Here is a 55673-nt window from a genome sequence, read left to right on the forward strand (position 1 = left end):
TCAGCGACTACGTGCAGCCCAATGCTGCCGTGGAAGACAAGCAGCTGGATGCCAACTTCTTCCAGCACCAGCCCTATCTGGACAGCTACAACAAGGACCGCAAGACCTCGCTGGTGGCCGTACCCAACGGCAAGGTTCATGTGGAGCCCTTCGGTGCCTACTCCAGCAAGATCAAGAACATCAAGGATCTGAAGAATGGCGCTACCGTGGCCATTCCCAACGACCCCTCCAACGGCGGCCGTGCACTGATTCTGCTGGCCAAGCATGGTCTGATCGAGCTCAAGGATCCCAAGAGCCTGACCCCCACTGCTCTGGACGTCGTCAAGAACCCCAAGAAGCTGAAGTTCAAGGAACTGGAAGCGCCTTTGCTGCCCCGCGCACTGGCTGATGTCGACCTGGCCCTGATCAACACCAACTACGCAATCGAAGCCAAGCTCAACCCCACCAAGGATGCCCTGTTCATCGAAGGTGCCGATTCGCCCTACACCAATATCGTGGTGGCCCGCAAGGATCGCGCCAACGGCGCCGACATTGCCAAGCTGATGAGCGCTCTGCACTCTGCAGACACCAAGAAGTTCATTCAGGAAAAGTACAAGGGCGCCGTGGTTCCCGCGTTCTGATTCGCAAAGGCCTTAGAAACGTTGGTGCCCCCCATCCTCTACAGGGGATGACGGTCGCGCTGCGAAGAGCACGGTGGGCACAGGCACCTGCTGTGGCCCCGGGGCCGGACAGAACCGGCCACCGGCCACACTTGACGACCTGAGCCAGAAAAAAGCGCTGCTTCTGCAGCGCTTTTTCTTTTGATTTGATCGCTTATAGCGCTCTACAGGCAAGGGCTTAAAGCAACTTCCACTTGAGATTTCTCAATGCGAGGGTGCAGGCACCGAGTGCAGCAAAACCGGTGTCTCGCCATCGCCGTTGACGCTTTCCAGATGCACGCCAAATCCCCACAGGCGAGCCACATGCTTGAGAACCTCCTGTGCATCTTCTGCCAGCGGCCTGCCCTGGTACTGGGTATGCCGCAGAGTAAGACTGCGGTCGCCGCGCAGATTCACACTCCAGGCCTGAATATTGGGTTCGCGCGTCCCCAGGTCGTATTGCTGAGACAGCAACTGGCGCAGTGTGCGGTAGCCATCTTCATCGTGAATGGCACTGACCAGAACATCACGTTCCTCAGGGTCATCGTGCAGAGAGAACAAACGCATGTCGCGTATCAGGTGCGGGCTCAGAAACTGGCCGACAAAGCTCTCGTCCTTGTAATTGCGCATGGCGTGGTGCAGCGCCGGCAGCCAGGGCGTACCAGCCATGTCGGGAAACCAGCGGCGATCTTCCTCGGTCGGCTTTTCGCAGATCCGCCGAATATCACGGTACATGGCAAAGCCCAGCGCATAAGGATTGATGCCGCTGAAGGCCCGGTGGCCAGCGGGCGGCTGGTAGATCACATTGGTATGCGATGACAGCCACTCCAGCATCACGCCATCGGTCAGCCAACCCTCGTCATACAGAGTGTTGAGCAATGTGTAATGCCAGAAGGTGGCCCAGCCCTCGTTCATCACCTGAGTCTGGCGCTGCGGATAGAAATACTGGGCGATCTTGCGCACGATGCGCACGATCTCTCGTTGCCAGGGTTCGAGCAAGGGAGCGTTCTTCTCGATGAAATAGAGGATGTTCTCTTCGGGCTCTCTGGGAAAGCGCTCGCTGCCTTGCGTCGTGCTGTCCTTGTCCTTGTCCCTTCGGGCAGGAAGCGTGCGCCACAGCACATTGACCTGTTGCTGCACATAGGCTTCACGTGCCTCTCTCTCGGCGCGCTCGCGCGACAGGCTTTTATGCGAGGGACGGCAATAGCGGTCCACACCAAAGTTCGACAACGCATGGCAGGAATCCAGCAACTGCTCCACGGTGTCGAAGCCATAGCGTTCCTCGCATTGCGCCACATAGTCGCGCGCATAGACGAGATAGTCGATGATGCTGCCCGCGTCGGACCACATGCGAAACAGATAATTGTTCTTGAAAAAGCTGTTGTGTCCATAGGCCGCATGCGCAATCACCAGGGCCTGCATGGCCGTGCTGTTCTCCTCCATCAGATAGCTGATGCAGGGGTTGGCATTGATGACGATCTCATAGGCCAATCCCATATGGCCTCGTCGGTAGCGGCGCTCCGTGGCCAGAAACTCCTTGCCATAGCTCCAGTGCCGGTAATTGACCGGCATGCCCACGCTGGAATAGGCATCCATCATCTGCTCGGCCGTGATGATCTCCAGCTGATTCGGATAGGTATCCAGGCCGTAGCGCTCAGCCGTGGCAGCAATCGCCGCGTGATACTGTTCGATCAGCTCGAAAGTCCAGTCGCTGGGGTCGGGCAAGGGAGACGCCGGTCGCTGGGATGCCATCAAAGGTGCCTGCGGCACATCGCGAAAGCGCGGCTCCCCCTGGGCATGCGAATTTCCGGCCTTTCTGCTGGCGCTGAGATCCAGCACGGGATAGAGATTGAGGTTCATATCGATACCCCATCCTTCTTGAAGAGATCGCGGAACACCGGGTAGATCTCGTTGGCTGCCGATACCTTGCGCATGGCGAAATGGGGGAACAGCGGTAGCAGGCGGCTGTACTCTTCCCAGAGACTCTGCTCCTCGAGCACCACTTGCAGGTAAGCGTAGTAGCGCACCAGCGGCAATATTCTTTCGGCCAGAAGGCTGTGGCATTTGCCGCCGTCGTCGCTGAAGTTGTCGCCATCGCTGGCCTGGGCGACATAGATATTCCAGTCGTTGACCGGGTAGCGGGCCCTGATGATCTGTTCGAGCAGGACCAGCGCGCTGCTGACTACCGTGCCGCCGCTTTCCGTGGAGTGAAAGAACTCGTCTTCGGTGACTTCCGCCGCCTGGGTGTGGTGGCGGATGAAAACAATCTCGATCTTGTCGTAATGCCTTGTGAGAAACAGATACAGCAGGATGAAAAAGCGCTTGGCCAGCTCCTTGCGCTCCTGATCCATGGAGCCGGACACGTCCATCACGCAGAACATCACGGCCTGGCTGCTGGGCACGGGCACCTTGCTGCGATTGCGAAAGCGCAGATCCAGTTGTTCAAGGAAAGGCACTGCGCCGATACGCTCACGCAAGGTATCGATACGGCGTTGCAGCTCGGCTACTGACTCACTGGTGCCGTCATCCTGCGCCAGCAGAGCTTCAAGCTGTTCTTCCAGTACCTTGAGCTCACGGTGCGGAGCTTTGGTCAGCGCAATGCGCCGCCCCAGGGCGCCGCGCATCGTGCGCACCAGCGCCAGATTGCTGGGCGTGCCGTCATGGCTGTAGCCGGCGCGCCTTGTCTTGTATTGCAAGGTATTGCCGATGTGGTTGCGCAGCAGGCGCGGCAGCGCCAGATCTTCAAAGAAAAGCTCCATGAACTCTTCCTTGGTCAAGGTGAAAGTGAAGTCATCCTGCCCCTCACCGCTATCGCTGGCCTGCGACCCCGAACCGCCGCCCCCACCAGGCGGCCGGGCAATGCGGTCACCGCGCACATGCTCGCGATTGCCAGGCAGCACCATATCGCGGATACCGCCCTGACCATGCCTGAAGACCGGCTCCTGAATGTCTTTTTTCGGAATGGTGATGCTTTCCGCCTGATCGATATGGCGGATGTCGCGCGCAGACACGGCTTTGCGCACCGCCTCCGCGATCTGCTCTTTGAAACGCCGCACAAACCGCTCGCGGTTGCCCACCGATTTATTCTTGCCTGCGAGCCTGCGGTCGATGATATGCAGTGCCATCTGTGCTCCCATCTCCAGGGGCTGTTCTCAACTCAACCGTCCTGTCGGTGGCCGTGCCGGGCCACCGACACCGCTGTCAGCTGCTCTTGCGCACGCGCAGATACCACTCGCAAAGCAGACGCACTTGCTTGGGCGTATAGCCCTTGGCTTCCATGCGAGTGACGAAGTCCTCATGCTTGCGCGCATCTTCGGCACTGGCCTTGGCGTTGAAGCTGATCACCGGCAGCAACTCCTCGGTGTTGGAGAACATCTTCTTCTCGATCACCACGCGCAGCTTCTCGTAACTGGTCCAGCTGGGGTTCTTGCCTTGGTTGTTGGCCCTGGCCCGCAGCACGAAGTTGACGATCTCGTTGCGGAAGTCCTTGGGGTTCGCAATGCCGGCCGGCTTTTCCACCTTCTCCAGCTCGGCATTGAGCGCATTGCGATCGAACACCTCGCCGGTATCGGTGTCGCGGTATTCGCTGTCCTGAATCCAGTAATCGGCGTAGGTGACGTAGCGGTCAAAGATATTCTGACCGTACTCGCTATAGCTCTCCAGATAGGCAGTCTGGATTTCCTTGCCGATGAACTCGGCATAGCGCTGGGACAGATATTCCTTGATGAAACCTATGTACTTGGTCTCCAGCTCGGCCGGAAATTGCTCGCGCTCGATCTGCCGCTCCAGCACATACATCAGGTGCACGGGATTGGCCGCCACTTCGGTGCTGTCGTAATTGAAGACCTTGGCCAGTATCTTGAAGGCAAAGCGGGTGGAGATGCCCTCCATGCCCTCGTCCACGCCCGCGTAGTCACGGTATTCCTGATAGCTTTTGGCGCGCGGATCAGTGTCCTTGAGACTTTCGCCGTCATAGACCTGCATCTTGCTGAAGATGCTGGAGTTCTCTGGCTCCTTGAGGCGCGTGAGCACGGAGAACTGCGCCATCATCTTGAGCGTGCCAGGCGCGCAGATGGCGTTGGCCAGCGAAGACTCCCGGATCAGCTTCTCGTAGATGCGGACTTCCTCGCTCACGCGCAGGCAGTAAGGCACCTTGACAATGTAGATACGATCGAGAAACGCCTCGTTGTTGCGGTTGTTGCGGAAGGCCTTCCATTCGCTTTCATTGCTGTGCGCCAGCACCACGCCGTCAAACGGAATCGCGCCAAAGCCTTCCGTGCCCTTGTAATTGCCTTCCTGCGTGGCCGTCAGCAGGGGGTGCAGCACCTTGATCGGAGCCTTGAACATTTCCACGAACTCCAGCAGGCCCTGATTGGCCAGGCACAAGCCGCCGGAGTAGCTGTAGGCGTCGGTGTCGTCCTGCGAAAAGTTCTCCAGCTTGCGGATGTCCACCTTGCCCACCAGGCTGGAAATATCCTGGTTGTTCTCATCGCCGGGCTCGGTCTTGGCAATGCCTATCTGCTTGAGAATGCTGGGGTAGCGTTTGACCACTCGGAACTGGCGAATGTCTCCGCCGAATTCCTCCAGCCGCTTCACGGCCCAGGGCGAGAGTACATGCTGCAGACTGCGGCGCGGAATGCCGAACTCGTCTTCCAGCACCGGGCCGTCTTCCACGGGGTCGAACAAACCCAGTGGCGACTCGTTCACAGGCGATCCCTTGAGCGCGTAGAACGGTGCCTTTTGCATCAGGTATTTGAGACGCTCTGCAATCGAACTTTTACCGCCGCCCACAGGTCCCAGCAGATAGAGAATCTGTTTGCGTTCCTCCAGGCCCTGGGCCGCATGGCGAAAGAAGCTCACCACCTGCTCGATGGCATCTTCCATGCCGTAGAACTCAGAGAATGCGGGATAGCGGCGGATGACCTTGTTGGCAAACAGACGCGACAGCACGGGATCGTTGCGGGTATCCACCATTTCGGGCTCACCGATGACGGACAGCATGCGCTGTGAGGCTCCGGCGTAGGCCATGGGATCACGCTGGCAAAGGCTAAGGTACTCGTCCAGCGACATTTCTTCTTCACGCAGGCGAACGTAGCGTGCTGCGGAATTGCTGATGACATCCATATGACCTCCCGTGGCGGCACCAGGGCTCGAATCAGTGCCGCAAAGTTGCAAGGCATTCGTTACCGTGTGCGTCCGTTGTAGCACCTCGCTCCTAATTTGAATAGACCGAGATTCCTACAAATACGCAGTAGCCACGACAGCCAAAACCGCAAACCGGATAGCGCAAAAATCGGTCAAAAAATATGACTCGAAATGAGCATAGAAGTCTGTCCTCATGGAAGCAATAAAGCCCCCTATCTATCTGCCATCATTCAAGATTTCGACGACTAGCAAAACTGATCGGAACATCGCTTTATAGGCAATCTGGGCGGCAACAAAAAACGCTGCACAAGCAGCGTTTCGAACCATTGCAGCTACAGAAAACAGAGCTTGCCGCTTAAATTCCAAGGGTTATTCACTAGAAATATTTCGGCAAAGCATTGATGAGCAAGCGCTAGCAGCATCTCTTTTCATAGCATGGGTATTCATCCGGAAGTGGCTGCCGAAGCATCCACTGCGGGCGATTTGGTACCTGCGCGCGTCACGGCACTGCCCATGGCCGCTGCCATGATGCAGGCAATGGCGGTCCACTGCGTGGCCGTCAGGTTCTCGCTGAGCAGCAGCATGCCCATCAGTGCTGCAATGGCCGGTTCGGTCGCCAGCGCGATGCCGAAAGTGGCAGGCGGCAGACGGCGCAGAGCCAGCATTTCCAGTGAGTAAGGCAAGGCACTGGAGATGGCCGCCACCATCAACCCGAACAGCAGAATCGACGGCGTCAGCAACTTGACTCCAGCCTCTGCCACACCAAACGGCACCACCACCAACGCCGCGCACAGCAAGCCCAGGGAGACGGCCTGGCCGCTGGGGATATGGCCCAGCCTGCGCCCCAGCACGATGTAGGAGGCCCAGCAGATGGCGGCTCCGAGCGCGCAGGCAATACCCACCGGGGACAGGTTGAGGCCCGAAGCACTGCCACCCAGAGGAAGAATCAGTGCCAGGCCGACAACCGCCAGCGCCAGCCAGACAAAGTCCAAAGCGCGTCGTGAGTAGTAGATGGCCACGGCCAGCGGTCCCGAAAACTCGATGGCCACGGCCAGGCCAAACGGAATATCGCGCAGCGCCATGTAGAACATCAGATTCATGCCGCCCAGTGCCATGCCGAAAATCAGCAGAGCCTGTGCCTGCTGACGGTTGAGCGACCAGCGCCAAGGCCGCCAGACACACACCAGAATCAACGCTGCAAAGCCCACTCGCAGTGCCGATGTGCCCTGGGCACCGATCAGGGGAAACAGCTGCTTGGCCAGCGAAGTCCCCAGCCCGAGTGCAGTGACCGAGCCCAACACGGCCAACACGGGCCACCAATGATTCCAGCTGTTCTTTGACATAGGTGAGTACGATATTGCATGTCACCCGCGAAATTTGCTCGTTTTCAGCCCTGAATCTGCAAGATTCGCTCTCAACCCATCCAACACCATGCCTGCTGCCGACCTGGACTCCTTTGACCACGCGATTCTTGCCCTGCTCCAGCGTGACAACCTCATGCCGCAGCGTCTGATTGCTGAGCACATCAACCTCTCGGCCCCAGCCGTGCAGCGGCGCATCAAACGATTGCAGGAAACCGGGGTGATTGCCGCCAATGTGGCCGTGCTGGAGCCCGTCAAGGTGGGCCGCACGCTGACTGCGGTCATCACCGTGCAGCTGGTCAATGACAGGCCGGATCTGTCGCGCGGCTTCAGGGCGCGTATCGCCGACGAAGCGGCTGTGCAGCAGTGCTTCTATGTGACGGGCGAAACCGACTACATCCTGGTCGTCACGGCAACCGACATGGATGATTACCAGGCCATCTGCAAACGCCTGTTCGAAGGGGACGAAAACATTCGCCGCTACAGCACCTCGATCGCGCTGGAGCGCATCAAGACAGGTCTGCAGCTGCCGTTGTCTGCGCCATAAGGCGGTTCCGCCGTGCGACCGCCCGGCCGGAGTTGATGCAGGACGAGGTCTGCCTTTTGTCATGGAGGTTGGCACTGGCGCCACTGGAAACAAAATGCAACAATTACGTCATAAACCGGCTCAGATTCCGCACACAAACAAGAGTCCACTCTTGAGGAGACACGATGAACGCTTCTTCCGCCACCTCGCCCGATATGGCCACGCTGGTTGCCGATCGCACTCTGGACAAATATGCCAAGGACTACTTCCCCCGGCGCGAGCAAGTGACGATTGCCTTTCGTGGCGACATTGCCGAGAGGCACAACTATGACAAGATCCGCCCGCTCTCCGAAGCCCAGCGCCATGGCAGGCATATTGTGGTGATCGAGGGCCAGAGCCAGAAGACCGGAGCCACAGGCCACTACCGCATTGAATGCAATAGCTGGAACCTCATCGAAGCCGTGGGTCTGTGGGAACAAGCCGCAGAGGCTTGAAACCCGATGTGGGGGTGTGAAAGAGCCTGCAATGAATGGCGCTGGCGCAACTTGAGACTCAAATCTCCATTCCCAAAGCGCTGTTTGCCACCCACCAGGCCAGACACAGCATCATCACACCGGTGATACCGTCCATGACGCGCCAGGCACCGGGGTTGGCAAACAAGTGCTTGAGACGGCGCCCCGCCATCGCCAGCAGCACAAACCAGAGGCAGCTGGCCGAGGCTGCCCCCATCACGTAGGACCAGCGGCCCGCACCCTCCTGCTGGGCGCCAATCGAGCCCATCAGCAACACCGTATCCAGGTACACATGAGGATTGAGCAAAGTGATGGCTGCCAGCGCAGCCAGCACGCTCATCATTCCGCGTGGTGCAGCCCTGCGCTCGCCGGCCTCCATGGCGGCATCCGGGGCCAGCCACATGCGCCGCAAGGCGAAAAGGCCATAGGCCAGCAAGAATGCGGCGCCACCCAGCGTCAGATACTGGGCCAATGCCGGATAGCTGGCCAGCATCTGCGCCATGCCGGCCACCCCCAGCGCAACCAGCAGCCCGTCGCTGAGCACACACAGAGCCACGCAGGCCTTCACATGTTCGCCATGCACTGCCTGTCGCAGCACATACAGGTTCTGGGCACCTATGGAAACGATGAGCGAAGCGCACACCGTAAAGCCTGCAATCCAGGCGGAATAGAAATTAGTTGTCATGTCCATGAGTCGCTGACTCCTCCAAACCGGCCCGGATTCTTGCTCTGCGAAGCAATTAAGTAAAATTACATTTACTCAATTCAATGAAGAATTTCTAATGTTGGACTACGCGGGACTGGAAGCGCTTGCCGCTGTATTGCGCGAGGGAAGCTTCGAGCGTGCGGCGCGCAAGCTGCATGTCACCCCCTCCGCCATCTCCCAGCGCATCAAGCTGCTCGAGGAACGCGTGGGGCAGGTGTTGGTGCTGCGCGGCACGCCTTGCACCGGCACGGAGGCCGGCCGACGCCTGTGCCTGCATGTGGAGCAGGTGGCGCTGCTGGAAAACGATTTGCGACGCAAGAACCCCGAGCTGGTCCCCGAAGGACAGACCGCCCTGCCCACGCTGAAGCTGGCGGTCAATGCCGACTCCCTGTCGACCTGGTTCATGGATGCCATGGCGGCCTTCACGCAGGATGGCAACGAGCTGCTGGACATCAGCATTGACGACCAGGACCACACGGCCAAACGCATCAAGGAAGGCGAAGTCATGGCCGCCGTCACGGCCACGGGCTCGGCGATTGCAGGCTGCAACACCTGGCCGCTGGGCCGCATGCGCTATATCGCCGTGGCCAGCCCGGAGTTTGTGCAGCGCCACCTGGCCCAGGCCGAGTCGGATCGGGAGCTGGCCCAGATGCTGGCCAAGGCGCCAATGATGTACTACGGCCGCAAGGACAGCCTGCAGGACCAATGGCTGCACGGCCTGGGGCTGGACGGACGGCGCAACAATGCGCGTCACTTTCTGCCCTCCAACCAGGGCTACACACGTGCCGTGGAACTGGGCATGGGCTGGGGCATGCACCCGGCCCAGCTGATCACCCCGCAGCTGGCCAGTGGCGATTTGACGGAACTGCTCCCGGGCAGAGATCTCCACATCCCCATGTACTGGGCCCATACCCGCAATGCCCAGGCCAGCCTGCAACGCCTGACCGACTGCATCATCCATGCCGCAGCTGCCTGGCTGGAGCCCATGAAGGACTAGCTCAGTCTGCTGAAGACTTTTTCAGGCCGTAATAGAACACCCAGGCAGCCGCCAGGTAGAGAAAGGGATAAAGCGCCAGATAAGGCACCAGATGCAGATAGGCCGACCATCGGTCGGCCGCGAAAAAGCTTGCATACACCAAGGCCGCAAGCAATGCCCCGCTACCTGCCAGCAGGCCGGCATAGGCCAGCAAGGTGGTCAGACGCAAGACCGGCCTGCCGCGCTCGACCAGCAGCAACCGGCCCGAACACAGCTGCACGGGAATCTGATAGAGGCGAGCAAGTGCCATCAGAAAGACGATGGGCACCAGGATCAGAGGCAGGAAAAACATGTCTCGCAGCGCAATCAGGGGCGATGCTCGGACTCCACATGGCGCACGGCCGCCCTGGCCTGGGTGAGCATATGAAAGTCCAGAATGCGTGTCGCCATGATGGTCTCCCAGAGGAAGCAGCACAGCGCCAGCACAAAGGCCAGCACCCCCAGCAGAAAGCTGAAAACGGCATAGCCGTGGCCGCTGACGCCGTAGGCCTGGCCCACGAACAGCAGCACGATGGTCAGCCCTATGCACATGCCGCACAGCGTCAGCAGCGCGATGGAGACGTTGGCCAGCCGCCCGCGCTCGCGCAGAAAATGCAGCTCCTTGAGATGGCGGGCGATCAGATCGTGATCGTCCAGGGTGCGCAGGCTTTCCTCCAGCTTGCGGGCCCGGTCAATGATGCGGGCCAGCCGCCCCGCTACGGAGCCAATCATGCCGGCCACGGCAGTCAGAAAAAAAACCGGCGCAACAGCGAGCTGAATGCTGTGGGTGACGGTCTGTGCGTCGATGGACCAGATGCTCATGGTGTCCTCAAAATCAGGGGGCTGTCTCAGCCTCTATTTTTATGCACAAATATCAGCTCAGTTTTGACTGCGGCCACTCAAAAGCAGTCGCCACCGACATTTCAGGCGGCTGCAGCCTGTTTGGGCATCGGATATCGATCGCAGACGGTGTCGACACAGGGCATGAACTCTGTGCCTTGCAGCACCGGCGTCGCGCTGAACGCGATGGCCACCCCGTCTCTGCGCCTCGACGCCTCAAAGGAATCACCCAGATCTCCCAGACGATGTCTGGATGCGCTGCTATATAATTTTTCAGCGAAACAAGTCACGGCATTGCGATGCCGCAGGCTTTTTTCCCCATGCAACAGGTGCCCGGTACTTCATCGGGTTAAACGGGAACAAGGTTCAAAGCCTTGGCTGCCCCCGCAACGGTAAGCAGATCGAATCACTTCATGGCTTTTGCGCTTGCACAAGCCCGCCACTGATGTTCTACGTGGCCTCTTCGGAGGTGCGCGGGAACGCCGGGAAGGCGAAGTGACATGCCTCGCGCAATCTGCCAGCCCGGATACCGGCCTGTTGAGCGCTGACCGCCCGGGCCCAGTTCCGGCAGTCGGCATGTGCAACGAGCGTCTGCGGGGAGCAGCGTGACGGCAACAGGCTGCGAGGCCCGCCCTCCGCCCGATCTCGTCACCAGCATGCAGACCCTCTGCCCTGGCTGATGACAATGAGACACCTCGCACAGGCTTTCGCCTCCCGCTTTGGGCCTGCCGGCACCATGCCCGCCTGGCTTCAGCCATGACCCAGCCGTTGACACAGATGTTCGTCCAGCAACGCCATCAGCTGAAGCTGTGGCTGGCCGTGTTGACGGCAGTGCTGCTGCTGTCTCTGACTCTGGCCATCACCCTGGGGCCGGTACGGATCGCCCCCGGGCAAGCCTGGCAAATCACGGCTTACGAGCTGGGTCAGCGCCTGGGCCTGGACTGGCCTTCCGGCAGCTGGAGCAGCGCCCAGTACCAGATTGTCTGGCGCGTGCGCCTGCCGCGCGTATTGCTAGCAGCCCTGACCGGCGCAGGCCTTGCGCTGGTGGGCGTTGCCATGCAGGCCATGGTGCGCAATCCGCTGGCCGACCCCTATCTGCTGGGCGTTTCATCCGGTGCGTCGGTGGGGGCAGTGAGCGTGCTGGCCTTCGGCGCACTGGCATTTGCCGGCGAACTGGCCTTACCGCTGGGCGCTTTCAGCGGTGCGCTGCTGGCCTGTGTGGCCGTGTATTTCCTGGCCCATGCCAATGGACGACTGCAGGCATCGCGACTCATTCTGGGCGGCGTGGCCATTGCCTACTGCCTGGGCGGCGTCACCAGTCTGATTGTGCTGACGGCCGATCAGCGCGAGCTGGCCAATTCCGTGCTCACCTGGACCTTGGGCAGCCTGGCTGGAACCCGCTGGCAGGAGCTGGGCCTGCCGGCCGCCCTGCTGGCTGCGGGCGTGGCCCTGCTGCTGGCACAGACCCGCTCGCTCAATGCGCTGCTGGCAGGCGAAGAAACCGCGACCACGCTGGGGGTGGATACCACCCGCACCAGGCGCTGGCTATTCGTTCTGGTCTCGATGGTAACGGGCGTGCTGGTGGCACTGACGGGTCCGATCGGCTTTGTCGGCCTCATCGTGCCCCATGTCGCCCGCATGCTGGTCGGCTCCGAGCACCGGTGCGTGCTGCCTGTGGCCGCGCTCACAGGCGCCATCTTTCTGATCTGGGTCGATGTGTTCTCGCGCATCAGCTTTGCCCCCGCCGAAGTACCCGTGGGTGTCATCACCTCGTTGCTGGGTGGCCCCTTCTTTGTCTGGATGCTTTGCCGCAAGAGCGTGCGGGAAAAGGGTAATCCGTGAGTTCCGCACCCAGCTCTTCCTGCCTGCTGGAGGCCAGCGGCCTGCATTGGCAGACGGCTGCCGCATCCATAGTCAAGGACATCAGCCTGCATATCCGGCATGGCGAACTGGTCGGCTTGCTCGGCCCCAACGGCAGCGGCAAGTCCACCCTGCTGCGCATGATCTACCGCATGCTCAGGCCTGCCAGCGGCGCGGTCTGCATAGACGGACAGGACATCTGGCAGCGCAGCGCCCGCGACAATGCCCGCGCCATGGCAGTGCTGACCCAGGAAAACGCTAGCGAGTTCGATCTGCGCGTCTGCGATGTGGTGCTCATGGGCCGCACGCCGCACCAGAGCTCTTTCGCCCGGGACAGCGAGCAGGACTTCCGCATCGTCGCCCAGTCCCTGGCTCAGGTCCATGCCCAGTCGCTGGCACAGCGCATGTTCTCCACCCTGTCAGGGGGCGAAAAGCAGCGCGTGCTCATGGCCAGGGCACTGGCCCAGCAGACCAGGCTGCTGGTGCTGGACGAGCCCACCAACCACCTGGATGTACGCCACCAGTTCGAGCTGATGAACCTGATCCGCAGCCTGGACCTGACCACGCTGGCCGCGCTGCACGAGCTGCCACTGGCTGCCCATTACTGCGACCGCCTGTACCTGCTCAAGGCAGGAGAGCTGGTGGCACAGGGCACACCGGCCCAGGTGCTGACCGCTCAGACCATTGCCGAAGTCTACGGCGTACGTGCCCAGGTACGCCTGAGCGAGCGCAGCGGCAGACCGCTGATCGAGTTCATGCCGGACGAGTTGCTCTAAATCCCTGCGCGTTTCGCCCGGGGACTGATAAACTCTCGCGGCGCCTTGATGGCGCTTCGTTTCGGAAGGTGCTCGCTTGAACGCGAGTGAAACGGGAACAAGGTCTGATCGCAAGCTCAGGAAGCCTTGGCTGCCCCCGCAACGGTAAACAGGTCAACACACTCATGCGAGCGCATCGGCGCTCGCAGCCACTGGACATGATCCGGCCCCTCGCCTCGCGACGGTCTGCATCTTTCGGGAAGGCGAGTCGTGAATTCAGCGATGAATTGCCTGTGAGCCCGGAGACCGGCCTGCCGATGACTCAACTCCGCCCCTCGGGGCGGTATTTACGAAAACTGTCTGCGGGGTGCGGATAGCGGCCAGAAAGTGGATTGCGTCATGCCTGAAAAAGGCGGACCTGTCTGCGGCACAGCTATCCCTTCAGGCAGTTTCGGCCTCGTGATATGTGCTCTCATCCACAAACCTCTGCTGCTTTTCATTCCGTCCTCAACTCCAAGTCTCACCTGCGCCATCTAGGCAGCACCGCACTCAAGCTGCTCTTGCTCTGCCCGGTCGTAGGCATGGCCCAGCAGTCCCTGCCCGAAGTCACGGTGCGGGAAAACCGTCTGCACTCGCATGAGTTGCAGACCAGCCAGCCGGCAACCACAGCGTCCCATGTGGACGTACCCGTGCTGGACCTTCCGGCCAGTGTCAGCGGCGTGTCTTCGCTGCAGATCGACGAGCGTGCTGACTACCGGGTCTCCGACGCCGTCACTCGCACCGTGGGCCTGAGCGCCTCGGGCGCCCCTGGCAACGGCGGGCTGTCTTTTTCAAGTCGCGGTTTCAGTGGAGTGAACTCCATCGGCATTGCAGAGGACGGCATCATGCTGGGCGTGGCCTCGGGCACCGTCAACTATCCGGGCGACAGCTGGGGCTATGAGCGCATCGAAGTGCTGCGCGGCCCCGCATCGCTGATGTATGGCAGCGGCACCACAGGTGCCACCATGAATGCCATCCGCAAGCAGCCCAGCCGCGAACGCTCCACCGAAGTGCTGCTGGGAGCAGGCAGCCACGGCAAGGCCTATGCCGGCATCGGCGCCAGTGGCGCACTGGGCGAGACCCTGAGTTACCGACTCGATGCCTATGGCGACCGCACCGACGGCGAGCGCGAGCTGGGCAAGGCCAGCAGCGGCAAGCTGATGAGCGCGCTGCGCTGGACTCCGCGCAATGATCTGACCGTGGACCTCAGTGCCGACATCAGCCAGCAAAAGCCCGAGCGCTATTTCGGCTCGCCCGTGATCGACGGGCAGATCGTCAAGGAACTGCGCAACAAGAACTACAACGTGCTCGATGCCATCGACCAGTTCAAGGACCAGCGCTTCCGTGCCAAGGCCCAGTGGCGTGCCAGCGACACGCTGACGGTGCGCAACGAGCTCTATCACTTCAAGTCCGATCGCCACTGGAAGAATATCGAGGCCTACGACTACCAGCCTGCCACCGGTCAGGTGGGGCGATCCGACTATCTGGAAATCGGCCACGATGTGCAGCAGACGGGCAATCGCATGGGGCTGGACCTCAAGGCCGCCAGCCACCAGATCGCCATGGGCTGGGACATCTCCAACGCCCAGTTCACCAGCAGCAGCAACTCGCCCTACACCGGTCAGTCCACGGTTTCGGCCTTCAACCCGCAGCATGGCTACTGGGACAGCCCTGACGCCTATCTGCCGCGCATGAACTCCAGCATCCGCCAAAATGCGCTGTATCTCGAAGATGCCTGGAAGATCAGCGAGCAATGGCTGCTGATGGCCGGCATGCGCCGCGACTGGTATGCCTTCTCTCGCAACAATATTCAGGACGGATCGGGCTTTGACAAGCCGCTGAACGGCACCTCCTGGCGCCTGGGCCTTACCCACAAGTTCGATGCGCTCAACAGCGCATATGTGCAGACCAGCACCGGCCATGACCCCGTCACCAGCCTGCTGTCGATTGCCCAATCGCAATCGGGCTTCAGCCTGAGCCAGGGCCGCCAGGTCGAAGTCGGCTACAAGCAGCAACTGGCCGATGGACGTGGCGAATGGACCGTGGCGGCCTATCGTATCGTCAAGGACGACATCATCACCCGCGACCCCGATCGTCCGGCACTATCGGTTCAGGGCGGCAAGCAGTCGTCCAGGGGGCTGGAGCTGACCGGCCTCATCCATGCCAGCAAGACACTGCGCTTCGAAGGCAATCTGTCCTATGTGGATGCAAAGTTCGATCGTCTGCTCGAAGGCGGCAAGGGTGTGGACCGTGCAGGCAACCGCCCCAGCAACGTTCCGCGCGTGACGGCCAACCTATGGGGCCACTACCGCACCGGCCCATGGCAGGCTTCGCTGGGCCTGCGCCACGTGGGCGACCGCTTTTCCGACAACGCCAACACCACCCGCCTGCCCTCTTATGTAGTGACCGATGCCGTGCTGAGCTGGGATATGAACCCGCGCACCACGCTGCGTCTGGTGGGCCGCAACCTGACCAACCGCCTCTACGCCACATCGGCCCAAAGCAGCAATCAATGGCTGCTGGGACGCGGACGCAGCGTGGAGCTGTCGGCTCTGATGCGCTTCTGATGTTGCCCAGGCCTGTTGCCATGCAAGCTATTTGCTTGAATCGCCCCTGTGCCTCGGCGCTGCTGGCCGCATCACTGCTGCTGGCCGCTTGCGACAAAGCACCCGAGCCGCAGGCGGTTGCGGCGCCGACGCGCCAGCATCAACCGGCGCTGGAGTTGCCGGTGTGCGGGCAGACCGTGCGCTATGACAAGGTTCCCCAGCGCGCCGTCACCCACGACGTCAACATCACCGAGAGCTTTCTCTATCTGGGTCTGGGCCGGCGCCTGGTCGGCTACTCGGGCATTCCCTCCAGCAAGGAGATCAGCCCCCAGCTCAAGCCCTGGCTGCAGCGCCTGCCCGATCTTTCATCCCAGGGCATGAACCTGGAGGTATTGCTGGGCGCCGAAGCCGACTTTGTCTTTGGCGGCTGGAGCTATGGCTTTCGCCAAGGTGCCGTGACCCCGGAGCGCCTGGCCAGCCACGGCATCGCCTCCTATGTGCTGTCCGAGTCCTGCATCCGCGTGCAAAAGCGCGAGCGCATCGCGCTGGACGATGCATTGCTGGACATGGAGAACATCAGCCGCATCTTTGGCGTCCTCCAGCAGACCCAGCCACGCATCGACAAACTGCGGGCCTCCCAGGCCCAGCTGCGCCAGCAGATGCAAGGCAATCGCGCACTGCCGCGCGTCTTTGTCTACGACAGCGGCCAGGAGATTCCCGTCACCGTCGGCCACTTCGGCATGCCGCAAGCCATGCTGGACGAAGCCGGTGCCAGCAATATCTTTGCAGACCTGAGCCAGAACTGGCAGCGCGGCAACTGGGAAGACGTGATAGAGCGCGACCCCGAGTGGATCGTGATCATTGACTATGGCCAGCCCGACGCCCAGGGCAAGATCGAGTTCTTGCTGCAAAAAAAGGAGCTTGAAGCGGTTTCCGCCGTTCGCAATCGCCGGTTCTTCGTGATGAGCTATGCCGAGGCCACGCCCGGCCCGCGCAATATCGAAGCCGCGCAGCGCCTGGCCGCCGCCTTGCACCCCGAGCGCAAGATCAGCGTTCAGCCCGTCGAATTCGCGGCCGGAGAACTGCCGTGAACAAGCATCCCCCCACCACCCAACCTGCCGACCTCAAACAAGCCGCAGCGCCTTCGCTGGCCATCATCCTGCTCAGCCGGGGTGGCGCCTATACCGCAGGCCTGACGGAGCTCGGGGACCTGGCCACACGACTTGAGACGGCCATGACTGCTGCGGGCAGGCCTGTGCAGCAGGTGAGCACCGCCTATGTGGACCGAGCCCAGCCCACACTGAACGAGGCGCTGGACCTGTGTTCCGCCGCCCGGACCATTCTGATCCTGCCCGTGATGGTGCCAGACGAGGCGTCGCTGCGCCGCTGGCTGCACAAGCTCATCATGCGCTGGCGTGCAGAACGTGATTCCTCACAGCCCTCTCCGCGTCTGGTGTTTGGTCAACCGCTGCTGCAGCTGCCCGGCCTGACCGAGCTGCTGGCCCGGTCCGTGGAAGAGGCACTGCGCCAGCCCGATGTGCCCGAGGTGCTGGGCGACGATCCATGGGAGCACGACCCCAAGGGCTGGTCGCTGGTGCCCGAGCATCGCCATCATGTGCTGTGGTGCGTTGGCCCGCGCTGCGCAGCCAAGGGAGCGCTGCAGCTATGGCCCACGCTGACACGAACGATACGCGAAACCCCGGGACTGAAAAGCCAGCTGCAGCCGCTGCAGACCGGCTGCCAGTACCCCTGCAACCATGGCCCGCTGATGATCGTCTACCCCGACGGCGTCTGGTACGGTCCCATGGATGCCGACAACATGGTGACCACCCTCAAGGGCCATGTGCTGCATGACCGCGTCAACGCGGAGCGCCATGTCCACGGACCAGTCACCTTGAAGCGCCCCTGATTTCTCTTGCTTTCCTCTACCGGAGATAGATCCATGCAAACCACCAAGATCCCCGCCACCATCGTCACCGGCTTTCTCGGCAGCGGCAAGACCACGCTGATGCGCCATATCCTCGAGCAGGCCAAGGGTCTGCGCGTAGCGGTCATCGTCAACGAGTTCGGCGAACTGGGCATTGACGGCGAAATCCTCAAGACCTGTGCCATAGGCTGCAAGGAAGAAGGTGGTGCCGACGGCCAGATCTACGAGCTGGCCAACGGCTGCATGTGCTGCACCGTGCAGGAAGAGTTCTTCCCCGTCATGAAGGCCCTGGCCGAGCGCCGCGCCGACATCGATGTACTGCTGATCGAAACCAGCGGCCTGGCCTTGCCCAAGCCCCTGGTCCAGGCCTTCCAGTGGCCCGATATTGCCAATGTCTTCACCGTCGATTCCGTGGTCACCGTGGTCGACACGCCCGCTGCGGCTGCCGGCCAGTTTGCCCATAACCCGCATGCCGTCGATGAACAGCGTCAGGCCGACCCTAATCTGGACCACGACGCCAGCCTGCACGAGCTGTTCGAGGATCAGCTCTCGGCCGCCGACCTGGTGGTGCTGTCCAAGGCCGATCTGGTCACGGCCGAACAACTCGGCCAGGTGCGTGCCCTGGTGGCCGAAGAGGTGCCAGCCAGTGTGAAGATGATCGAAGCCGTGCAGGGCCAGGTGCCCCTGAACGTGCTGCTGGGCCAGCATTGCGCCGCCGAGCTGTCGATCGACGACAAGCACAGCCACCACGACCATGACGAAGACCATGACCACGATGCCTTCGACTCCCTGCACCTGGACCTGGGTGCCGTGGACCGTGATCGCCTGATGCTGGCCCTGCAGTCCATCGTGGAGCAGCATGGCGTGCTGCGCGTCAAGGGCTTTGCCGCGCTGCCGGGCAAGAAGATGCGTCTGCTGGTACAGGGCGTGGGCCGCCGCTTCGATGCCTATTTCGACCGTGCCTGGGCCGACGGCGAAGCTGCGGCCACGCGTCTGGTGTTCATCGGCAAGCAGCTGGACGCCGCCGTGCTGCGCCAGGCCTTGCTGGGCGCCCAGGCATAAAATCCAAGCAAATCGGCCTCTATCGCTTTACTGGCAAGCGGATAAAGCTATCTTTTTGAATCATGCACCTGCTCAGCTCCCGCCCTGGCGGCTTTGTCGAAGACGACAGCATCATCACCCGTCTGGACCAGACGCCTGCAGACATGGTGGTGCTCAGTTCCGCAGACACCACGCTGTCGCTGCTGGCCGATGCCTACCGGATGTGGCTGCAGGCCGAGCCCCGGGCCGCGAGTTCCACGCCCACGCTGCGCCTGGCCAACCTGCTGCATCTGCGCCAGAGCGCCTCGCTCGATCTGTATATCGACGAGGTGCTACAGCATGCCAGGCTGGTCATCGTTGATCATCTGGGAGCCGAGTCCACCTGGCCCTACGGCATCGAGCAGCTGCAAAAGCTGGCGCGCCGCAAGGGCCAGAAGCTGGCCATGTTCTCTGGCGACAACCAGGAAGATCCGGAGCTGCTGGCCAAGGGCACGCTGGAGCCCGAGCAAAGCCGTGCTCTATGGCAATACCTGCGCGCCGGCGGCCTGGGCAATGCACGCGAGTTCCTGCACATGGCGGCAGCCTGGGGCCTGAACCAGGGCCGCGAGGGAGCGCCCGTGCGGGTGCTGCCCCCCGTGGCCGTGCATGTGCCTCAAGCCTGGCTGGCTGACGATGCAGGGCATCTTCCGGGCCTGGACGACCTGCAGGCACGCTGGACGCCCGGCGCCCCCGTGGCCATGCTGGTCTTCTACCGCTCGCATCTGCTGGCGGCCAATACCGAGGCCTTCGACCTCATGGCCGACGCCCTGCTCGCACGCGGCCTGAACCCGCTGCCGCTGGCCCTGGAGTCGCTCAAGGACGGGCTGTGCCTGCAGACGCTGCGCTCCCTGTGCATCACCCACCAGGTGCAGATCATTCTCAACACCACGGCGTTTGCCGCACTGGGAGAACATGCGCGCACTGGTGAAGCGGCCGATGCGCTGGCGGGCGACATCCCTGTGCTGCAGGTGATTGCCAGCGGCAGCAACCGCGAGGACTGGCTGGCCGACAGCCAGGGCCTGCGCCCGCGCGACATTGCCATGCAGGTGGTGTTGCCCGAGATGGACGGTCGCATCATGACGCGCGCCATGAGCTTCAAAGGCCTGGCCCATCGCTGCGAGCTGACGCAAACCGATGTGATCAGCTACCAGGCCGAGCCCGACCGCGTCGCCTGGATTGCCGAGCTGGCCTGGCGCTGGTGTCGGCTGCGCAGCAAGCCTGCAACGCAGAAGAAAGCCGCGCTGATACTGGCCAACTACCCAGGCAGCGAGGCACGCATGGGCAGCGGCGTGGGTCTCGATACGCCGGAATCCGTGATCGCCCTGCTGGATCAGCTGGCAAGTGACGGCTGGCAGCTGGGCGATGCTGCTGCGCGGCCCGACTCCGGTCTGGCTCTGATGGGCCTGCTGCAGCAAGGCATTGCCAATGACCCGAAAAAATGGCCTCTGCGTCCCGCGAGCCAGGGCTATTCGCTGCAGGCCTATCAACAGCGCCTGGCAAAGCTGCCCGGCGATATGGCCCAGGCCATAGCCGAGCGCTGGGGTGCGCCCGAACAGGACCCCATGCTGCGCGACGGCTGGTTCATGATTGCGGGCCTGCAGCTGGGCCATGTCTTTGTCGGCATACAGCCCGCGCGCTCGCTCGATGGGCGCAATGACTACGCGAGCTACCACGACGCCGAGCTGGTGCCTCCCCATCACTATCTGGCGTTCTACTTCTGGCTGCGCGATGTATTCGGCGTGGACGCCATGGTCCATGTGGGCAAGCATGGCAATCTGGAATGGCTGCCGGGCAAGAGCCTGGCGCTTTCGCAGCAATGCTGGCCCGATGCCATTCTCGGCCCGCTGCCGCATGTCTACCCCTTCATCGTCAACGACCCCGGCGAAGGGGCTCAGGCCAAGCGCCGCAGCCAGGCTGTCATCATCGACCATCTGATGCCGCCACTCACGCGCGCCGAAAACCACGGCCCCATGCAGGAGCTAGAGCGCCTGGTGGACGAATACTACGAAGCCCTGCTGGTCGATCTGCGCCGCTCCGGCATGCTGCGCAAGCAGATTCTGGACTGCGCCAGGCAGCAGGATCTGCTGCGCGAACTCGGCCTCGAAGCGGCGGGCGCGCAGCCCGGCGCCGACGAGCTGCTGCTGGAACGCATCGATGCCTATCTGTGCGAACTCAAGGAAACCCAGATCCGCGATGGCCTGCATATCTTCGGCAGCTCGCCACAGGGCCAACTGCGCGAATCCACCCTGCTCTCGCTGGCACGCTATCCCGGCAATGCCGGCAGCGAGCAAGGCCTGCTCAACGCGCTGACAGCCGACCTGCTGCCGGCCATGGACTGGAACCCGCTGGACATGGATGCCGCCGCGCCCTGGAACGGCCCGCGTCCGGCCGCGCTGCAGCAGCAGGATGCCGGCACCTGGCGCCATGGCGGCGACACGCGCGAGCGGCTCGAGCTGCTGGCCCTGCAGGTCATTGCCAATCCCGCGCTGGCCCGCGACTGGCCGCACACACTCCAAGTGCTGACGCGCATAGAGCAGCAGATTGCACCGTCACTGGATGCCTGCGGCCCGCAGGAGCTGCTGCAGTTCTCGCAAGCACTGCAAGGACGCTTTGTGCCGCCGGGCCCCAGCGGCTCACCCTCGCGCGGGCGCTGCGACACCTTGCCTACAGGGCGCAACTTCTACACCGTGGACACCCGTGCCATCCCCACCCAGACTGCCTGGACACTGGGGCAGCAGTCCGCGCAGCGCGTGCTGGAGCGTTATCTGCAGGAGCATGGCGAATATCCACAGGCCATAGGTCTTTCCGTCTGGGGAACAGCCACCATGCGTACAGGCGGTGACGACATCGCCCAGGCCTTTGCCCTGATCGGGGTTCGTCCCAAATGGGCGGCCGGCAGCCAGCGCGTGACCGACTTTGAAGTCATTCCCGCCGTGGGGCTGCGTCGCCCGCGTGTCGACGTGACCTTGCGCATCAGCGGCTTCTTCCGCGATGCCTTTCCCAACGTGGTGCAGATGTTCGATGCCGCGGTGCGTGCCTTGGCCAAGCTCGATGAGGACGCCGAGGACAACCCCATCCGCGCGCGCGTGCTGCGAGATACGCAGGCTGCCGTGGATCAGGGCCTGAGCGCCGACGCAGCCCGCGAACAGGCGCTGTGGCGCGTTTTCGGAGCGCCCACCGGCAGCTATGGTGCCAGCATGCATGAGATGCTGCGTAGCGGTCAGTGGACCGATGCAGGCGACTTTGCACGCCACTATCTGCACTGGGGTGCCTATGCCTACGGCCAGCAGGCCGGTGGCGTGCCGGCTCGCGCCGCGCTGGAGCAGCGTCTGCAGGCACTCGATGTGGTTCTACAGAACCAGGACAGCCGCGAGCATGACCTGCTGGACTCCAGCGAGTACTACCAGCATCAGGGCGGCATGGTGGCGGCAGTGCGGCACCTGGGCGGCAGCGACCCTGCCATCTATCATGGCGACCATGGCAATCCTCAGTCTGCCAGGATTCGCTCCCTGGCCGAGGAGATAGGCCGCGTGGTGCGCGCCCGCGTCACCAATCCCAAGTGGATTGCGGGCGCCATGCGCCACGGCTACAAGGGCGCCTTCGAGATGGCGGCGACGGTAGACTATCTGTTCGGCTTCGATGCCACCACCGCGCTGGTCTCGGACCAGCATTACGCCATGGTCACCCAGGCCTATGTGGAAGATGAGAGCGTGCGCCAGTTTCTGCGCCAGCACAATCCACAGGCGCTGGGCGATATCGTTTCGCGCCTGCTGGAAGCCATAGACCGCGGCATGTGGGAACAGCCCGGCGAGCATCGCCAGAACCTGCTGGCCCAGATGCTGGAGCACGAAGAATTCATGGAAGGACAGGTTTCCCAATGAGCCCCAACCACGATCCGGCACCCGTATTCCCACTCTCGGCGATACAGGGGCAGCCCACCCTGGTACAGGCCCTGCTGCTCGCCGCGATAGAGCCGCAGCTGGGCGGCGTGCTGATTCGAGGCCCGCGCGGCACGGCCAAGTCCACGGCGGCCCGCGCGCTGGCGGACCTGCTGACCCCTGCGCCCTTTGTCACCCTGCCGCTAGGCGCTTCCATCGAGCATGTGACCGGCAGTCTGGACCTGTCCAAGGCGCTCTCAGGCCACGAAGTGGGCTTCGCTCCGGGTCTGATTGCCAAGGCGCACGACGGCGTGCTCTATGTCGATGAAATCAATCTGCTGCCCGATGCCATCGTCGATGTGCTGCTTGACGTGGCGGCCTCCGGCATCAATCGCATAGAGCGCGACGGCATCTCGCACAGCCATGCCGCGCGCTTTGTGCTGATCGGCACCATGAACCCCGAAGAAGGCATGCTGCGGCCACAGTTGCTGGACCGACTGGGCCTTTGTGTGCAATTGGACAATGCTCAGGACCCGCAGCTGCGCAGCAGCATCGTCAAGGCAAGGCTGCGCTTTGATCAGGATCCCCAGGGCTTCGCCCGATCTCATGCAACCGGGCAGCAGGAGATTCGCCAAAGGCTGACGCTGGCCCGCAGCCGTTGCCGCAATGCCTCGGAGCTGACATGGAGCGATGCCGTCCACGAGGCCGTGGCCCTGCAGTGCATTGCCGCCCAGGTGGACGGACTGCGTGCCGACCTGGTCATGCTGCGTGCTGCACGCGCTCTGGCGGCCTGGCAAGGCAGTCAGAGCATCACGCCCGCACATGTGTCCGAAGTCGCGCCACTGGTGCTGCAGCATCGCGCCAGCCAGCCAGATCCGGGCAGCTCCAGCCAGCTGCGGCAGCCCCCCGCAGCCACGCCTTCCGCCCAGCCGCCGGCAACGCCCGCCACACCGTCAGGCGCGGGCAGCGCAGCCCGCACAGAGCCTGATACCCAGGCACCAGCATCTCATTCACCGGCTACCCGCGAGCCCGGCGCCACCAGCTCCTTGCCTCAAGAGGTAGGTCCGAGCCTCGAACAGCCGCCTGCCGGCTGGGGACAGGCTCAAGCCGTGAGCAGCACCGCCTTCGATGCACAACAGGCCGATGCCATGGCACAGGCAGCCCTGGAGGCCCTGGCCGCAAAAAAAGCCCGAGCCTCCGGTCCGCTGCGCTGAGCGCCGGCCGGGGGCAAATCGGCTCCGAAAACCATGGCCTGGCCTTGGCCAGCCATGCCGTACCCAGCGTCCACAAGATGCCAGGGGCATCGATTGACTGGACAGCCACCCTGCGCCAACGCCAGGACCAGCCACTGGTACACGCACATCTGCGCTGGCGCCAGCCCGAGGGAGCTGTACGCAGGCAACACCTGTTCCTGCTGGACTGCTCGGCCTCCATGGTGGAGAGCGGCGCATTCGCCCAGGCCAAGGGCCTGCTGCTGCAGTGGCTGCGCCGGGCCTATCTGCAGCGCGAATCCGTGGCCCTGCTCTGCTTCGGCGCAGGCCGGCTGCACTGGCTGCTGGAGCCCACGCGGGCGCCACGCTGGAATGCCGATCTGATCGAGCCGCTACGCGGCGGAGGCGGCACGCCGTTGGCCCAGGCCCTGCAGGCGGGCTGGCAGATGACGGCCAGATACTCCCGGCAATCATCCTGCCTGTGGCTGATCAGCGACTTCCGCAGCCCCGATGTGCTGCAGCTGGAGCGCTGGCCTGCTCCTGCCGTGGCACAGGTTCTGGTGGACTGTGAAACCGCTGCGGTCCAGAGCAAGCGTCTGTTTGGCGGTGCCGAGCGGTTGGTAAAGGTCTGGCCGGATACCTTGCGACTGCCGCTGATATTTAGCTAAGAAAAGGCATCTACCGCTTAACAGGAAAGCGTTAATAGCTATCTATTTTGATAATCATCTAACAGGACATCACGCCGCCCCCTGCCCGCCCTATCGATATCCGGTCGCCGCACAGGCGGCAGGAAAGCTGCTGCCAGGCCGATGAGTTCGGCCGTGTGCACCAGGTTATCGCGTAAGATCGCGCCACCACAGGTGCCTCATAGCGTGCTTTGGCACGCGGAGGTGAAACGAGAAGCAGGTGAATGGAGTTCCCACCAATCCTGCACTGCACCCGCAACGGTAATCAGAGATATGGAGATGCATGCTCTGGCCCACGGCCATGGCCGCCACTGCGAAAGCGGGAAGGCGCATCGACATGCCACCCTCAGGTGGGCTCTGTAAGTCCGGAGACCGGCCTGGTGTGTACAAGGCGCAGCGGGGTTGCATGTGGCTTGTGATATGCCAGCGCCTGCGTGCGGCTTATCACCTCTTCATTTCCCTCTGCACATTTTGTTTGTCTGGCCCGGGTATCGGCCAAACCGACCGTGGATGACCTATGTTGCATGGAATTTGCCAGTCCGATTTGTCCCAGTGGGCCGGCCGTGCCCTGGCCTCGTCGCCTGGAGCAAAGCTTGTCCAGCCCTGAGCCCATCCAGATTCGTGGCTGGTGTCCCAGCACCTGGAAACCCATGCAGGCACAGGACGGCTGGATTGTGCGCGTACGCCCTCGCTGCGCATCTCTAACCGCCGTTCAGTGGCTGGTACTGGCCGACCTCGCACGAACCCATGCCTCGGGCCAGATCGAGTTGACCCGCCTCGGCAATCTGCAATTGCGCGGCGTGCACGAATCGGCCCTGCCTGCCTTGCGCACGGCGCTCGTTGTCTCGAGACTGGCCCCAGCCGATGAACAGGCAGATCTGGCGCCTGCCGTGCATTGCACTCCGTTCTATACAAGAGGAGATCGCACCCATGCACTGGCTCTGGCGCTTTCCGTGGCAACGGCGCGTGATCTCAGTCCCCTGGCCCTGCAACAGCAGAACATGCCGGCCCTGCCCGGCAAATTCGACATGCTGGTCGACGATCCGCAGTGTCATCTCCGAAGCCTGAGCTCCGACCTTCAGCTATGGGCCTGCGCCGATGGAGGCTATGGGCTTGCCCTGGGCCAATCGGAAGACTGGTATGGCTTTGAGACTGCACCGGCTGCTGTGCAGGCAGCCATACAGATTGCCCTGTGGTTTGCCCGTGAGCGCAGCTCGCAGACGGCAGGCCGATTGCGCGGCCTTGTCAAGCCCATCGACCGTCAGGTCTGCGGACTCGCCAAGGCCAGTCATCACCTTGAGCCCCGGACTCTGGACAGGAACGCTGCCAGGTCGTTGCGGCCCGGAGCGCCCAACCCTCACGGCCTGCTGCTCGGCGCCCCGTTGGGACGCCTGGACGCATGGGCCATACAGAAGCTGGCAGCTCTCATGCCCGAACAAGCGGAGATCCGGGTCACGCCCTGGAAATCCTTGCTTCTGCCGAACAAGCACCTGGATTCACTGCCTGCCCGGCTCGATGCCAGGGACTGGATCAGCCAGTCCACGGATGTGCGCCTGCGGGTCTCGGCCTGCACCGGAGCACCCAACTGCCCTCAGGCCCATATCCCGGCCCAGCCCATGGCCTTGCAATTCGCCAGCTCACAGGCAGCGGACCGGCATCTTCATATCAGCGGCTGCGCCAAGCTCTGTGCCCTGCCTGCCGATGCGACAAGTGTGGTGTTTGCCAGCCAGGACACAACGGGCCAGATATGGCTGCACGCCAGCCCCGCCGAAGCGCAACCGTCAGCCAGGGCATCCATTCCCTATCGGCCTCTGAACTCCGATCCTCACGATATACAGCAACAACTCAATGACCTACAACTATGAAAAGTGCGGTGAAGAGATTTACCGGCAATCCTTCAGCATCATCCGCCGAGAGGCCGATCTCAAGCGCTTCAACCCCGTGGAAGAGCGGGTCGCCTGCCGCATGATTCACGCAGCTGGCATGGTGGAGCTGGCCGCACATATCCATTTCTCCCCGACCTTTGCCGAAGCGGCGGAAGCCGCACTGCGGCGCGGAGCACCCGTGCTCTGCGATGCACGCATGGTCAGCGAGGGCATCACGCGCAAGCGCCTGTCGGCCCAGAACCCCATCATCTGCACCCTGCAGGACCCGCGTGTGCCAGCGCTGGCAGCCGACATGGGCAACACCCGCAGCGCCGCAGCACTGGAGCTGTGGCGCGAGCATCTGGACGGCGCCGTGGTCGCCATCGGCAATGCGCCGACGGCCCTGTTTCATCTGCTCCATATGCTGCAGGACCCGGGCTGTCCGCGCCCGGCGGCCATCGTCGGCTGCCCGGTCGGCTTTGTGGGAGCTGCGGAGTCCAAGGACGCTCTGCGCGAATGGGGACAGATTCCGTTTGCCATCGTGCAAGGACGCCTCGGTGGCTCCGCCATCACGGTTGCCGCCATCAACGCGCTGGCAACCACGGTGGAGTAGGAAGAGTCACCATGAATCACGGAAAAATCTTCTGCGTGGGACTGGGTCCCGGCGATCCCGACATGATGAGCGTGAAGGCCGACCGCCTGCTGAGGAACGCCCGCCATGTGGCCTACTTCCGCAAACGCGGTCACCCGGGCAAGGCGCGGCAACTGGTCAACGGCCTGCTGCATGCCGAGGTCACGGAGTACCCGATGGAGTACCCGCTGACCACGGAGATCCCGCACGACGACCCGCGCTATATCGCCCAGCTGTCCAGCTTCTATCAGGACTGGCAGTCCCGGCTGACACAGCTGACGCGCAGCGAGGATGTGATCGTGCTTTGCGAAGGCGATCCATTCTTCTACGGCTCCTTCATGCACCTCTATGTGCGTCTGCGCCAGGCGGCGCAGGTGACGGTCGAGGTGCTGCCCGGCATACCCGGCATGGTGGGCTGCTGGCATGCCACCGGCATTCCCATGACCTGGGGTGACGATGTGATGAGCGTGCTGCCCGCGACCCTGCCCGATACACCGCTGCGCGAGCATATGGCGCGCTCGGACGCGCTGGTCATCATGAAGGTGGGACGGCATCTGGGCCGCATCCGTGCGCTGCTGAGCGAGCAAGGCAAGCTGGACCGCGCCTGGCTGGTCATCAACGGCACCATGAGCGATCAGCAGGTCATGCCGCTGAGCGACGCACCCGAGCGCTGCCCCTATTTCGCCATCATCGTCGTGCACGGCCAGGGCCGCCGCCCGGCAAACGACATGTGAATGCGCTGTCATGAGCACGACCACAATGCCTCCACAACTCCTGGTGCTGGGCCTGGGCCCGGGCGATGATGCTCTGCTGACGCAGCAGGTGCGCGCCAGCATCGCCAGCGCAAGCGATGCATTCGGCTACTTTCCCTATGTGGAGCGGCTGCAGGGTCTGGAACATCTGCAGCTGCATGCCAGCGACAACCGTGAAGAGTTGGAGCGTGCGCGCAATGCCCTGAATCTTGCAGCCCAGGGCCGCAAGGTGCTGATGCTCTCGTCGGGCGACCCGGGCGTATTCGCCATGGCCAGTGCCGTGTTCGAGACGCTGGAGCAGGCCAGCCCCGAGGAGCATGCCCGCTGGCAGGACGTGGACGTGCAGGTGCAGCCGGGCATCACCGCCATGCTGGCCGCAGCAGCGCGTCTGGGCGCCCCCTTGGGACATGACTTCTGCACCATCAACCTGTCCGACAACCTCAAGCCCGCCAGCATCATCGAGCGCCGCATCCGTCTGGCCGCCCAGGCCGATTTCGCCATGGCGTTCTACAACCCCTGCTCCCGATCACGCCCGCAAGGCTTTTCCCGGGCACTGCAGGTACTGCAGCAGGAATGCGAGCCCGAGCGCCTGATCTGCTTTGCCCGCAACGTCAGCCGCCCCGATGAGACGCTGCTGGTTGTGCGGCTGCTGGACGCGCAAGCCCACATGGCCGATATGCGCACGGTGGTGATTGTGGGCAACAGCCAGACCAGGCAGGTGGGCAAGCATGTCTATACCCCGCGCAGCTATGAGGCCGGCAGCAGCGCTACCTCTGCCGTGACAGACCATGCCTGAACGCACGCAAGGCCTTGCCGGGCTCAAGTGCTCAGCAGCGCTGCCGGCGCAACCACTCCATGGCCTGCTGCGGGCTTTGGCACTGGGTACGCGGCGCCAGCACCGGCCTGTCGACCATGATGACCGGAATGCCCAGCTGCCGCGCGGCCTCGATCTTGGCATAGGTATCTGCGCCACCGGCGTTCTTGCTGACGATGCAGTCGATGCGGTACTGCCCGAGCAGCGCCAGTTCGTCGGTGAGCCGAAACGGACCGCGCGCAACGATCAGCTCATAGCTGGATGCCGGCAACGGCAAGGCGCCGCCCTCCTGGTCGATGACGCGCAGCACAAACTGGTGCTGATCGTCCAGGCCTGCAAACGCCGCCAGCTGCTTGCGTCCTATGGCCAGAAACACTCGCTTCAAAGACCGACTCAAGACCTGTGCGGCAGCCGCCATATCCGGCACATGCTGCCATTGGTCGCCAGGCTGCGCCTGCCAGGCTGGCCGCTCCATGGACAGCAAGGGCAGATCCAGTTGGGCGCAGGCCGCGATGGCATTGGCACTCATCTGTGCGGCGAATGGGTGGGTGGCGTCGATGACATGGGTGATGTGATGCGCACTCAGGTAATCGACCAGCCCCTGCACGCCGCCAAAACCGCCCACACGCACGGGCAAGGCCGGAGTACGACGCGTCTGGGTGGCCCCGGCATAGGAATAGATGGCTTGCACCCCGGCCTCATGCAGCAGCGTGGACAAGATATAGGCATCGAAAGTGCCGCCTAACAGGAGAACTTGGGTCATGGCCAATCCGTGGCTTTCAATTATCGGAATTCATCCGTCAGGGCTGGAAGGCCTAAGCCCTGCAGCGCGACAAGCCCTGGATGATGCCAGTGTTGTGTTCGGCAGTCCGCGTCATCTGGCGCTGGCGCAAGCAGGAGCGCGTGGCAGAGCCTGGCCGATCCCCTTCAGCGTCGAGCCCGTGCTGCAGCTGCGTGGACAGCAAGGCGTGGCCGTGCTGGTGTCCGGCGATCCGTTTCACTTCGGTGCCGGGGCATCGCTGGCCAGGCACCTGGAGTTGGGCGAGTGGCGCAATTACCCTCAACCCTCGACATTTTCCTGGGTTGCAGGCGAGCTGGGCTGGTCCCAGGAGCGCACCCACTGCCTGGGCCTGCATGCCCGCAGCCTGAGCAGCCTGACGCCTCTGCTGGCGCCTCAGGAGCGCTTTATCTGCCTGTTGCGCGATGGCCCGGCCGCTCACACTCTGGCTCAATGGCTGCTGCAGCAGGGCTGGGGCGACAGCCCTCTGTGGCTGGTGGAGCAGGCAGGCAGCGATCAGCAGGACATACGCAGCGGCACGGTGCGCGAGCTGGCCGCCCTGCTGGCAACCCAGCCGGCCAAGGCCCCTGTGACTGCGGCTTTCGAAGCGCGCGGCGATAAAGGTCTGTCCCGGGTACCAGGCAGACCCATCGGTGAGTTTGCACACGACGGGCAGATCACCAAAAGCCCGGTGCGCGCCATGACGCTGGCTGCGCTGGCTCCGCGCCAGGGCGAGTGGCTCTGGGATCTGGGTGCGGGTTCGGGCTCGGTCGCCGTCGAGTGGTGTCTGGCTGGCGGACAGGCCATCTGCGTGGAGCAGCATGCCGCGCGTACGGCCAATATTGCGCAGAATGCGCAGCGCTATGCGGCAGCGCTCGAAGTGGTTCATGACCATGCCCTGGCAGCCCTGCCCCGTCTGCAGCCAGAGCCGCAGGCCGTCTTTGTCGGCGGCGGCTTCAGCGCGGAGCTGTTCAATGCCCTGTGCATGCGTCTTTCCGGGCCTTGGCGCCTCGTGGTGAATGCCGTGGCGCTGCACACCCAGGCACTGCTGCTGGAGCTGCACCGTACGCATGGCGGCCAGCTGTATCAGTTGCAATGGAGCGAAGCTCAGAGCCTGGGCAGCATGCATTCCTGGTCCCCAGCCCGCCCCCTGGTGCAGTGGGTCTGGAGCAGCCAATGAGATATCTGTTCGCAGGCTGGGGCTTTCAAGCCGGTGCTCTGCCTCAATCATTCGAAAGCTGCTGGACCCAGGCCTGCCAGAGCCTCGAGAGCGCGGATTCAGCGCCCTGCCGCTGGACCTTTGCCCTGCTGGCCACCAGGAGCCAGACCTCAGCAGCGCGCGCCTTGCAGGATTGGGCCAGCCAGATTCCTGGCCATATCGACTGGAAGACCTGTGCCGAAAGCGCGATTGCGCATATAGCCACGCCGTCGCATTCGGCAAGATTGCAGCAGCGCTTTGCCACGGGCAGCGTTGCAGAAGCCCTGGCCCTGCATGCCGGCGCCGCCCTGGCCCATAGCCGGCTGCTGGTGCTGCGCACCGTTTCGGCAGACCGACGTGCGACGCTGGCGATTGCCGGCTTGCCTCTGCCCACACCATTTATCCCTGGAGTTTTGCCTTGACCGTTCATTTCATCGGAGCCGGCCCCGGTGCGGCCGACCTCATCACCGTTCGCGGGCGTGATCTGCTGGCCGCCTCACCTGTGTGCCTGTACGCAGGCTCGCTGGTACCCAGCGAGCTGCTGGCGCACTGCCCTGCCGGAGCCCGTCTCGTCAACACCGCCCCCATGTCGCTGGAAGACATCGTGGCCGAAATCCAGACTGCACACGAACAAGGGCTGGATGTCGCCCGCCTGCATTCCGGCGACCTGAGCATCTGGTCTGCCATGGGTGAGCAGTTGCGCGCCCTGCGCGAGCTGAACATCCCCTACACCGTCACTCCCGGCGTCCCCGCCTTCAGTGCCGCAGCCGCTGCGCTGGAGGCCGAGCTGACACTGCCCGGCTCCTGCCAATCGGTGGTGCTGACACGTACCTCGGGCCGGGCGTCGAGCATGCCCGACGGCGAAACCCTGGCCGCCTTCGCGGCGACCGGCGCCGTGCTGGCGATTCATCTGTCGGTCCATGTGGCCGAGCAGGTGCAGCAGGAACTCACCAGCCATTACGGCCCGGATTGCCCTGCAGCCATTGTCTGGCGCGCCTCATGGCCGGACGAGCAACTGCTGCGCACCCGCGTGGGAGATATCGCCAGCGCCGCTCAATCCAATCCGCTGCAGCGCAGCGCACTGATTCTGGTCGGGGCCACCCTGAATCAGCAGGATTTCGGCAACAGCCGACTCTATGCCAATGACTACGATCGCCGCTACCGGCCGCGCGGCGACGAACCGCGCTTCCCTCGCGGAACCGAGGGCGCCTGATGCTGGAGCTGTTCCTGATCGGCATCGGCACCGGCAACCCCGATCACCTCACCCGAGAAGCAGAGAAAGCGATTCGCTGCGCCGACCTGGTTCTTTTGCCACACAAGGAGGACAACAAGGCAGAGCTGGCCCAGGTCCGCCTGTCGCTGCTGCAAAGCCTGGCCGTGGAAGAGAGCCGAATTGCTCACTTCGACATGCCGCAACGCCGTCAGCAGGGATCGGACTACGACCAGCAGGTGGACGAATGGCATGAGGCCATTGCCCGGCGCTGGCAAGCCAGTCTTCAGGACCGCCTGCCTGCCCGTTCGGGACGCGTGGCCCTGCTTGTCTGGGGCGACCCGGCCCTCTACGACAGCACGTTGCGCATTGCCTCGCGTCTGGGCCTGGCCCGCGAACAGGTATGCGTCGTGCCTGGCATCACTTCCATGCAGGTGCTGTGCAGTGCCCACGGCATTGCCCTCAATGAGATCGGCGAACCCTTTCTGATCACCACCGGTCGCCAGCTGCGCGAAAACGGCTGGCCATCCGGGGTGAACACCCTGATCGTGATGCTGGATGGTCAACGCAGCTATGAACAGTTGAAAGACACCGATGTCGACATCTACTGGGGCGCCTATCTGGGCATGCCCCAGCAATTGCTCATGCATGGCCGGCTTTGCGACATCGCGCCAGACATCACCAGCAGGCGCGCCCAGGCCCGCGCGCAAAATGGCTGGATCATGGACATCTACCTGCTGCGCAGGGTCGCGGCCCCCTGACCCAAGGTCGCCCAGGCGCATCCGTCGCCTGGCGGACACACCGGATCACCGTGCGGTGTGCGTCACTTCATCAAGGACTCGATGGCCTAGGGTGTTCAGCTTGCTTGCCGATGCCAGCCTATGCGGACGCAGGTACTGATGCATGAGGCAGCTCGAGCCGATGCCAGAGCCTGAGCATCTCCTGCAGCAGCGCTGGCGCATGGTCTGTGCGATACACCGCGCCCAACGGCGGCAAACCGCCCTCCATACGCACATCCAGCGCACGCACACGCCCCTGGGAACGCAGTCCCGGCAGAATGCTGCGGGGCACCAGTGATACGGCCCCAGGCTGGGTGAGCAGGCCCTCGAGCACGGGCAGGGACACCGTGGAGGCCGGAAACCAGGAGGCATCCTCCAGCACGGGCAGCACCTCGGTCTCCACGATATTGCGCACCGCGATGCCAAAGCTCGGCAGCACCCAGCGTGCGCCCCTCAAGGCAGGCAGCGGCACATCGCGCCGCCCGACCAGCGGATGATCAGCATCCGCAATCACCACGGCGGCATCCAGCAGCAGCGGCTCGAAGGAAAACTCCACCGGCAAAAGCTGGGGCTGGCGACAGAACACCACATCGAGACCGGAGGCCATGAGCTGCGACAGCAAAGGGGCGCTGGCATCCTCATGCACATCCACATAGACCTGCGGGTGTGCCTCGTAAAAGCGTGGCAGCAGCTGTGAGAGCACCGAAAGCGCAGCTGCCGGAATGGCCCCGAGGCGTAACGCTGCCGAAGCCCCGCGACGGATGGAGGCCAGCGATTCGGACACTTCCTGCAATCCCACCAGCATGCCGCGTGCCGCATCGATCAAGGCCTGGCCTGCCACTGTGGGCCGCATGCCGCGTGCATGGCGCTCGAACAGCTTGATATCCAGCACCCGCTCCAGCTCGGCCAGGGCTTGGGTAGCCGCTGACTGGCTCATGCTCAGCTCCACTGCCGCCTGCATGACCGAGCCGCATTGCTGCAAAGCCAGCAAAAGCTGCAACTGACGCAGCCGCACCTGCTTGACCATACGGGAAAAGAGCAAGCGGCCCTCGGGGCTTGCAGCCCCTGCTCCGGCCTGTATCTGAGAAAAAGACGAGTCAGCAGCCATGATTTCAACGGATGTCGATCGCTTCCACAAAGTTCGTTGCAGCATCTCGCCAACGCCGGCACCGAACACAGCCCGTGTTCGAGAGCGAGCCGCTCGCATCGAGCACCGAAGTGAGCATGATTCGGATGGTTTGCACGCATCCGACTATGCATTCACTCCCGCTTGAACGGTCGGAGGAAACGCCGCGACACCGCATTGTCATGCAATTGCCCCGTCTGCGGATGACAGAGCGCCGTACCAGCCGCCCGCGAACCACCCGAGAGCGGTCAATGCATGGGCCTACCTAGTCGCTGGCTCGCCTTTGAAATCGCATAGTTCACAAGGCAGTAAAGCGCCGCCACAACCAGGTACACAGGCACCAGCGAGTGGTAGTTCGCTATCAGCACCTTGGCGTTCTGCATGAGCTCACCATAGGTAACGACATAGCCGAAGGTGGTGTCCTTGACCACAATGACCAGTTGCGCAACCAGTGCCGGAACGATGTAGCGAAGGGCCTGAGGAAAAACGACGAAGAAAAAGACCTGGACTTCGGTCAAACCCAGGCTTCGCGCGGCGTCGGTCTGGCCGCGCGGAACGGCTAGCACGCCCGCGCGGTATACCTCGGCAACCACGGCTGCGGTACTCAGGCCTATGGGCAAGGTCAGCATCCAATAGGTGCTCAGCTTGATCCCGACCGATGGCAGCACCAGAAAGCAAACATAGATGAGCAGCAGCGTCGGCGTGCCGCGCAGGAACTCGATGACAGCAATGCTGGGCCAACGCATCAGCCTCAGCCGCGACAGCCGCCCCAGCAGCAGCACCAGCCCGAGGGCCAGAGCAATGACGGCGGCCATCGCCGACGATGCCAGCGTGCCGAGCAGACCTTTGGCAAGAAAGCTCCAGGTCGTCGGCCAGGCAAAGAATTCCCAATACGGGGCATCGAGCTGCCCTGCCGAATGGAAGCGGAACACGATGGCCACCGCCAGCAAAAGCAGCACGGCTGCGGCGATCACGCTCACCGCGTTGGCGACGGCCCGGGCCTGGGGGCCCGGCGCAGCAAACAGAATGTCCTCCAGAGAGCGGCTCATCGCAGTATCCGCACTTTCTTTTCCAGAGCTGCGCCGGCCCAGGCGATGAGCAGGCCTGTCACCACATACATGGTGGCAGCCACTGCGAACGCGGCAATGCCGAGCGCCGAGTCGTTGGCGATCTTGGATACGAGCGCAGTGAGCTCCCGGCCTGGAAACGGCAACTGCGACGCCAGAGATGTCGACAGCATCAATGCAATCAGCAACGAAGTCATCGGCTGCACCACCGAACGCAGCGCCTGCGGCAAGACCACGGCAGAAACAATCTGCAGCGGCCGCATGCCCAGGCTGAGTGCTGCCTCAATCTGGCTGCCGGGAATGGTGTTGATACCCGAGCGCAGGTAATCCGCCGTGAATGCGGAGCAGACCAGCGTCAGCGTCAGTATCACGCTGGGCTCATAGTCGATCACGATGTTGAGATCGGGTAGCGCGAAAACGGTGAAGATCAGCAGCGCTACGCTGGGAATATTGCGGAAGATCTCGACGTAGACGGTCAGAGCCAAGCGCAACGGCGGCAATGGCATAAGCCTAAGCACCGCGACGACCGTACCCAGCATGACCCCGGGCACAAAGGACACCACCGTGAGCTTCCATGTCAGCAAGAGGGCCTGCCAGAAGGCAGGCCCATAATCGGCCAGGAGCCTGGAAACCTCACCCATTGTTCAAGGCAGAGCAGGCGGCGTCGGAACAGTCGTGCTACCGGTACGCTGCCCTATGGAGATAGTCCAAAGTTTGGCCCAGGTACCATCAGCCTCCAGCTTCTTCAGGAAGGCATTGATGAATGCTACGCCGTCCGAGCCCTTGGGCAGTCCAACTCCATAGGGGTCCTGCGCGCCGAATGGCGCACCCGCCAGCCGCGCGTTGCTGGTGCCAAGGCTCAGGGCGTTGAGCAGCAGCGTGTAATCAGTCACGTAGGCATCCACGCGCCCCTGACGCAGTGCATCGAGGGCTTCCTGATGTGTCTGAAACTCTTGCACGACAGCCTTGGGAGCATATTGGGCCAATATCGCAGGCCCCGTGGAGCCCGCTTGCGTGGCCACCTTCTTGCCGCCCAGGTCGTTGTAAGACTGAACCGTCTTGTTGTTCGACTTGACCAGCACGCCGGACTGCGATGTGTAGTAAGGGCCGGCAAACGAGATCTTCTCGGCGCGAGCAGGAGTGATGGAGTAGGTGGCGAAGACCATGTCCACCTGATTATTGATAAGCACCTGCTCGCGCGTGGACGAGGTCACCTGCGTGAACTGGTACTTGGCGGCGTCGCCCAGAATGTAGCGAGTGATGAGCTGGGCCAGACCCAGGTCAAAGCCGCGGATCTTGCCGTCTTTCTCATTGAGCAGCGAGAAAAGATTCGAGGTTTGCGTGCTGCCGAGGCGCAGCGTGCCAGCCTGTTTGATCTTGCTGGCCCATGTGCTCGATGCGATGGTCGCCGCATCGGCCACAGGCCCTTGCACAACCAGTGCGTCATAGGCCGCTGCATTGATGGGAGTGCCCTGTGCGAAAAGCGACCCACCGGTCACGATCGTCAGTGCCACCACGGTGGATTTCAGAATGGATTTGATCGACATGCGGTCTTCTTGGATGGTCTGCGACGCGAATCAATATAAAGCAGCATTTGTAATGCGCGAGCCGCTCGTCCGAGCGTAGCCACCATTGTGCACACAATACAGCCCTTGTGCCCCAACAGGCCACGACGCCGCCAACAGTCCCAGGCCTTGCCTAGCACTCATTCGAGAGTCTGACCCGGCCGGCGTCCAGCTATGAATCCTGGCAAGCAGTCTGAACTCAAGCTCGATGCAATTTCTGGCGTCCATGCCGGCCAAGCAGCACCTGCCGCGGGCAAGGCAATATTGCAGCCGCTCGATCACACCGCCAAGGCAACCTGCTGATAGAACCTCGACGGCAGCTTTCAAGTCATCAACTTGAGAAGTCGAAACCACCGCTGTCGCCGAGCGTGAGCAAATACACACAACCCCTAAACAGATCCAGCGATATTGAGCGGCATCTCTGTCCCAGGCACTGTCCATGGCAAACATGATCAATGATCGCGAGAAATACAAGGGTTTTTACTAGAAGCCATCCAGCCCCACAGAGAGAGGCGCACCCGAGGTATCGACAAAGCTTATAGCTAACCGCAAATAACATGTACTGCCCAGGCTCCGGAATTTCTATATTTCATTCCCATGACGGCAGAAGTTCGTGAACAGCACTGATGGTGCAGGCACGCATCGGCCGATATCTTTCAGGAGCCCTCCATGCCCATCTCTTCACGCACTCGCGGCTGCACAAATGGCCTCAATCGCAGCGTCGGCCTGCTCTCGCTGGCGATTGCCAGCTCCTTGTGGACCCTGGCTGCGCCGCAGGCGCTGGCTGCTGACGCCTATCCAAGCAAGCCTGTCAAGCTCATCGTGCCTTTTGCCGCCGGCGGCTCCACCGACATCGTGGCCCGCGTGATTGCCGAAGGCATGCGCACCACGCTGGGGCAACCGGTGATCGTGGACAACAAGGGCGGCGCAGGAGGACTGATCGGCAGCGAGGCCATCGCCCAGGCCGCTCCGGACGGCTACAGCATTGGCATGGCTACCGTGAGCACAGCCACCATCAACCCCCTGCTCTACAAACGCGCCAGCAAGATTGAAGGCAAGCTGCTGCCGGTTGCCAATCTGGTGACCATGCCTTCGGTCTATATGGCCCACCCCAAGATGGGCGTGAACAACTTCAAGGACTTTCTCGCCAAGGTCAAGGCCCAGCCCGGCACCTACAGTGCCGGAGTGCCAGGCCTGGGAACGCTGGGACATCTGATGGTTGCCTCGTTCAACGAAACCATGAAGACCCAGATCCAGATCGTGCCCTATCGCGGCAACGGCCCTGCACTCAATGACGCCTTGGCCGGCATGGTTCAGATCATGACCGACCAGTTGCCCTCGGCAATGCCACAGATCAAGGGCGGCAAGCTGCTGCCTGTGGTGGTGGCCTCACATGGCCGCTCACCCGACCTGCCCAATGTGCCGACCTTCAAGGAACTGGGCTACGACGAACTCAACGAACTGGGCATCAGCTGGTTCGGTCTGGTCGTCCCCAGCAACACACCGGCCCCCATCGTGAAGCAGTTGCAGGATGCGGCTGTCAAGGCAGTACACCTGCCCGAGGTGCAAAAGCACCTGAAGAATCTGGGCGCGACGGCGACCGAGGCAGCGCCCTCCCAGTTCCCGGCCCAGATCGCCGCCGAACTCAAGCGCAACAAGGCCCTGCTCGACAAGGCCGGCGTCAAGCCCGAATAAGAGCCCGCCCTGCAGCCGGCACTCGCTGCAGCCGGCCGGTTGCTTCTTCATGCCCTATCTTCTTCACCACAGCTCAAGGACCCTTTTGCCATGCAAGCGATGAGCGCCCTGCAGGATTTTTTTCAACGCGAGACACCACGCATGACGGCATTGGCCGACCAGATCTGGTCTCTGGCCGAGCTGCGCTATGCCGAGAACGCTTCGGCCCAGCTTCACATCGATGCGCTGCAGCAGGCTGGTTTCCGCATCACGCGCGATGTGGCAGACATCCCCACCGCCTTCATGGCCGAATGGGGCGATGCAGGCCCGGTCATTGCCTTGCTCGGTGAATACGACGCCCTGTCAGGCCTGAACCAGCAAAGCGGTGCTCTGGTTTGCACCCCGTCCACCGACAGCCCTGGTCTGGCCGGCCACGGCTGCGGCCACCATCTACTGGGAACTTCTGCGCACTTTGCCGCTATTGCGCTGCAGCAGCACCTGAAAAGCACCGGCACGAGCGGACGCGTGCGCTATTACGGCTGTCCAGCCGAGGAAGGCGGCTCCGGCAAGACCTTCATGGCCCGCGCCGGCGTGTTCGATGATGTGGATGCAGCACTGACCTGGCACCCAGCCAGCTACACCGGTCTGTTCAGCCAGAGCACGCTGGCCAATATTCAGGCAAAGTTTGTCTTCCATGGCAAGGCATCGCATGCCGCGCACTCGCCCCACCTGGGCCGCAGCGCCTTGGATGCAGTGGAGCTCATGAACGTGGGGGTGAACTATTTGCGCGAGCACATGCCCTCGGACGCCCGCGTGCACTACGCCGTCACCGATAGCGGTGGTCTGTCGCCCAATGTCGTGCAGGCGCGCGCCGAAGTGCTGTATCTGGTGCGGGCAGCACGCAACCACGAAGCCGCCGAACTCTATGAGCGCGTTCAGAACGTGGCGCGTGGCGCCGCACTGATGACGGACTGCAAGCTCGAAATCATCTTCGACAAGGCCTGTTCCAATCTGCTGCAAAACAGCACGCTGAACAGCGTGATGCATGCGCAGATGCAGGCACTGGGACAGTTGCAAGCCAATGCACAGGCGCATGCTGTTGCCGGCCAGTTCCAGGCCACGCTGGACAAAAACGATGTCGATGCCGTCAGCCGCCCTTTGGCCAGCGTGCTGCGCGGCAAGGTGCCGGCCATTTTTGAAGGTCTGACGCCCTACGACCCGAACGCCAAAGACATCATGTTCGGCTCCACCGACGTGGCCGATGTGAGCTGGATCACGCCCACGGTTCAGGCCTGGGTGGCCTGCTATGCTTTTGGCACACCGCTGCACTCCTGGCAGATGGTGTCGCAGGGGCAGTCCGGCCTGGCTCACACCGGCATGGTGCACGCCGCAAAAATTCTGACCGCCACCGCTGTGGAACTGTTCGCCCAGCCCGAGTTGCTGGAACGCGCCAAGGAAGAACTAGTGCAACGCCGTGAGGGCAAGCCCTATGTCTGCCCTATTCCAGAAGAGGTAGCCCTGCCCTTTTTGCGAAAGTAAGTTGGCAACGCCTCCCTCCTCTGAAAGGAATTTCGGCAACCTCAAAGCAAAAGCCCCTGAAAACGCCCGCCAGGATTGAGGATTCGCCATGCTTGCTCTGCCTCAAAGCGGCTGCGGTCAAAGCTTGATGCAGCACAAGCCCCCGGCCAGGCCGAGCGGCCATAGTGAGACATGCCGCAAGACTGCGGAAACTCAACAGGGAGGCACCATGAAGCTGATGATCGATCTCTTTTCAACCGACTACGGACTGATGAGCCTGGCCGTGATTTTGCTGATCATCGTCATGGCCGCTTTCTTTACCCGCCTCTTTCTTGGCAAGATGAAGAACGTTGCCAGCACCCCATTGGAGTAAATCCAAACTTCATAGCACGCTGCGCATGTACTGCCTTGGGTTGCTGGCGATATGGTGCGGTTCGAGTGCAAAAAAGGCCGGAGCTTTCACTCCGGCCTTTTTCTTGACCGCATCGCCCAGCGTGCTCAGTAATGCGGCGGCAACTCGTCGCGCAGATTGCGCACCATCGCGCCCCCGCCTTCTGGCGCTTGGCGCTTGAGTTCCCTCACCTCGTTGATCAACAGATCGATCTGCTGCTGCTGGCGGTAGATCGTCATATTGAGTTGCTCAAGCAAATCCTCGGTGTAGCTGGCCTTGATCTCCAGCTCCATGATTCGCTCTTGCAAGGCTTCGTGACTGTCGCTCATGACTTCAGCGCCTTGGCAAGACGAGCAATGCCTGCGCGAATCTTGTCCTCGTCAGCCGTGGCAAACGAGAGGCGGAAGGTCGCCGTATCGGGGTTCTGTGCATAGAACGGAGCGCCCGGTACAAAGGCCACGCCCTCTTCAATAGCCTTCTTGGCCAGCACGGCCGCATCCGCCAATTGGCCACGCGCGCCCGTCAGACGCACCCACATGAACAGGCCGCCGGCAGGCTGCACGAACTCGACGGCATCGCCCAGTTGCTCGCGCAGCGCATCGCCCATGGTCTCGGCACGCTTGGCATAGACCTCGCGCACATGGGCCAGGGTCTTGGGCATGGCGCCGGACTTCAGATACTGGGCTGCAGTGGCCTGGGCAAAGGTGCTGGTATGGGCATCGCTGAACTGCTTGCACATCACGGCGCGAGCAAGCAATTCGGGATGTGCAATCAGCCAGCCGATACGCAGACCGGGGCTGAGCACCTTGGACAACGAACCGCAGTGAGCCAGCCACTCTCGGCTGCCAGGAACTTCGCGCGTCAGCGACAGCAGGCTGGCAGGAGGCGCTTCATTGAAGTACAGATCGCCGTAGGGGTCGTCTTCCACCACCAGAGTCTGGTACTTGACGGCCAGCTCCAGCACCTTTTTGCGGCGTTCCAGGCTCAGCATGGCACCACTGGGATTGCCGAAGGTCGGGATCAGATAGACCAGCTTGGGCTTGTGCTCGGCAATCAGCTTTTCCAGTTCGTCGGTCTTCACACCATGCTCGTCCACAGGGGCGGAGATCACCTCTGCGCCATAGAGGCGGAAACACTGAATCGTGGCCAGGAAAGTGGGGCCTTCGACGATGACCTTGTCACCCTCTCCCACCATGGTCTTGCCCAGCAAGTCCAGTGCCTGCTGGCTGCCGGTGGTGACGATGAGTTGATCGGGCGCCACGTCGGGCACGCCCTTGCCAGCCATAAAGGACGACAGTTGCTCGCGCAGCGGCTGGTAACCCTCTGTCGCACCGTACTGCAATGCGGCTCCCGCCTCCTGCTGCAGGGCTGCCGCGGAGGCAGCGCTGATGCCCGCTACGTCAAACATGGCACTGTCCGGAAAGCCGCCCGCAAAGCTGATGATGCCTGGCTTGCCCAGCAGCTTGAAGAGTTCGCGGATCGCAGAGGTTTCTACGTTATCGAGTCGTTTGGCAAATTGCATACGTTTTCTTGGTTAAAGCGCTACGGGAATCTCGTCGCTGCTTGAGCGGCAGATGCCCATTGTGGCGTGCGAATCGCCCCAGAGACAGGAAGTGGCTTTTATGTAGGCGCTATTCCATGCTGCAAGTAATCAAACTCCTACCAAACTACAAAAGTTGATAGCAATTGTTAATTACGCATAACTTCGTGTCTCAAACTTTGAATTGGACAGCGCCAAGGCTCTGACAAGAACATACGCCTACCGATCAACGGACCGCGTATTTGACGGATTTTTTCACTTGTTTTTGGGATGGAGGATTTATGCGTACTACTACTTTTACCGGCAAGGCACTGTCTGTTGCCATTGACGGCAAGACCCCGTTGAGCCTGCGCAGCCTGTGTGCCGTAGCCTTGGTTGCCAGTCTGGCTGCCTGTGGCTCTAGCGGCTCTCTGCGCAGCGACCTCGGACCCGACGGCACCGGCGGTGGAGATGTTGTTGCCGGAGGCGGCACTGGTGGTGGCACCGGCGGTGGCACTGGTGGCGGTACCGGAGGTGGAACTGGCGGTGGAACAGGTGGAGGCACAGGCGGCGGTACTGGTGGTGGCAACACCGGTGGCGGTGATGGCGGCACGGGCAACCCGCCTGTGGCAAGCACTCCGCTCACGCCGGTGCGCGACACCGTGGCGGATGTCACTGGAACGCTTTCCGGAACAAGCGGCGTCATCAGCGACGTCAACAACATCGTGACCTCCACTCTGGGCACGGCCACCAACGGCACGCCTCTGAGCGGTGTGGCCCAGCCGGCCGGCGGCATTCTTGGCAATGTGAACAATGCCGTCAGCAGCGTGGGTAGCGGCGTCAGCGCAGGCCTGGGCCAGATCGGCAAGACGGCCGACCCCATAGGCACCACCTTGCAAGGCGTGGCTCCCGCTGTCGGCTATCTGGGCGCTGCGGTCACTTCGGCAGGCAAGACGGTCAGTGCGCTGGACACTCCTCAGCTTGGTGTGGTCGGCGATGTGGCGGGCCTGGCGGGCGGCACGGTGCAAATCCTGGGCACCACCGTTTCCGGCGTCGAGGGCACGGTGGCAAAGCTGACCGGCAACCCGCTGGTCTCGGGTCTTACGACCCAGGTCAGCCAGGTCGCCACACCGGTACTGAGCACCGTCCTGGGCACCACCCAGAATCTGGTTCAGACCACTGGCCTCGGCCAGCCGGTTAACAGCTTGCTGGGCACCGTTGGCGGCGTCGTCAATCATGTGGGAGCTTCCGTCACCAGCACCGGGGTTCCCGTTGTTGCTCCGCTGGGCGGTGTGGTCTCGGGCGTCGGCCAGACCGTGGCCGGCCTGGGCGGCGTGGTGACAGGCCCCGGCACACCTAGCGGCGGCCTGCTCGGTGGCGTACTTGGCAATGTCACGGGCGGCGCAGGCGGCCCCGCTGGTGGGCCAGGCAATATTGTCGGCGGCGTGCTGGGCGGCGTCACGGGCCTGGTCGGTGGCGTGACCGGTGGAGCAAGCGGTGGCGGCAATGCCGGTAGCCCTGTCGCAGGAACAGGCAATCTGGTCGGAGGCGTGTTGGGCGGCGTCACAGGGCTTGTCGGCGGTGTCACGGGATCGGCAGGCGCTCCAGCAGGAGGCAGCGGCAGTGCAGGCACTGCGGTGACAGGCCTGGTCGGCAACACCGTTGGCGCAGTCACAGGCCTTGTGGGCGGTGTACTTGGCGGCGTGACCAATGTCGCTGCAGGCGCAGGAGCAGCAGGTGGTGCAAGCACCTCGGGCGGCCTGCTGGGTGGACTGCTGGGCGGCAATCTGGCGCTCGGCCTGGGCGGTGGAGCGGTAGCCACCAGCAAATAAGGCGAACGGCGGTGGTCTGTGCACCGCTTGAGCCTGGCCCGCCTGCAGGCGGGCTTTTTTACGACAGCCCCATACCCAGTTCTGGGGATGTAGGGAACAATGAGAGTCATAAAAATAGAATAGGAGGGACTTTTGCAGTCAAAAGCAAAACCACAGGGCCGCATCGGCCCCAGGATTCAGGCGTTGGCACTTGCGGCCTGGGCTCCTCTAGCCTGGTCACAGCAGGGCGGCAATCCGCTCAACAGCCTGCCCCAAACGCCCGAATCGGCAAGGAATCTGCAACAGCAGCCCAGGCAGGTTCCGGTGCAGATAGACAAGCCCCAGCCAAGTCTTCAGGACCTCATCAACCTCCGGGTCGCAGTACGTGGCGTCAATGTGCAGGGAAGCACGGCGATTCCTTTCGAAGAAGTTAGCGCACTTTTCACACCCTTCATCAATGGCACGCATACGGTGGGCGAGCTCAATGCCGCGACCCAGAAGGTCAGCGAGCTGTATCAACGCCATGGCTACGCCCTGTCTTTTGCCTACCTTCCTCCGCAGGACTTTGCCAATGGCGCGGTGCAGGTCATCGTGGTCGAAGGCTATGTGCAGAGCTTGAATCTGGAGGGAAATTTCGGTCGCTCCGAGGACCAGATACGCGAAATTGCCCAGCCGCTGCTCAATGAGAGGCCTTTGACCACCAAAACCTTTCAGCACCAGACCCAGCTGATGGCACGCCTTCCAGGAGTGCAGATCACCGCGTCGGCCAACCTGCCGACCACCACCGATGGTGCAGTGCCCCTGGTCATCAAATCCAAGCACAAGCCCATTGCAGTCACCGTCGGGGGCGAGGCGCGCAAGCCAACGCCGCGCATCATTGCCTCCCTCACCCTGAACGACCCTCTGTGGTCAGGCAGCCAGCTTCAGGCTTCGGCGATGTTGCAAAACCCCGACAAGGAGCGTTTCGGCAGCATCGGTTTCACTCAGCAGCTAACGCCCGAGGGCACGCAGGCACGTGTCAGCTATTCCGACTACCGCAGCTTCAACCCGCCGGCAACGCGCATTCCCGGCATTGATGACCTGACACAGCAACGCAAGCTGGACTTCAATATCAGCCACCCATGGATCTTGAGCAATACCACCCAGCTCAGCACCACGGCGGGTCTGTATGCCATCAATTACAGCCGTGAACTGGCCGATAGCCAGGCCTCCCTGCTGCGCGAGGAAAAGGTTCGCACGCTCTATGCGCAAATGGCCTGGGCGTCCTTTGGCAAGACCACCACCCGTTCGGCGTCGGTCCTGCTGGCCCACGGCCTGGACAGCCTGGGGGCCTACAAGAATCTGGACCTCTACTATCGGCAGGGCTTGCTGCAAAAGCTTGAAAACCCTGCCAAGCTGGACTTCACGCGCATCACCGCCGACTATGCACAGCGCCATCGCTTCGCGAACAAGATGGGCGCCGCTTTTGCCGTGGGCGGGCAATACAGTGCCGACATTCTTCCCATCCCGGAGAAAATCTCCTTTGGCTCTACCCGCTTCGGCCGCGGCTATCAGGCTGGCGAGTTCTCGGGCGACTCCGGCATGGGTGCCAGTGCCGAACTCAACTACCAGTTCCTCATCAACCAGGCCTGGATCAAGTCGGCTGAGCCCTATCTGCTTTACGAATGGGCACGCACGCATCAGCAGACCAGCGGAGTCAAAGGCAATACGCTGCGCTCTGCCAGCCTGGGGCTGCGCCTGTCCGACAGCCGCCACTATGCACTGGACCTTGCCATGAGCAAGCCGCTGGGCGATCGCTCTGTCAACAATCCCGATAGGGAACTGCGCTACAGCCTTGTATTGAGCTACAACCTGGATCCCTGACTTGCTGCGATTCCGCCCGCCGAGCCGCTGTGTAACGCAGCGGCTTTTTCTTTGTTCCGCCCCCTGAACGACAAGCCACAATATCGCCTATGAAGAAAAACGATATAGCGCCGTTTTTTGCTGCGCTCAAGGCCGCCAACCCCACGCCACAAACCGAGCTGGAATACACCACGGTGTTCGAGTTACTGACCGCCGTGCTGCTGTCTGCCCAGGCCACCGACGTAGGGGTGAACAAGGCCACGCGCAAGCTTTTTCCTGTTGCCAACACTCCGCAGGCCATTCTGGATCTGGGGCTTGAGGGGCTGCAGAGCTACATCAAGACCATAGGCCTGTACCGCAGCAAGGCCAAGCATCTGATGGAGACCTGCCGCATGCTGGTTCAGCTGCATGGAGGCACAGTACCCAGGACCCGCGAAGAGCTGGAAGCCCTTCCCGGCGTAGGCCGCAAGACCGCCAATGTGGTGCTCAACGTGGCTTTCGGTCAGCCTACCATGGCCGTGGACACGCACATCTTCCGCGTCAGCAACCGCACGGGGCTGGCACCCGGCAAGAATCCGCTGGAAGTCGAAAAGCAGTTGCTCAAGCGCGTACCCGACGAATACGCGGTGGACTCCCATCACTGGCTGATCCTGCTAGGCCGCTATGTCTGCCAGGCGCGCAAGCCCCGCTGCTGGGAATGCGTGGCTTCAAAATACTGCGATTTCACACCCAAAACCCCGGCACCGGCAGCTGGAAAAAAGAGCTGAAAACGCCTCAAACGAATATCCACAAAGCGCTTGCAGCTATATTTTTTCAAGTTCCTCAGCTCTTGCCGCTGACGCCGGCCGATTCAAAACTGGCCATTTCGTTGAGCATGGTGCAGGCCGAGCGCAGCAGCGGCCAGACCAGCGCCGCGCCAGAACCCTCGCCCAGGCGCAATTGCCAGTCCAGCATGGGCTGGGCCTGGAGGTGAGCCAACATACGAGCATGACCCGGCTCACCCGATCGGTGCGCATACACGCAGCGCTGCAGCACATGGGGTTGAAGACGGCTGGCCACCAGCACGGCGGCCGTGGTGATGAAGCCATCCACCACGATCAGGCGGCGTTCTGCAGCGGCCTGCAGCACGGCTCCCGTCATGGTCGCAATCTCCAGTCCGCCCATAGCTGCCAGCACGGCCAGGGGATCTTGCACGTCGACATGCAGATCCAGCACCTGACGGAGCACGGCGATCTTGCGCGCCAGACCTTCGCTGCTCAGGCCCGTGCCCACCCCGGTCACCTCCTCTATCGGCTCGCCGCACAGACGCGCCAGCAGCAATGAAGCGCTGGATGTATTGCCTATGCCCATCTCGCCCAGCAACAGCGCATTGCCCGGCAGTTTCTTGACCAGTTCCCCGCCATTGCGAAGCGCCATCGCACATTGCGCTTCGCTCATGGCCGGACCCTGGCTGCAGTCCGCCGTGCCATAGGCCACCTTGCGCCGCCACAGGCGTGGCTCATGGGCCTTGGGAAGCTTGTGCGCAGGATCCTGCTCGCGCACCTCAAAGTCGCGGGCCACGCCGCAGTCCACGACATTCAGATCAATTCCGTTCTGCAGAGACAGCACGCTTACGGCCGCGCCGCCAGCGAGGAAGTTTTCCACCATCTGCCAAGTCACATCGACCGGATAGGCCGACACACCCTGAGCAGCCAGTCCATGATCCGCAGCGAACACCACCATCTGCGGTGCATACAGATTGGGAGTCTCGCAACCCACGATGCCGGCAATGCGCAAGGCCAGTTGTTCCAGCACGCCCAGCGATCCCTGGGGCTTGGTCTTGAAATCCAGGCGATGCTGGACGCGGGCTTGCAGCGCCGCGTCATGGATGTCCTGCACCTGCGGACAGGACCAGATGGTGGACGGTAGGAATTCGGAAAAAGAAGCGGAACTCATGCGTGCAGTCATTCCCGGTGCATCAGGCCTGAGTGCCATCCACCACCGGGATGCGGAAGGCACGTTTTTGGGATCCTGCAAGTATCGCGCTTTCATCGGCGCCGCAACGCCAAGTTCAACGATTGCTCAGAAGCTGCATGAAAAAAGGCCCCTAAGGGCCTTGGCGGAAGACGCGGCAAAGCCTCAGCGAATGACTTCCTCAACCGTGATTTCGCGCAGAATGCCTCCGTCCTTGACCGAGCCGCTGACCGAGCCATCCTTGACACGCGCCATACAGGCCTGCTGGTCGATTTCGGTCTTGAACACACCGCAACGGGCGTAGGCATTGCGCTCGTACTGGCTGATGCCCTGGCCGTCGTCGAGCTTGCCCTTCTTGGCTTCGGCACTTGCCGCCATCGCCTCGCGTGAAGACGAATTGCTCTCGCGCATGGGACGCTGGCCCTTGTGATGATGGCGATGGTGGTGCTTTTTCATCGCGGGCTTGGCCGCATCCATCGCAGCTGCTTCAGCCGCCGGCTTGGCTGCATCCACCTGTGCGCTGGCCATGCCTGCCAGCGACAAAACCGCCGCACCCAAAGCTAGTTGAAGAGTCTGAACCTTGAAAAAAGCCATACGCAACTCCATTCCAAAAAGTGAATAGCTCGGTCAGCTTGCACGCACTCTCAGGCAGGGCTTATCGGTTCAGCGGCTATGAGTCCGCAGGATCAATCCTACAAATCAGCGAGTAAGCGGGAGCGCGGTCGGCTCAAACCATTGCCCCACGCCCTGCGCCAACCGCGCAAACACCTGCTCCAGGCTGGGTGCATCGTGGCCGAACAGCGCATGAATTACCTCGGCGTTTTCAAACAGACCGTGCAGATAGGTACCGATGACAGCGCTGTTGCCTCCCTGCCATAGCATGCCGGGCAACAGCTCCTGAGCCGGTCGCACACTGGCCATCTGCATGTCGGCACGTAGTTGGGTCTGGCCGTGGTGGATCTCGTAGCCACGTGCCGGCACGCCACTCAGGGCATTCCATGGGGCTTGCAACGCAGGCAGTTGCAGGGTCGTGGGTTGCACAGTCTTGTCCTGCGCAAACAGGGTCGCCAGCGGCAGCAGACCCAGGCCTGCGGCATTGCCGTCCACTCCATGCAGATCGATCAGCGCCTCGCCCAACATCTGCAGACCGCCGCAAATACCCAGCACCCGCTTGCCGAGTCCGGCATGAGCGACGACGGCTGCATCCAGCCCCTGTGCACGCATCCAGGCCAGGTCGGCAGCCGTGGCCTTGCTGCCCGGCAGAATGACCCAGTCCGCCTCGGCGAGTTGCGCGGGAGAGCGAGCCCAGATCACGCGCACGCCTGGCACTTGCAACAGGGGCTGAAATTCATCGAGATTGCTGATGCGCGGATAGGCGATGATGGCAATCGTGGTGTGAACGGCCCGCCCGGCTCCCGTGCTGCCGCGATCATCGAACACGCCGTCCTCCTCGGGCAGACCATGCTGGAACTGCATGGGAATGCAAGCCACCGTGGGCACACCCGTCTTCTCTTCCAGCATCTGGGGCGCCGGTGCCAGCAGTGCTGCATCACCCCGGAACTTGTTGAGCACAAAGCCCTTGATGAGCTTTTGCTCATCCTCAGGCAGCAGTGCCCAGGTGCCGTAGAGATGGGCAAAGGCTCCGCCTCGGTCTATGTCCGAGACCAGCAGGCAGTGTGCATTGCAATGTTTGGCCACACGCATATTGACCACATCGCTGGCATGCAGATTGATTTCGGCCGGCGAGCCCGCGCCTTCGATCACCACCACATCGTTTTCGGCACGCAGCTCGTCCAGCGCCTGCGCGATCTGCGGCCAGACCTTGAGGCTGCGACCTCGCCAGGGCATGGCGCTCAGCTCCTCATTGACCTGTCCGAACAGCACGACCTGGCTGCGCGTGTCAGCCTCGGGCTTGAGCAGCAGCGGGTTCATCCGTACATCGGGAACCGCCCCCGCTGCCAGCGCCTGCAGATACTGGGCCGTGCCGATCTCGCCCCAGCGGCCCTCGGGCGTGGCCACAACACGCGCGTTGTTGCTCATGTTCTGCGCCTTGAACGGCGCAACCTTCAGGCCCTGGCTGCGGTAGTAGGCGCACAGCGCCGTGGCCACCCAGCTTTTGCCCGCGCCACTGCTGGTGCCCAGCACCATGATGCAACGTGCTGTCATGTCTTAAGTCTCGATTGGGATCGGCAGCACCACGCGCTGCAGGATTCTGACCAGCGCCTCGCCGGGATGGGTGCACATGCCCATATGCGAGGGCGAGGTCTGGATGATGCTGCTGCGCTTGGCCGTGAGCCAGTGATAGCGTGCACGCATGGGCAGCTGCGCAATCGGCCCGCCATCGATCCTGCCTTCGCAGATGGCCACGATGGAGCCCAGGTGACGGTGCACGGCCTCCAGATCCACATTCGGATCCAGCGCCAGCAGACGCTGTTCGTCAAGGGCCACGGCAGCCTGCAGATGACCGGTGCGCTGGCAGGAGAGGATCACACCCGCGTTCACAAATTCCTCACGCTCCACGCGCGGCACTACCCGCACGATGGCGTAGTCGTAGACCTCATGCGCGTGCATCGATCACTCCTTGCAACCAGCGGCCACGCTCGGCAAGCCGGGCCACGAAATAATTCACATAGGCCGCGCGATGGGCCTGCACATTCCTGAGCACATCGCCCTCTTTGTCGGCTGCGGCCTGCTCCAGAAAGCAGTCGGGCACCTCGTCCACGATGCTCTTGAGCACTTCGGGCCCAAGCTTGGCGGCCAGCTGCGCATCCAGCTGCGCCAGCTGGCTGGCCTGCGGCAGCAGCACATGCTCGGCACTGGGCGCAAAAGGCTTGGCCGGATCGGCGACGACTCCGTTCCAGGCATGGTGAAAGGTCAGACTCGCGCCATGATCGATCAGCCAGGGCTGCTTCTGGTACATCAGCATATTGGTGTTGCGCGCCGTGCGGTCCACATTGCTGACCAGGGTGTCGAACCACACGAGGCGCGATGCAAAGTCGTCGTCCACCACGTCCACCGCCGGGTCAAAGTTGATGGAGCCCGGCAGATAGTCCAGCCCCACGTTCAGCCCGTCGCTGGCGCGAATCAGGTCCTGAATCTCGGGGTCGGATTCGGTGCGGGACAGGTCGCCGTTCAAGTGCAGCAGCACGATTTCGGGCACCGGCAGGCCCAGCGCACGTGCCATGCCGCCAGAGATGATCTCGGCCATCAGCGCGCGCACGCCCTGCCCAGCGCCCCGGAACTTGAGCACATAGGTGCCCAGATCGTCAGTCTCGACAATTGCCGGCATGGAGCCGCCTTCGCGCAGCGGCGTGACATAGCGCTCCACCAGCACCGAGCGCAGCTTCAAGGTTTCAGTGTCCATGAGAAATGGTAGCGCCTTGCGCCCATCAGGTCTGATCGGCAAGGTCATTGGATGCTTTTCCAGGCTTGCTCCAGCGCGGCCTGCGAGACGGGCGGCAGCACACCCAGCCGCACATGGCCGCTCAGGCCAAAGCTTGCGCAGTCGCGCAGTTTGATGCCCTGGGCACGCAGGCCGGCAAGAGGCGCGGCCAGCTCTGCCAGCGGCAGACCTGCGACAAAGTAATTGCCCTGATGACCGGGAACGACCTGCCAGCCCAGCCTCTCGCACAGCGCCAGCTGCTGCGCCTTCCAGCGGCGCAAGGTCATGAGGCTGTGGGCCAGCCACTGCTGCACCTCGTCCGTCACCCAGGCCTGCAGCATGGCCACGCCATGCGAGCCCACCACCCAGGATGCCGCCAGCGCATTCAGCGCCTGCAGCTCTGCCGCTGCGGCCTGCATGGGCGCAATCGCATAGGCAGCGCGCACACCCGTCATTCCCAGGGCCTTGTTCGGCGTCCACAGCTGCCAGACCGTGTCGAGATCGCGCTCGGGCGGCTCGCCTTCCAGCCATAGCGGACGGTAGGCGCAATCCAGCACGCGCCATTCCTTCTGCGCCGGCGGCTGCTGCCAGGCAGGCCAGATGTCTTCCATCGCCCCCAGCGGGCTTGAAGGCTCGCAGGCCCAGCTGAGCACCGGCGCCACGGCCGCTTCTGTGCGGCGGCACAGCGCCAGCCGCCACACCCGCGCAGCCTGCAGATAGTCGCCATAGTGATGCTGGGGAAACTGCACGCTTTTGGCACCGCTGCGCACAGCGTGCAACGTGAGGCGATGAATCAGCTCGCTGCTGCTGCCGCCGATCAGGATGCGCTCGACCGCCACGCCATGAAAAGCCGCCAGCTGCGCGCGCAATGCCCCGTATTGCGGATCGGGGTATTGCGCTACATGGGCGGCCTGCAACGCCTTCACGGCCATGGGACAAGGCCCGCAGGCATTGCGATTGGTCGAAAAATCATGCGCCGGAACGCCCAGCGCATCAGTACCGCCATGCATGGCTGCCGCATTCACATCAAACATTGGCAAGCAGCCTTCCTCTCCACAAAAACATCAAAATCATAGCAATCAATGCAAGCAGCACATGCAACTTAATCACTTTTGATGCCAATTTTACAGACAGCTTCAGATCAGCCGCCTGCGGTGCCCGTCCCTGCGGGTTGAGTCGATAGACGCCGGGCTTGGAAAGCTGAACCCCTATCGCCTGCGCCATGGCGCCCATGGGCCAGCCGCCATTGGGCGACGGTGTCACGGCTGCATCGCGCCTCAAACCGGTCCAGGACAGGCCGCCGGCCAGCAGCGCCAGCCACATTGCGGTGATGCGCGCCGGAATCCAGTTCAGCACATCGTCGGCGCGGGCCGCCCATTTGCCTGCCCATTGCCAGTGGCGGCGGCGCTCGCCCTGGCCTCGCCAGCCGGGGTAGCCCCACATGGCATCGGCCGTATTGGCAAAACGATAGACGGCCGCCCCGGGCAAGCCGGCCACGGCAAACCAGAACAGCGGAGCAATCACGGAGTCGCTGAGGTTCTCGGCCAGCGTCTCGATGGCGCTTTCGCGTACGGTGGCCGCGTCCAGCTGTGTCGTGTCGCGACTCACCAGCCAGCTCAGGCGCTCCCGCCCTGCGGGCAGCGATTGCTGCAGTGCGGCCTCCACGGCCTGCACCTCATCTTTGAGCATGCGCCAGGACAACAGCGGCTTGAACAACACCCCCATCACCAGACCCCAGAGCCACCAGGGCGCAAAACCCAGCATGAACTGGGCCAGGCCATAAACCATGAAAAACAGAGCTGCCAGCGCACACCAGACAATTGCTGCCAGGCAAAAACGCAGATAGTCGCGCGGCACTTCAACACGCGGTGCAAGCGCTTGCCCCGACCAGCCCAGCAATTTGCCCATCAGCACCACGGGGTGCAGCCACACCGGCGGCTCGCCCCAAAGCCGGTCCAGCAGCAAGGCAACCAGCAAGGCCAGCAAGCCGGCCTGCACATTGGCAGCCCAGTTGGACGCCGCCAGATCACTGGCGGTAAATGTCTGATAGAGCCATGCCAGCGGACTGAGAGAAAGACCGATCAGCTCAGTCCAGCCAAAACTCGTCATGTGTCTGTTTTGCTCTTCGCGGCGCACGGCCCGCTGCCCGGCTTGCCCTTGGTCGCCGCGGCCACCACACGCGAGTCGTCCCAGACATCGTCCATCAGCATGTCTTCCAGAGGCGCACGGCAGGCCCATTTTTCCTGCTGCAGCATGGGCTCGGCATAGTAGGCATCGACTGGGCCCAGGCAGAGCACGCCCAGCGGGTGGGCACCTTCAGGCATCTGCAACAGCCTTGCCAGCGCCAGCGGATCGAAAATCGAGACCCAGCCCATGCCCAGACCTTCGGCACGCACTGCCAGCCAGAGGTTCTGGATGGCACAAGCGCTGCTGGCGATATCCATCTCGGGCAGGGTGCGGCGGCCGAAGATATGGGCCTCGCGTCCCGGCGGCATGGCGACAACCAGCACCTCGGCCGCATCGAGCACCCCCTGAACCTTGAGCTTCATGAAGTCTTCTTCACGTTCGCCCAGAGCATGGGCAGTGCGCACGCGCTCCTCCTCGATCAGGCCGTGGATCTGCAAGCGCAATTCGGCACTCTTGACCCGAACAAAGCGCCAGGGCTGCATGAACCCCACACTGGGCGCGTGATGCGCGGCGCGCAACAGGCGCAGCAAGACCTCGTCGGGGACCTTACCGCCCGCAAAATGACGCATGTCGCGGCGCTCATAGATGGCGCGGTAGACGGCAGCCCGCTCGGCCTCGGTGAAAGGCGTTGCGGCAATCGTCGCGAAAGAGCTGGTCTTGGATTCGGTCATGGAACTATTGTCGCGCCACAGACATGGCAAAAGCCATCAGTCTTCGATACCTCTTTGAGCGGGAATACCCGCCTGGAAAGCATGTTTGATCAGCGTCATCTCGGTCACGGTGTCGGCGATGTCGATGATTTCCTGCGGGCAGCGGCGGCCCGTGAGGCAGACATGCACATCCCTGGGACGCGCCTTGAGCGTGTCCAGCACCTCCTGCAGCGGCAGCCAGCCATAGATCAGCGGATAGGTGATTTCGTCGAGCACGACCAGAAACAGCTCGCCCGAAAGAATGTCGGCCTTGGCCTTTTCCCAGCCGTCACGCGCCAGCTGGGCGGAGTGATCGAGGTCCTTGCTTTTCCAGCTAAAGCCATCGCCCAGTCCTTCGATGGGCAGACCGACCTGCTCGGCCAGGCGGTGCTCGCCAAAGCGGGCCGTAGGCACCTTCATGAACTGATAGACCTTGACGGCCTTGCCCCGGCCCGTGGCGCGAAAGGCCAGACCAAAGGCGGCTGTGCTCTTGCCCTTGCCATTGCCGGTGTTGACGATGATCAGGCCGCGGCGCTCGCCCTCGGGCTTTTCGTAAGGCTTCTCGGTGGGAGGATTTTCAATATTCATAGCTACTCTCGCTTGTCTATCAAGGGCTAAAGGGCAAAAAATCAAGAATTGCGACCGAGCTCAGCTCAGGCGCGGCAGGGCCAGCCACAGGCCATCGAGTTCGCGCACCTGTATGCGCCGGTCAAACACGGACTCCAGCGCGGCATGGGTGGCGGGATCGCTGCAAGCGCCCTGGTGGGTGATACGGCCGGCCTGCATGACGACCATTTCGTCAGCCAGCAAGGCGAAGGACAACTCGTGCAGCACGCTGACCAGGGTCGCGCCTTGCTGCACCAGACTGCGGGCCGTCAGCATCCAGTCGGTCTGGTGCGGCGGGTCAAGATTGGCCAGTGGCTCATCCATCAGCAGAGTCCGTGCCTGCACGGCCAGGGCCCTTGCCAGCAGCACGCGCTGACGTTCACCTCCCGATAGCTGGCCTATGCTGCGCTGATGCCAGTCCCAGGCATGGGTCTGGCGCAGCGCCTGCTCCACGGCCTGCCGGTCGGCGTTCGAGGCCGGAGCCAGCCAACCCTGGTGGGGCAAACGCCCCAGCATGACCACGTCATACACGGCCATATCAGCCGCAACAGGCTGATTCTGGCCCAGCCAGGCCAGGGCCTTGGCACGCTCGCGGCCATTCCAGTCGCCCAGCTCACGACCCTGCAAAAGCACCGCGCCGCTTTGCCGCTGGTTGGCGGCACGCATGCCGGCCATGGCGCGCAGCAGCGTAGATTTACCCGCGCCATTGGGGCCAACGATGGCCGTCCAGCGACCCCGGGGAATGCGCAGGCTGATCTGGCGCAGCACTTCACGCTCGCCCAGCTGTACGCTCAGAGCCTCGGTCGCCAACGCGATTCCAGTCTCGATATTGCTGCTCATGCGCCCTCTCCAGACGGCATGGCGCCACGCTTGTGCATCAGCCACAGCAGATAGCTGCCTCCCAGCACCGCCGTCAGCACCCCCACGGGAAGCTCCTGCGGTGCGATCAACCATCGCGCCAGCAGGTCGGCGGCCAGCAGCAGCACCGCCCCCATCAGACTGCTTAGCACCAGCAGCCAGCAGTGCAGCGCGCGCACCATGGAACGCACCAGATGGGGCGCAGCCAGGCCTACAAAAGCGACCAAACCGGTCTGCGCCACGGCGGTGCCCGTGGCCAGCGCCAGCAGCACGATCAGCAGCAGGCGCAGCGGCGCCAGCGGCAGACCCAGACTATGGGCCGTGGCCTCGCCGAGTGCCAAGCCGTCGAGCACGCGGCTCAGGCTACAGGCCAGCACCAGCACGGGCATAAGCACCCACAGCATGAGAGCGCAGGCAGGCCAGCCCGCAAACGCCGTGCTGCCCAGCATGAAAGACTGCATGGCCTGCATGATGTCGGGGTTCATGAGCAGCACCAGCGATGCGGCGGCGCCCAGCACCACACCCACCACCACGCCGGCCAGCAGCAGGCGCATGGTGTTCTGCACGCCCTTGGCCAGCACCAGGGTCAGCACCACGGCAAGCACGGCACCCGCAAAAGCCGCGCCCGTCACGCCCCAGCGCGCCAGGCCGGCCAGCGCAAAAGGCGAGACACCCAGGGCAGCCATGGCCAGCGCCACCCCCAGCGATGCCCCGGAGGCACTGCCCAGCAAAT

General features: G+C 62.7%; 53 protein-coding genes and 3 riboswitches (2 of these 56 cut by a window edge). Of the genes, 28 read left to right on the top strand and 25 right to left on the bottom strand.

Going from position 1 to position 55673, the window contains the following annotated elements:
- A protein-coding gene (locus FSY45_RS01755) for a MetQ/NlpA family ABC transporter substrate-binding protein (RefSeq protein WP_003055852.1) crosses the window boundary here: on the top strand, positions 1-620 show its 3' portion. The gene continues 166 nt to the left of window position 1, outside the view; the window shows 620 of its 786 coding nt (coding positions 167-786); its start codon lies beyond the left edge, outside the window; the stop codon is at positions 618-620.
- Positions 621-863: 243 nt separating this feature from the next.
- Here FSY45_RS01755 and FSY45_RS01760 read toward each other — a convergent pair whose 3' ends face one another.
- The 4 genes from FSY45_RS01760 to FSY45_RS01775 all read right to left on the bottom strand — a co-directional run bounded on the left by FSY45_RS01760 (position 864) and on the right by FSY45_RS01775 (position 7126).
- Complete coding sequence (locus FSY45_RS01760; RefSeq protein ID WP_003062951.1) at positions 864-2498, bottom strand: SpoVR family protein; 1635 nt, start codon at positions 2496-2498, stop codon at positions 864-866.
- Positions 2495-3763: a YeaH/YhbH family protein gene (locus tag FSY45_RS01765; protein WP_003062953.1), complete on the bottom strand. Its 1269-nt coding sequence runs from the start codon at positions 3761-3763 to the stop codon at positions 2495-2497. Before FSY45_RS01765 ends, FSY45_RS01760 begins: the two co-directional genes overlap by 4 nt.
- Before the next feature lie 76 nt (positions 3764-3839).
- Positions 3840-5762, bottom strand: coding sequence for a PrkA family serine protein kinase (locus FSY45_RS01770; RefSeq protein WP_003062956.1), 1923 nt, complete (start codon positions 5760-5762; stop codon positions 3840-3842).
- Between the two features lie 464 nt (positions 5763-6226).
- Complete coding sequence (locus FSY45_RS01775) at positions 6227-7126, bottom strand: EamA family transporter (protein WP_046461946.1); 900 nt, start codon at positions 7124-7126, stop codon at positions 6227-6229.
- Between the two features lie 88 nt (positions 7127-7214).
- Between FSY45_RS01775 and FSY45_RS01780 the strand changes: the two genes are divergently transcribed.
- Together FSY45_RS01780 and FSY45_RS01785 are read left to right on the top strand one after the other, a co-directional pair.
- Positions 7215-7691 carry an Lrp/AsnC family transcriptional regulator gene (locus FSY45_RS01780; protein WP_003062959.1) on the top strand — a complete coding sequence of 159 codons (477 nt, stop codon included), beginning with the start codon at positions 7215-7217 and terminating at the stop codon, positions 7689-7691.
- A gap of 164 nt (positions 7692-7855) precedes the next feature.
- Entirely contained in the window at positions 7856-8164 is a 309-nt protein-coding gene (locus FSY45_RS01785) for a hypothetical protein (RefSeq protein ID WP_003062961.1), read from the top strand.
- 58 nt (positions 8165-8222) lie between these two features.
- Here FSY45_RS01785 and FSY45_RS01790 read toward each other — a convergent pair whose 3' ends face one another.
- Positions 8223-8873 (bottom strand): LysE/ArgO family amino acid transporter, encoded by a 651-nt coding sequence (locus FSY45_RS01790; protein ID WP_003062963.1) that lies wholly within the window; start codon positions 8871-8873, stop codon positions 8223-8225.
- Between the two features lie 91 nt (positions 8874-8964).
- Between FSY45_RS01790 and FSY45_RS01795 the strand changes: the two genes are divergently transcribed.
- Complete coding sequence (locus FSY45_RS01795) at positions 8965-9885, top strand: HTH-type transcriptional regulator ArgP (RefSeq protein ID WP_003062964.1); 921 nt, start codon at positions 8965-8967, stop codon at positions 9883-9885.
- 1 nt (position 9886) lies between these two features.
- Here the strand turns inward: FSY45_RS01795 and FSY45_RS01800 are convergent, their stop codons facing one another.
- Together FSY45_RS01800 and FSY45_RS01805 are read right to left on the bottom strand one after the other, a co-directional pair.
- A complete protein-coding gene (locus FSY45_RS01800; protein ID WP_046461945.1) occupies positions 9887-10216 on the bottom strand; it encodes a hypothetical protein in 330 nt (109 codons plus the stop codon).
- A gap of 14 nt (positions 10217-10230) precedes the next feature.
- Positions 10231-10725 carry a DUF2721 domain-containing protein gene (locus FSY45_RS01805; protein ID WP_003062966.1) on the bottom strand — a complete coding sequence of 165 codons (495 nt, stop codon included), beginning with the start codon at positions 10723-10725 and terminating at the stop codon, positions 10231-10233.
- A 328-nt stretch (positions 10726-11053) separates the two neighbouring features.
- Positions 11054-11296: riboswitch (cobalamin riboswitch) on the top strand.
- 224 nt (positions 11297-11520) lie between these two features.
- Between FSY45_RS01805 and FSY45_RS01810 the strand changes: the two genes are divergently transcribed.
- From FSY45_RS01810 to cobJ, 13 genes are all read left to right on the top strand, one after another.
- Entirely contained in the window at positions 11521-12585 is a 1065-nt protein-coding gene (locus FSY45_RS01810; RefSeq protein ID WP_046461944.1) for an iron ABC transporter permease, read from the top strand.
- Positions 12582-13379, top strand: coding sequence for an ABC transporter ATP-binding protein (locus tag FSY45_RS01815; RefSeq protein ID WP_052951092.1), 798 nt, complete (start codon positions 12582-12584; stop codon positions 13377-13379). The genes FSY45_RS01810 and FSY45_RS01815 overlap by 4 nt, the downstream gene beginning before the upstream one ends.
- A gap of 49 nt (positions 13380-13428) precedes the next feature.
- Positions 13429-13688, top strand: a riboswitch (cobalamin riboswitch).
- A gap of 251 nt (positions 13689-13939) precedes the next feature.
- Entirely contained in the window at positions 13940-15964 is a 2025-nt protein-coding gene (locus FSY45_RS01820) for a TonB-dependent siderophore receptor (RefSeq protein WP_255443165.1), read from the top strand.
- Positions 15964-17034 (top strand): ABC transporter substrate-binding protein, encoded by a 1071-nt coding sequence (locus tag FSY45_RS01825; protein WP_080944501.1) that lies wholly within the window; start codon positions 15964-15966, stop codon positions 17032-17034. The genes FSY45_RS01820 and FSY45_RS01825 overlap by 1 nt, the downstream gene beginning before the upstream one ends.
- Positions 17031-17852, top strand: a complete 822-nt coding sequence (locus tag FSY45_RS01830) for a (2Fe-2S) ferredoxin domain-containing protein (protein WP_046461943.1) — start codon at positions 17031-17033, stop codon at positions 17850-17852. Before FSY45_RS01825 ends, FSY45_RS01830 begins: the two co-directional genes overlap by 4 nt.
- A gap of 33 nt (positions 17853-17885) precedes the next feature.
- Positions 17886-18932, top strand: a complete 1047-nt coding sequence (cobW, locus tag FSY45_RS01835; protein WP_046461942.1) for a cobalamin biosynthesis protein CobW — start codon at positions 17886-17888, stop codon at positions 18930-18932.
- Positions 18933-18994: 62 nt separating this feature from the next.
- Positions 18995-22831 (top strand): cobaltochelatase subunit CobN, encoded by a 3837-nt coding sequence (gene cobN, locus FSY45_RS01840; protein WP_046461941.1) that lies wholly within the window; start codon positions 18995-18997, stop codon positions 22829-22831.
- The gene (locus tag FSY45_RS01845; protein WP_046461940.1) at positions 22828-24042 is read left to right on the top strand and encodes an ATP-binding protein; all 1215 of its coding nucleotides are present in this window, start codon (positions 22828-22830) and stop codon (positions 24040-24042) included. The genes cobN and FSY45_RS01845 overlap by 4 nt, the downstream gene beginning before the upstream one ends.
- A gap of 44 nt (positions 24043-24086) precedes the next feature.
- Positions 24087-24707: a VWA domain-containing protein gene (locus FSY45_RS01850; RefSeq protein WP_223305712.1), complete on the top strand. Its 621-nt coding sequence runs from the start codon at positions 24087-24089 to the stop codon at positions 24705-24707.
- Between the two features lie 173 nt (positions 24708-24880).
- Positions 24881-25121: riboswitch (cobalamin riboswitch) on the top strand.
- A 197-nt stretch (positions 25122-25318) separates the two neighbouring features.
- The gene (locus FSY45_RS01855; protein ID WP_223305711.1) at positions 25319-26590 is read left to right on the top strand and encodes a nitrite reductase; all 1272 of its coding nucleotides are present in this window, start codon (positions 25319-25321) and stop codon (positions 26588-26590) included.
- The gene (locus tag FSY45_RS01860) at positions 26574-27203 is read left to right on the top strand and encodes a precorrin-8X methylmutase (protein WP_003062987.1); all 630 of its coding nucleotides are present in this window, start codon (positions 26574-26576) and stop codon (positions 27201-27203) included. Before FSY45_RS01855 ends, FSY45_RS01860 begins: the two co-directional genes overlap by 17 nt.
- Before the next feature lie 11 nt (positions 27204-27214).
- On the top strand, positions 27215-27955 hold the full coding sequence (gene cobI, locus FSY45_RS01865) for a precorrin-2 C(20)-methyltransferase (protein WP_046461938.1): 741 nt from the start codon (positions 27215-27217) through the stop codon (positions 27953-27955).
- A 25-nt stretch (positions 27956-27980) separates the two neighbouring features.
- Positions 27981-28769, top strand: a complete 789-nt coding sequence (gene cobJ, locus FSY45_RS01870; protein WP_046461937.1) for a precorrin-3B C(17)-methyltransferase — start codon at positions 27981-27983, stop codon at positions 28767-28769.
- Positions 28770-28800: 31 nt separating this feature from the next.
- Here the strand turns inward: cobJ and FSY45_RS01875 are convergent, their stop codons facing one another.
- Positions 28801-29556: a cobalt-precorrin-6A reductase gene (locus FSY45_RS01875; RefSeq protein ID WP_003062991.1), complete on the bottom strand. Its 756-nt coding sequence runs from the start codon at positions 29554-29556 to the stop codon at positions 28801-28803.
- Here FSY45_RS01875 and FSY45_RS01880 point away from each other — a divergent pair.
- The 4 genes from FSY45_RS01880 to cobF are packed head-to-tail and all read left to right on the top strand — an operon-like array spanning position 29549 to position 32734.
- Positions 29549-30745 carry a bifunctional cobalt-precorrin-7 (C(5))-methyltransferase/cobalt-precorrin-6B (C(15))-methyltransferase gene (locus FSY45_RS01880; protein ID WP_003062993.1) on the top strand — a complete coding sequence of 399 codons (1197 nt, stop codon included), beginning with the start codon at positions 29549-29551 and terminating at the stop codon, positions 30743-30745. The two genes, FSY45_RS01875 and FSY45_RS01880, sit on opposite strands and share 8 nt — an antisense overlap.
- Positions 30742-31185 (top strand): cobalamin biosynthesis protein, encoded by a 444-nt coding sequence (locus tag FSY45_RS01885; RefSeq protein WP_003062995.1) that lies wholly within the window; start codon positions 30742-30744, stop codon positions 31183-31185. The genes FSY45_RS01880 and FSY45_RS01885 overlap by 4 nt, the downstream gene beginning before the upstream one ends.
- Entirely contained in the window at positions 31182-31976 is a 795-nt protein-coding gene (gene cobM / locus FSY45_RS01890) for a precorrin-4 C(11)-methyltransferase (protein ID WP_046461936.1), read from the top strand. Before FSY45_RS01885 ends, cobM begins: the two co-directional genes overlap by 4 nt.
- A complete protein-coding gene (gene cobF, locus FSY45_RS01895) occupies positions 31976-32734 on the top strand; it encodes a precorrin-6A synthase (deacetylating) (protein ID WP_046461935.1) in 759 nt (252 codons plus the stop codon). Before cobM ends, cobF begins: the two co-directional genes overlap by 1 nt.
- A 118-nt stretch (positions 32735-32852) precedes the next feature.
- Here the strand turns inward: cobF and FSY45_RS01900 are convergent, their stop codons facing one another.
- The 4 genes from FSY45_RS01900 to FSY45_RS01915 all read right to left on the bottom strand — a co-directional run bounded on the left by FSY45_RS01900 (position 32853) and on the right by FSY45_RS01915 (position 36492).
- Positions 32853-33860 (bottom strand): LysR family transcriptional regulator, encoded by a 1008-nt coding sequence (locus FSY45_RS01900; protein WP_003063000.1) that lies wholly within the window; start codon positions 33858-33860, stop codon positions 32853-32855.
- A gap of 266 nt (positions 33861-34126) precedes the next feature.
- Positions 34127-34927, bottom strand: coding sequence for an amino acid ABC transporter permease (locus tag FSY45_RS01905; RefSeq protein WP_003063002.1), 801 nt, complete (start codon positions 34925-34927; stop codon positions 34127-34129).
- The gene (locus FSY45_RS01910) at positions 34924-35586 is read right to left on the bottom strand and encodes an amino acid ABC transporter permease (protein ID WP_046461934.1); all 663 of its coding nucleotides are present in this window, start codon (positions 35584-35586) and stop codon (positions 34924-34926) included. The genes FSY45_RS01905 and FSY45_RS01910 overlap by 4 nt, the downstream gene beginning before the upstream one ends.
- A gap of 3 nt (positions 35587-35589) precedes the next feature.
- A complete protein-coding gene (locus tag FSY45_RS01915; RefSeq protein ID WP_003063006.1) occupies positions 35590-36492 on the bottom strand; it encodes a glutamate ABC transporter substrate-binding protein in 903 nt (300 codons plus the stop codon).
- A gap of 192 nt (positions 36493-36684) precedes the next feature.
- Between FSY45_RS01915 and FSY45_RS28140 the strand changes: the two genes are divergently transcribed.
- From FSY45_RS28140 to FSY45_RS01930, 4 genes are all read left to right on the top strand, one after another.
- Positions 36685-36813, top strand: coding sequence for a hypothetical protein (locus FSY45_RS28140; RefSeq protein ID WP_003063008.1), 129 nt, complete (start codon positions 36685-36687; stop codon positions 36811-36813).
- A gap of 366 nt (positions 36814-37179) precedes the next feature.
- On the top strand, positions 37180-38205 hold the full coding sequence (locus tag FSY45_RS01920; RefSeq protein WP_003063010.1) for a tripartite tricarboxylate transporter substrate binding protein BugE: 1026 nt from the start codon (positions 37180-37182) through the stop codon (positions 38203-38205).
- A gap of 90 nt (positions 38206-38295) precedes the next feature.
- Entirely contained in the window at positions 38296-39723 is a 1428-nt protein-coding gene (locus FSY45_RS01925) for a M20 family metallopeptidase (protein ID WP_046461933.1), read from the top strand.
- 208 nt (positions 39724-39931) lie between these two features.
- Positions 39932-40075 (top strand): DUF3149 domain-containing protein, encoded by a 144-nt coding sequence (locus FSY45_RS01930; protein WP_012837967.1) that lies wholly within the window; start codon positions 39932-39934, stop codon positions 40073-40075.
- Positions 40076-40200: 125 nt separating this feature from the next.
- On the opposite strand, the gene FSY45_RS01935 is transcribed toward FSY45_RS01930, so the two are convergent.
- The gene (locus FSY45_RS01935) at positions 40201-40422 is read right to left on the bottom strand and encodes a SlyX family protein (protein ID WP_003063015.1); all 222 of its coding nucleotides are present in this window, start codon (positions 40420-40422) and stop codon (positions 40201-40203) included.
- Complete coding sequence (locus tag FSY45_RS01940; RefSeq protein ID WP_003063017.1) at positions 40419-41615, bottom strand: PLP-dependent aminotransferase family protein; 1197 nt, start codon at positions 41613-41615, stop codon at positions 40419-40421. The genes FSY45_RS01935 and FSY45_RS01940 overlap by 4 nt, the downstream gene beginning before the upstream one ends.
- A gap of 299 nt (positions 41616-41914) precedes the next feature.
- Between FSY45_RS01940 and FSY45_RS01945 the strand changes: the two genes are divergently transcribed.
- The 3 genes from FSY45_RS01945 (at position 41915) to nth (ending at position 46032) form a co-directional block, all read left to right on the top strand.
- Positions 41915-43444 carry a collagen-like triple helix repeat-containing protein gene (locus tag FSY45_RS01945; RefSeq protein ID WP_046461932.1) on the top strand — a complete coding sequence of 510 codons (1530 nt, stop codon included), beginning with the start codon at positions 41915-41917 and terminating at the stop codon, positions 43442-43444.
- 132 nt (positions 43445-43576) lie between these two features.
- The gene (locus tag FSY45_RS01950) at positions 43577-45286 is read left to right on the top strand and encodes a ShlB/FhaC/HecB family hemolysin secretion/activation protein (RefSeq protein ID WP_012837965.1); all 1710 of its coding nucleotides are present in this window, start codon (positions 43577-43579) and stop codon (positions 45284-45286) included.
- Between the two features lie 89 nt (positions 45287-45375).
- Complete coding sequence (nth, locus tag FSY45_RS01955) at positions 45376-46032, top strand: endonuclease III (protein WP_046461931.1); 657 nt, start codon at positions 45376-45378, stop codon at positions 46030-46032.
- Positions 46033-46087: 55 nt separating this feature from the next.
- Here the strand turns inward: nth and cobT are convergent, their stop codons facing one another.
- The 11 genes from cobT to FSY45_RS02010 all read right to left on the bottom strand — a co-directional run.
- Complete coding sequence (cobT, locus tag FSY45_RS01960) at positions 46088-47200, bottom strand: nicotinate-nucleotide--dimethylbenzimidazole phosphoribosyltransferase (RefSeq protein WP_046461968.1); 1113 nt, start codon at positions 47198-47200, stop codon at positions 46088-46090.
- A 183-nt stretch (positions 47201-47383) separates the two neighbouring features.
- Entirely contained in the window at positions 47384-47812 is a 429-nt protein-coding gene (locus tag FSY45_RS01965) for a hypothetical protein (protein ID WP_046461930.1), read from the bottom strand.
- Between the two features lie 105 nt (positions 47813-47917).
- The gene (locus FSY45_RS01970) at positions 47918-49384 is read right to left on the bottom strand and encodes a cobyric acid synthase (RefSeq protein WP_003063028.1); all 1467 of its coding nucleotides are present in this window, start codon (positions 49382-49384) and stop codon (positions 47918-47920) included.
- A 3-nt stretch (positions 49385-49387) separates the two neighbouring features.
- Entirely contained in the window at positions 49388-49789 is a 402-nt protein-coding gene (locus FSY45_RS01975) for a DUF3037 domain-containing protein (protein WP_003063030.1), read from the bottom strand.
- On the bottom strand, positions 49776-50561 hold the full coding sequence (locus FSY45_RS01980; protein WP_039048718.1) for a HipA family kinase: 786 nt from the start codon (positions 50559-50561) through the stop codon (positions 49776-49778). Before FSY45_RS01980 ends, FSY45_RS01975 begins: the two co-directional genes overlap by 14 nt.
- Before the next feature lie 65 nt (positions 50562-50626).
- Positions 50627-51634 (bottom strand): aminotransferase class I/II-fold pyridoxal phosphate-dependent enzyme, encoded by a 1008-nt coding sequence (locus FSY45_RS01985; RefSeq protein WP_003063034.1) that lies wholly within the window; start codon positions 51632-51634, stop codon positions 50627-50629.
- Positions 51627-52709: an adenosylcobinamide-phosphate synthase CbiB gene (cbiB, locus tag FSY45_RS01990; RefSeq protein WP_003063036.1), complete on the bottom strand. Its 1083-nt coding sequence runs from the start codon at positions 52707-52709 to the stop codon at positions 51627-51629. The genes FSY45_RS01985 and cbiB overlap by 8 nt, the downstream gene beginning before the upstream one ends.
- The gene (gene bluB, locus FSY45_RS01995) at positions 52706-53458 is read right to left on the bottom strand and encodes a 5,6-dimethylbenzimidazole synthase (protein WP_046461928.1); all 753 of its coding nucleotides are present in this window, start codon (positions 53456-53458) and stop codon (positions 52706-52708) included. The genes cbiB and bluB overlap by 4 nt, the downstream gene beginning before the upstream one ends.
- Before the next feature lie 36 nt (positions 53459-53494).
- Entirely contained in the window at positions 53495-54064 is a 570-nt protein-coding gene (gene cobO / locus FSY45_RS02000) for a cob(I)yrinic acid a,c-diamide adenosyltransferase (RefSeq protein ID WP_046461927.1), read from the bottom strand.
- Positions 54065-54124: 60 nt separating this feature from the next.
- Positions 54125-54922: an ABC transporter ATP-binding protein gene (locus tag FSY45_RS02005; RefSeq protein ID WP_046461926.1), complete on the bottom strand. Its 798-nt coding sequence runs from the start codon at positions 54920-54922 to the stop codon at positions 54125-54127.
- A protein-coding gene (locus tag FSY45_RS02010; RefSeq protein WP_187427524.1) for an iron ABC transporter permease crosses the window boundary here: on the bottom strand, positions 54919-55673 show its 3' portion. The gene runs 289 nt beyond the window's last position; the window shows 755 of its 1044 coding nt (coding positions 290-1044); its start codon lies beyond the right edge, outside the window; its stop codon occupies positions 54919-54921. The genes FSY45_RS02005 and FSY45_RS02010 overlap by 4 nt, the downstream gene beginning before the upstream one ends.

This window comes from Comamonas sp. Z1 (assembly GCF_008121555.1).
Taxonomy (GTDB): Bacteria; Pseudomonadota; Gammaproteobacteria; order Burkholderiales; family Burkholderiaceae_C; genus Comamonas; species Comamonas thiooxydans.

What these genes read in the sequence shown, in the direction of transcription:
- FSY45_RS01760 (WP_003062951.1), bottom strand. Translation starts at nt 2,498, where the DNA reads ATGAACCTCAATCTCTATCCCGTGCTGGATCTCAGCGCCAGCAGAAAG.
- FSY45_RS01765 (WP_003062953.1), bottom strand. Translation starts at nt 3,763, where the DNA reads ATGGCACTGCATATCATCGACCGCAGGCTCGCAGGCAAGAATAAATCG.
- FSY45_RS01770 (WP_003062956.1), bottom strand. Translation starts at nt 5,762, where the DNA reads ATGGATGTCATCAGCAATTCCGCAGCACGCTACGTTCGCCTGCGTGAA.
- FSY45_RS01775 (WP_046461946.1), bottom strand. Translation starts at nt 7,126, where the DNA reads ATGTCAAAGAACAGCTGGAATCATTGGTGGCCCGTGTTGGCCGTGTTG.
- FSY45_RS01780 (WP_003062959.1), top strand. Translation starts at nt 7,215, where the DNA reads ATGCCTGCTGCCGACCTGGACTCCTTTGACCACGCGATTCTTGCCCTG.
- FSY45_RS01785 (WP_003062961.1), top strand. Translation starts at nt 7,856, where the DNA reads ATGAACGCTTCTTCCGCCACCTCGCCCGATATGGCCACGCTGGTTGCC.
- FSY45_RS01790 (WP_003062963.1), bottom strand. Translation starts at nt 8,873, where the DNA reads ATGGACATGACAACTAATTTCTATTCCGCCTGGATTGCAGGCTTTACG.
- FSY45_RS01795 (WP_003062964.1), top strand. Translation starts at nt 8,965, where the DNA reads ATGTTGGACTACGCGGGACTGGAAGCGCTTGCCGCTGTATTGCGCGAG.
- FSY45_RS01800 (WP_046461945.1), bottom strand. Translation starts at nt 10,216, where the DNA reads ATGTTTTTCCTGCCTCTGATCCTGGTGCCCATCGTCTTTCTGATGGCA.
- FSY45_RS01805 (WP_003062966.1), bottom strand. Translation starts at nt 10,725, where the DNA reads ATGAGCATCTGGTCCATCGACGCACAGACCGTCACCCACAGCATTCAG.
- FSY45_RS01810 (WP_046461944.1), top strand. Translation starts at nt 11,521, where the DNA reads ATGTTCGTCCAGCAACGCCATCAGCTGAAGCTGTGGCTGGCCGTGTTG.
- FSY45_RS01820 (WP_255443165.1), top strand. Translation starts at nt 13,940, where the DNA reads ATGGCCCAGCAGTCCCTGCCCGAAGTCACGGTGCGGGAAAACCGTCTG.
- FSY45_RS01825 (WP_080944501.1), top strand. Translation starts at nt 15,964, where the DNA reads ATGTTGCCCAGGCCTGTTGCCATGCAAGCTATTTGCTTGAATCGCCCC.
- cobW (WP_046461942.1), top strand. Translation starts at nt 17,886, where the DNA reads ATGCAAACCACCAAGATCCCCGCCACCATCGTCACCGGCTTTCTCGGC.
- cobN (WP_046461941.1), top strand. Translation starts at nt 18,995, where the DNA reads ATGCACCTGCTCAGCTCCCGCCCTGGCGGCTTTGTCGAAGACGACAGC.
- FSY45_RS01845 (WP_046461940.1), top strand. Translation starts at nt 22,828, where the DNA reads ATGAGCCCCAACCACGATCCGGCACCCGTATTCCCACTCTCGGCGATA.
- FSY45_RS01860 (WP_003062987.1), top strand. Translation starts at nt 26,574, where the DNA reads ATGACCTACAACTATGAAAAGTGCGGTGAAGAGATTTACCGGCAATCC.
- cobI (WP_046461938.1), top strand. Translation starts at nt 27,215, where the DNA reads ATGAATCACGGAAAAATCTTCTGCGTGGGACTGGGTCCCGGCGATCCC.
- cobJ (WP_046461937.1), top strand. Translation starts at nt 27,981, where the DNA reads ATGCCTCCACAACTCCTGGTGCTGGGCCTGGGCCCGGGCGATGATGCT.
- FSY45_RS01880 (WP_003062993.1), top strand. Translation starts at nt 29,549, where the DNA reads ATGGCCAATCCGTGGCTTTCAATTATCGGAATTCATCCGTCAGGGCTG.
- FSY45_RS01885 (WP_003062995.1), top strand. Translation starts at nt 30,742, where the DNA reads ATGAGATATCTGTTCGCAGGCTGGGGCTTTCAAGCCGGTGCTCTGCCT.
- cobF (WP_046461935.1), top strand. Translation starts at nt 31,976, where the DNA reads ATGCTGGAGCTGTTCCTGATCGGCATCGGCACCGGCAACCCCGATCAC.
- FSY45_RS01900 (WP_003063000.1), bottom strand. Translation starts at nt 33,860, where the DNA reads ATGGCTGCTGACTCGTCTTTTTCTCAGATACAGGCCGGAGCAGGGGCT.
- FSY45_RS01905 (WP_003063002.1), bottom strand. Translation starts at nt 34,927, where the DNA reads ATGAGCCGCTCTCTGGAGGACATTCTGTTTGCTGCGCCGGGCCCCCAG.
- FSY45_RS01910 (WP_046461934.1), bottom strand. Translation starts at nt 35,586, where the DNA reads ATGGGTGAGGTTTCCAGGCTCCTGGCCGATTATGGGCCTGCCTTCTGG.
- FSY45_RS01915 (WP_003063006.1), bottom strand. Translation starts at nt 36,492, where the DNA reads ATGTCGATCAAATCCATTCTGAAATCCACCGTGGTGGCACTGACGATC.
- FSY45_RS28140 (WP_003063008.1), top strand. Translation starts at nt 36,685, where the DNA reads ATGAATCCTGGCAAGCAGTCTGAACTCAAGCTCGATGCAATTTCTGGC.
- FSY45_RS01920 (WP_003063010.1), top strand. Translation starts at nt 37,180, where the DNA reads ATGCCCATCTCTTCACGCACTCGCGGCTGCACAAATGGCCTCAATCGC.
- FSY45_RS01925 (WP_046461933.1), top strand. Translation starts at nt 38,296, where the DNA reads ATGCAAGCGATGAGCGCCCTGCAGGATTTTTTTCAACGCGAGACACCA.
- FSY45_RS01930 (WP_012837967.1), top strand. Translation starts at nt 39,932, where the DNA reads ATGAAGCTGATGATCGATCTCTTTTCAACCGACTACGGACTGATGAGC.
- FSY45_RS01935 (WP_003063015.1), bottom strand. Translation starts at nt 40,422, where the DNA reads ATGAGCGACAGTCACGAAGCCTTGCAAGAGCGAATCATGGAGCTGGAG.
- FSY45_RS01940 (WP_003063017.1), bottom strand. Translation starts at nt 41,615, where the DNA reads ATGCAATTTGCCAAACGACTCGATAACGTAGAAACCTCTGCGATCCGC.
- FSY45_RS01945 (WP_046461932.1), top strand. Translation starts at nt 41,915, where the DNA reads ATGCGTACTACTACTTTTACCGGCAAGGCACTGTCTGTTGCCATTGAC.
- nth (WP_046461931.1), top strand. Translation starts at nt 45,376, where the DNA reads ATGAAGAAAAACGATATAGCGCCGTTTTTTGCTGCGCTCAAGGCCGCC.
- cobT (WP_046461968.1), bottom strand. Translation starts at nt 47,200, where the DNA reads ATGAGTTCCGCTTCTTTTTCCGAATTCCTACCGTCCACCATCTGGTCC.
- FSY45_RS01965 (WP_046461930.1), bottom strand. Translation starts at nt 47,812, where the DNA reads ATGGCTTTTTTCAAGGTTCAGACTCTTCAACTAGCTTTGGGTGCGGCG.
- FSY45_RS01970 (WP_003063028.1), bottom strand. Translation starts at nt 49,384, where the DNA reads ATGACAGCACGTTGCATCATGGTGCTGGGCACCAGCAGTGGCGCGGGC.
- FSY45_RS01975 (WP_003063030.1), bottom strand. Translation starts at nt 49,789, where the DNA reads ATGCACGCGCATGAGGTCTACGACTACGCCATCGTGCGGGTAGTGCCG.
- FSY45_RS01985 (WP_003063034.1), bottom strand. Translation starts at nt 51,634, where the DNA reads ATGTTTGATGTGAATGCGGCAGCCATGCATGGCGGTACTGATGCGCTG.
- cbiB (WP_003063036.1), bottom strand. Translation starts at nt 52,709, where the DNA reads ATGACGAGTTTTGGCTGGACTGAGCTGATCGGTCTTTCTCTCAGTCCG.
- bluB (WP_046461928.1), bottom strand. Translation starts at nt 53,458, where the DNA reads ATGACCGAATCCAAGACCAGCTCTTTCGCGACGATTGCCGCAACGCCT.
- cobO (WP_046461927.1), bottom strand. Translation starts at nt 54,064, where the DNA reads ATGAATATTGAAAATCCTCCCACCGAGAAGCCTTACGAAAAGCCCGAG.
- FSY45_RS02005 (WP_046461926.1), bottom strand. Translation starts at nt 54,922, where the DNA reads ATGAGCAGCAATATCGAGACTGGAATCGCGTTGGCGACCGAGGCTCTG.